This window comes from Sphaerisporangium sp. NPDC004334, from assembly GCF_053602655.1.
Genome location: NZ_JBSGDZ010000031.1, coordinates 1 through 56,601 on the forward strand (window position 1 = coordinate 1; position 56,601 = coordinate 56,601).

At 70.8% G+C, this 56,601-nt stretch carries 52 protein-coding genes, 1 tRNA gene and 1 pseudogene (1 of these 54 only partly in view); 23 read left to right on the top strand and 31 right to left on the bottom strand.

Annotated features, from left to right (window positions below; all coding sequences use genetic code 11):
- The 4 genes and pseudogenes from ACWEN6_RS32735 to ACWEN6_RS32750 form a co-directional block, all read left to right on the top strand.
- Positions 1-459 (top strand): annotated as a pseudogene (locus ACWEN6_RS32735) (potassium-transporting ATPase subunit B); the annotation flags it as partial.
- Positions 460-1,317, top strand: a complete 858-nt coding sequence (locus tag ACWEN6_RS32740) for a potassium-transporting ATPase subunit C (RefSeq protein WP_452575679.1) — start codon at positions 460-462, stop codon at positions 1,315-1,317. It begins immediately after the preceding pseudogene.
- A gap of 118 nt (positions 1,318-1,435) precedes the next feature.
- Positions 1,436-3,904: a DUF4118 domain-containing protein gene (locus ACWEN6_RS32745; RefSeq protein WP_452575825.1), complete on the top strand. Its 2,469-nt coding sequence runs from the start codon at positions 1,436-1,438 to the stop codon at positions 3,902-3,904.
- Positions 3,901-4,569 (top strand): response regulator, encoded by a 669-nt coding sequence (locus ACWEN6_RS32750; RefSeq protein ID WP_452575681.1) that lies wholly within the window; start codon positions 3,901-3,903, stop codon positions 4,567-4,569. Before ACWEN6_RS32745 ends, ACWEN6_RS32750 begins: the two co-directional genes overlap by 4 nt.
- A gap of 103 nt (positions 4,570-4,672) precedes the next feature.
- Here ACWEN6_RS32750 and ACWEN6_RS32755 read toward each other — a convergent pair whose 3' ends face one another.
- Positions 4,673-4,891, bottom strand: a complete 219-nt coding sequence (locus ACWEN6_RS32755; RefSeq protein ID WP_452575683.1) for a hypothetical protein — start codon at positions 4,889-4,891, stop codon at positions 4,673-4,675.
- Positions 4,892-5,006: 115 nt separating this feature from the next.
- Between ACWEN6_RS32755 and ACWEN6_RS32760 the strand changes: the two genes are divergently transcribed.
- Positions 5,007-5,663 carry a TMEM175 family protein gene (locus ACWEN6_RS32760; protein ID WP_452575685.1) on the top strand — a complete coding sequence of 219 codons (657 nt, stop codon included), beginning with the start codon at positions 5,007-5,009 and terminating at the stop codon, positions 5,661-5,663.
- Positions 5,664-5,672: 9 nt separating this feature from the next.
- On the opposite strand, the gene ACWEN6_RS32765 is transcribed toward ACWEN6_RS32760, so the two are convergent.
- From ACWEN6_RS32765 to pdxH, 4 genes are all read right to left on the bottom strand, one after another.
- Positions 5,673-7,901 (bottom strand): SpoIIE family protein phosphatase, encoded by a 2,229-nt coding sequence (locus tag ACWEN6_RS32765; RefSeq protein ID WP_452575687.1) that lies wholly within the window; start codon positions 7,899-7,901, stop codon positions 5,673-5,675.
- A gap of 168 nt (positions 7,902-8,069) precedes the next feature.
- Positions 8,070-8,774, bottom strand: coding sequence for a metal-dependent transcriptional regulator (locus ACWEN6_RS32770; RefSeq protein WP_354852403.1), 705 nt, complete (start codon positions 8,772-8,774; stop codon positions 8,070-8,072).
- A 333-nt stretch (positions 8,775-9,107) separates the two neighbouring features.
- On the bottom strand, positions 9,108-10,370 hold the full coding sequence (locus ACWEN6_RS32775) for an MFS transporter (RefSeq protein WP_452575688.1): 1,263 nt from the start codon (positions 10,368-10,370) through the stop codon (positions 9,108-9,110).
- A 96-nt stretch (positions 10,371-10,466) separates the two neighbouring features.
- Positions 10,467-11,123 carry a pyridoxamine 5'-phosphate oxidase gene (gene pdxH / locus ACWEN6_RS32780; RefSeq protein WP_452575690.1) on the bottom strand — a complete coding sequence of 219 codons (657 nt, stop codon included), beginning with the start codon at positions 11,121-11,123 and terminating at the stop codon, positions 10,467-10,469.
- Positions 11,124-11,293: 170 nt separating this feature from the next.
- On the opposite strand from pdxH, the gene ACWEN6_RS32785 reads away from it, so the two are divergent.
- Both ACWEN6_RS32785 and serC read left to right on the top strand, forming a co-directional pair.
- Positions 11,294-12,400 carry a citrate synthase 2 gene (locus ACWEN6_RS32785; protein ID WP_452575692.1) on the top strand — a complete coding sequence of 369 codons (1,107 nt, stop codon included), beginning with the start codon at positions 11,294-11,296 and terminating at the stop codon, positions 12,398-12,400.
- Between the two features lie 210 nt (positions 12,401-12,610).
- Positions 12,611-13,729 (top strand): phosphoserine transaminase, encoded by a 1,119-nt coding sequence (gene serC / locus ACWEN6_RS32790; RefSeq protein WP_354852396.1) that lies wholly within the window; start codon positions 12,611-12,613, stop codon positions 13,727-13,729.
- Positions 13,730-13,750: 21 nt separating this feature from the next.
- Here the strand turns inward: serC and ACWEN6_RS32795 are convergent, their stop codons facing one another.
- From ACWEN6_RS32795 to ACWEN6_RS32835, 9 genes are all read right to left on the bottom strand, one after another.
- On the bottom strand, positions 13,751-14,161 hold the full coding sequence (locus ACWEN6_RS32795) for a BlaI/MecI/CopY family transcriptional regulator (RefSeq protein ID WP_452575694.1): 411 nt from the start codon (positions 14,159-14,161) through the stop codon (positions 13,751-13,753).
- A 105-nt stretch (positions 14,162-14,266) separates the two neighbouring features.
- A complete protein-coding gene (locus tag ACWEN6_RS32800) occupies positions 14,267-14,908 on the bottom strand; it encodes a rhomboid family intramembrane serine protease (RefSeq protein WP_452575696.1) in 642 nt (213 codons plus the stop codon).
- Between the two features lie 180 nt (positions 14,909-15,088).
- Positions 15,089-15,853 (bottom strand): crotonase/enoyl-CoA hydratase family protein, encoded by a 765-nt coding sequence (locus tag ACWEN6_RS32805; protein WP_354852390.1) that lies wholly within the window; start codon positions 15,851-15,853, stop codon positions 15,089-15,091.
- Positions 15,854-15,884: 31 nt separating this feature from the next.
- Entirely contained in the window at positions 15,885-16,658 is a 774-nt protein-coding gene (locus ACWEN6_RS32810) for an SDR family NAD(P)-dependent oxidoreductase (protein ID WP_452575698.1), read from the bottom strand.
- 48 nt (positions 16,659-16,706) lie between these two features.
- The gene (locus ACWEN6_RS32815) at positions 16,707-17,048 is read right to left on the bottom strand and encodes an STAS domain-containing protein (RefSeq protein ID WP_354852388.1); all 342 of its coding nucleotides are present in this window, start codon (positions 17,046-17,048) and stop codon (positions 16,707-16,709) included.
- Positions 17,049-17,133: 85 nt separating this feature from the next.
- Positions 17,134-17,886: an energy-coupling factor ABC transporter ATP-binding protein gene (locus tag ACWEN6_RS32820; protein WP_452575699.1), complete on the bottom strand. Its 753-nt coding sequence runs from the start codon at positions 17,884-17,886 to the stop codon at positions 17,134-17,136.
- Entirely contained in the window at positions 17,883-18,647 is a 765-nt protein-coding gene (cbiQ, locus tag ACWEN6_RS32825) for a cobalt ECF transporter T component CbiQ (RefSeq protein ID WP_452575700.1), read from the bottom strand. The genes ACWEN6_RS32820 and cbiQ overlap by 4 nt, the downstream gene beginning before the upstream one ends.
- Positions 18,647-19,705, bottom strand: a complete 1,059-nt coding sequence (locus ACWEN6_RS32830; protein WP_452575702.1) for an energy-coupling factor ABC transporter permease — start codon at positions 19,703-19,705, stop codon at positions 18,647-18,649. The genes cbiQ and ACWEN6_RS32830 overlap by 1 nt, the downstream gene beginning before the upstream one ends.
- A gap of 300 nt (positions 19,706-20,005) precedes the next feature.
- Positions 20,006-21,817, bottom strand: coding sequence for a glycosyltransferase family 2 protein (locus ACWEN6_RS32835; protein WP_452575704.1), 1,812 nt, complete (start codon positions 21,815-21,817; stop codon positions 20,006-20,008).
- Between the two features lie 140 nt (positions 21,818-21,957).
- On the opposite strand from ACWEN6_RS32835, the gene ACWEN6_RS32840 reads away from it, so the two are divergent.
- Both ACWEN6_RS32840 and ACWEN6_RS32845 read left to right on the top strand, forming a co-directional pair.
- The gene (locus ACWEN6_RS32840) at positions 21,958-22,332 is read left to right on the top strand and encodes an STAS domain-containing protein (protein ID WP_380825032.1); all 375 of its coding nucleotides are present in this window, start codon (positions 21,958-21,960) and stop codon (positions 22,330-22,332) included.
- Positions 22,333-22,488: 156 nt separating this feature from the next.
- Positions 22,489-24,786 (top strand): HelD family protein, encoded by a 2,298-nt coding sequence (locus ACWEN6_RS32845; RefSeq protein WP_452575706.1) that lies wholly within the window; start codon positions 22,489-22,491, stop codon positions 24,784-24,786.
- An 88-nt stretch (positions 24,787-24,874) separates the two neighbouring features.
- Here ACWEN6_RS32845 and ACWEN6_RS32850 read toward each other — a convergent pair whose 3' ends face one another.
- Positions 24,875-25,666, bottom strand: coding sequence for a maleylpyruvate isomerase family mycothiol-dependent enzyme (locus ACWEN6_RS32850; RefSeq protein ID WP_452575708.1), 792 nt, complete (start codon positions 25,664-25,666; stop codon positions 24,875-24,877).
- A 120-nt stretch (positions 25,667-25,786) separates the two neighbouring features.
- Between ACWEN6_RS32850 and ACWEN6_RS32855 the strand changes: the two genes are divergently transcribed.
- On the top strand, positions 25,787-26,776 hold the full coding sequence (locus ACWEN6_RS32855) for a S66 peptidase family protein (protein WP_452575710.1): 990 nt from the start codon (positions 25,787-25,789) through the stop codon (positions 26,774-26,776).
- A 60-nt stretch (positions 26,777-26,836) separates the two neighbouring features.
- On the opposite strand, the gene ACWEN6_RS32860 is transcribed toward ACWEN6_RS32855, so the two are convergent.
- Positions 26,837-27,208 carry a YybH family protein gene (locus ACWEN6_RS32860; RefSeq protein WP_452575712.1) on the bottom strand — a complete coding sequence of 124 codons (372 nt, stop codon included), beginning with the start codon at positions 27,206-27,208 and terminating at the stop codon, positions 26,837-26,839.
- Positions 27,209-27,335: 127 nt separating this feature from the next.
- Positions 27,336-28,253, bottom strand: coding sequence for a LysR family transcriptional regulator (locus ACWEN6_RS32865; RefSeq protein WP_452575714.1), 918 nt, complete (start codon positions 28,251-28,253; stop codon positions 27,336-27,338).
- Between the two features lie 331 nt (positions 28,254-28,584).
- Between ACWEN6_RS32865 and ACWEN6_RS32870 the strand changes: the two genes are divergently transcribed.
- Positions 28,585-29,811, top strand: a complete 1,227-nt coding sequence (locus tag ACWEN6_RS32870; RefSeq protein WP_452575716.1) for a YbfB/YjiJ family MFS transporter — start codon at positions 28,585-28,587, stop codon at positions 29,809-29,811.
- A 36-nt stretch (positions 29,812-29,847) separates the two neighbouring features.
- On the opposite strand, the gene rph is transcribed toward ACWEN6_RS32870, so the two are convergent.
- Complete coding sequence (gene rph / locus ACWEN6_RS32875; protein ID WP_452575718.1) at positions 29,848-32,754, bottom strand: rifamycin-inactivating phosphotransferase; 2,907 nt, start codon at positions 32,752-32,754, stop codon at positions 29,848-29,850.
- A 10-nt stretch (positions 32,755-32,764) separates the two neighbouring features.
- Positions 32,765-34,021: a glycosyltransferase 87 family protein gene (locus ACWEN6_RS32880; RefSeq protein ID WP_452575720.1), complete on the bottom strand. Its 1,257-nt coding sequence runs from the start codon at positions 34,019-34,021 to the stop codon at positions 32,765-32,767.
- A 192-nt stretch (positions 34,022-34,213) separates the two neighbouring features.
- Here ACWEN6_RS32880 and ACWEN6_RS32885 point away from each other — a divergent pair, with 192 nt between their 5' ends.
- The 4 genes from ACWEN6_RS32885 (at position 34,214) to ACWEN6_RS32900 (ending at position 36,364) form a co-directional block, all read left to right on the top strand.
- Entirely contained in the window at positions 34,214-34,456 is a 243-nt protein-coding gene (locus ACWEN6_RS32885) for a hypothetical protein (RefSeq protein ID WP_452575722.1), read from the top strand.
- Positions 34,434-34,943: a DUF6879 family protein gene (locus tag ACWEN6_RS32890; protein ID WP_452575724.1), complete on the top strand. Its 510-nt coding sequence runs from the start codon at positions 34,434-34,436 to the stop codon at positions 34,941-34,943. The genes ACWEN6_RS32885 and ACWEN6_RS32890 overlap by 23 nt, the downstream gene beginning before the upstream one ends.
- 13 nt (positions 34,944-34,956) lie before the next feature.
- A complete protein-coding gene (locus tag ACWEN6_RS32895) occupies positions 34,957-35,805 on the top strand; it encodes a helix-turn-helix domain-containing protein (protein WP_452575726.1) in 849 nt (282 codons plus the stop codon).
- 118 nt (positions 35,806-35,923) lie between these two features.
- Entirely contained in the window at positions 35,924-36,364 is a 441-nt protein-coding gene (locus ACWEN6_RS32900) for an ATP-binding protein (RefSeq protein ID WP_452575728.1), read from the top strand.
- Positions 36,365-36,408: 44 nt separating this feature from the next.
- Here ACWEN6_RS32900 and ACWEN6_RS32905 read toward each other — a convergent pair whose 3' ends face one another.
- Entirely contained in the window at positions 36,409-36,852 is a 444-nt protein-coding gene (locus tag ACWEN6_RS32905; RefSeq protein ID WP_452575730.1) for an NUDIX hydrolase, read from the bottom strand.
- Positions 36,853-37,075: 223 nt separating this feature from the next.
- Here ACWEN6_RS32905 and ACWEN6_RS32910 point away from each other — a divergent pair, with 223 nt between their 5' ends.
- The 3 genes from ACWEN6_RS32910 (at position 37,076) to ACWEN6_RS32920 (ending at position 42,067) form a co-directional block, all read left to right on the top strand.
- Positions 37,076-37,483: an effector-associated constant component EACC1 gene (locus ACWEN6_RS32910; protein ID WP_452575732.1), complete on the top strand. Its 408-nt coding sequence runs from the start codon at positions 37,076-37,078 to the stop codon at positions 37,481-37,483.
- Positions 37,480-41,295 carry a caspase, EACC1-associated type gene (locus ACWEN6_RS32915; protein ID WP_452575734.1) on the top strand — a complete coding sequence of 1,272 codons (3,816 nt, stop codon included), beginning with the start codon at positions 37,480-37,482 and terminating at the stop codon, positions 41,293-41,295. Before ACWEN6_RS32910 ends, ACWEN6_RS32915 begins: the two co-directional genes overlap by 4 nt.
- 166 nt (positions 41,296-41,461) lie before the next feature.
- Positions 41,462-42,067, top strand: coding sequence for a hypothetical protein (locus ACWEN6_RS32920; protein WP_452575736.1), 606 nt, complete (start codon positions 41,462-41,464; stop codon positions 42,065-42,067).
- A 272-nt stretch (positions 42,068-42,339) separates the two neighbouring features.
- Here the strand turns inward: ACWEN6_RS32920 and ACWEN6_RS32925 are convergent, their stop codons facing one another.
- A complete protein-coding gene (locus ACWEN6_RS32925) occupies positions 42,340-42,825 on the bottom strand; it encodes an ArsI/CadI family heavy metal resistance metalloenzyme (protein ID WP_452575738.1) in 486 nt (161 codons plus the stop codon).
- A gap of 88 nt (positions 42,826-42,913) precedes the next feature.
- Here ACWEN6_RS32925 and ACWEN6_RS32930 point away from each other — a divergent pair, with 88 nt between their 5' ends.
- Positions 42,914-43,285 carry an ArsR/SmtB family transcription factor gene (locus tag ACWEN6_RS32930; RefSeq protein WP_452575740.1) on the top strand — a complete coding sequence of 124 codons (372 nt, stop codon included), beginning with the start codon at positions 42,914-42,916 and terminating at the stop codon, positions 43,283-43,285.
- Positions 43,286-43,454: 169 nt separating this feature from the next.
- Complete coding sequence (locus ACWEN6_RS32935; RefSeq protein ID WP_452575742.1) at positions 43,455-44,375, top strand: GNAT family N-acetyltransferase; 921 nt, start codon at positions 43,455-43,457, stop codon at positions 44,373-44,375.
- Between the two features lie 157 nt (positions 44,376-44,532).
- Here the strand turns inward: ACWEN6_RS32935 and ACWEN6_RS32940 are convergent.
- The 3 genes from ACWEN6_RS32940 to cysS all read right to left on the bottom strand — a co-directional run bounded on the left by ACWEN6_RS32940 (position 44,533) and on the right by cysS (position 47,091).
- Positions 44,533-44,605: transfer RNA gene (locus ACWEN6_RS32940), tRNA-Thr, on the bottom strand.
- 86 nt (positions 44,606-44,691) lie between these two features.
- Complete coding sequence (gene rlmB, locus ACWEN6_RS32945) at positions 44,692-45,672, bottom strand: 23S rRNA (guanosine(2251)-2'-O)-methyltransferase RlmB (protein WP_452575744.1); 981 nt, start codon at positions 45,670-45,672, stop codon at positions 44,692-44,694.
- A 21-nt stretch (positions 45,673-45,693) separates the two neighbouring features.
- On the bottom strand, positions 45,694-47,091 hold the full coding sequence (gene cysS, locus ACWEN6_RS32950; protein WP_452575746.1) for a cysteine--tRNA ligase: 1,398 nt from the start codon (positions 47,089-47,091) through the stop codon (positions 45,694-45,696).
- A gap of 515 nt (positions 47,092-47,606) precedes the next feature.
- On the opposite strand from cysS, the gene ACWEN6_RS32955 reads away from it, so the two are divergent.
- The gene (locus tag ACWEN6_RS32955) at positions 47,607-49,313 is read left to right on the top strand and encodes a DUF2637 domain-containing protein (RefSeq protein WP_452575748.1); all 1,707 of its coding nucleotides are present in this window, start codon (positions 47,607-47,609) and stop codon (positions 49,311-49,313) included.
- Between the two features lie 750 nt (positions 49,314-50,063).
- On the opposite strand, the gene ACWEN6_RS32960 is transcribed toward ACWEN6_RS32955, so the two are convergent.
- The 3 genes from ACWEN6_RS32960 to ACWEN6_RS32970 all read right to left on the bottom strand — a co-directional run bounded on the left by ACWEN6_RS32960 (position 50,064) and on the right by ACWEN6_RS32970 (position 51,554).
- Positions 50,064-50,333: a GlsB/YeaQ/YmgE family stress response membrane protein gene (locus ACWEN6_RS32960; RefSeq protein WP_354852336.1), complete on the bottom strand. Its 270-nt coding sequence runs from the start codon at positions 50,331-50,333 to the stop codon at positions 50,064-50,066.
- Positions 50,334-50,595: 262 nt separating this feature from the next.
- Positions 50,596-51,054 carry a 2-C-methyl-D-erythritol 2,4-cyclodiphosphate synthase gene (gene ispF / locus ACWEN6_RS32965; RefSeq protein ID WP_380824980.1) on the bottom strand — a complete coding sequence of 153 codons (459 nt, stop codon included), beginning with the start codon at positions 51,052-51,054 and terminating at the stop codon, positions 50,596-50,598.
- Positions 51,055-51,071: 17 nt separating this feature from the next.
- Entirely contained in the window at positions 51,072-51,554 is a 483-nt protein-coding gene (locus ACWEN6_RS32970; protein ID WP_184978896.1) for a CarD family transcriptional regulator, read from the bottom strand.
- A gap of 263 nt (positions 51,555-51,817) precedes the next feature.
- On the opposite strand from ACWEN6_RS32970, the gene ACWEN6_RS32975 reads away from it, so the two are divergent.
- The gene (locus tag ACWEN6_RS32975) at positions 51,818-52,444 is read left to right on the top strand and encodes a copper chaperone PCu(A)C (RefSeq protein ID WP_452575750.1); all 627 of its coding nucleotides are present in this window, start codon (positions 51,818-51,820) and stop codon (positions 52,442-52,444) included.
- 62 nt (positions 52,445-52,506) lie between these two features.
- Here the strand turns inward: ACWEN6_RS32975 and ACWEN6_RS32980 are convergent, their stop codons facing one another.
- Complete coding sequence (locus tag ACWEN6_RS32980) at positions 52,507-53,196, bottom strand: response regulator transcription factor (RefSeq protein WP_354852330.1); 690 nt, start codon at positions 53,194-53,196, stop codon at positions 52,507-52,509.
- Positions 53,193-54,305, bottom strand: a complete 1,113-nt coding sequence (locus ACWEN6_RS32985; protein WP_452575827.1) for a sensor histidine kinase — start codon at positions 54,303-54,305, stop codon at positions 53,193-53,195. Before ACWEN6_RS32985 ends, ACWEN6_RS32980 begins: the two co-directional genes overlap by 4 nt.
- A gap of 175 nt (positions 54,306-54,480) precedes the next feature.
- On the opposite strand from ACWEN6_RS32985, the gene phoU reads away from it, so the two are divergent.
- Positions 54,481-55,140: a phosphate signaling complex protein PhoU gene (gene phoU / locus ACWEN6_RS32990; protein WP_354852329.1), complete on the top strand. Its 660-nt coding sequence runs from the start codon at positions 54,481-54,483 to the stop codon at positions 55,138-55,140.
- Between the two features lie 212 nt (positions 55,141-55,352).
- Here phoU and ACWEN6_RS32995 read toward each other — a convergent pair whose 3' ends face one another.
- Both ACWEN6_RS32995 and ACWEN6_RS33000 read right to left on the bottom strand, forming a co-directional pair.
- Entirely contained in the window at positions 55,353-56,102 is a 750-nt protein-coding gene (locus tag ACWEN6_RS32995) for a phosphoglyceromutase (protein WP_354852327.1), read from the bottom strand.
- Between the two features lie 159 nt (positions 56,103-56,261).
- A protein-coding gene (locus ACWEN6_RS33000; protein ID WP_354852325.1) for a type III secretion system chaperone family protein crosses the window boundary here: on the bottom strand, positions 56,262-56,601 show its 3' portion. Its footprint extends 185 nt past the window's final position; 340 of the gene's 525 nt are visible here — the last part of the coding sequence; its start codon lies off the right edge, out of view; the stop codon is at positions 56,262-56,264.

The window sequence follows — 56,601 nt, forward strand, 5'->3', positions numbered from 1 at the left end:
GGCGTCGCCATGAACACCGGCACCACCGCCGCCAAAGAAGCCGGCAACATGATCGACCTCGACTCCAACCCCACCAAACTCATCGAAATCGTCGAAATCGGCAAACAACTCCTCATCACCCGCGGCGCCCTCACCACCTTCTCCATCGCCAACGACATCGCCAAATACTTCCTCATCATCCCCGCCATGTTCGCCGCCGTTCACCCCGGCCTGGACACCCTCAACATCATGCGCCTGGCCACCCCCCAATCCGCCATCCTCTCCGCCGTCATCTTCAACGCCATCGTCATCATCGCCCTCATCCCCCTGGCACTACGCGGAGTCCGCTACCGCCCCTCCAGCGCCTCCCAACTCCTGTCCCGCAACCTCTACATCTACGGCCTGGGCGGCATCATCGTCCCGTTCATCGGCATCAAACTCATCGACCTGCTCATTCGGTTGCTTCCGGGGATGTCATAGATGCGCCATCTGCCAAGCTGGATCAACCGGCACCTGGCCGCCCTGCGCGCCCTGCTGGTGCTCACCGTGATCACCGGAGTCGTCTATCCGCTGGTGGTCACGGGAGTGGCGCAGGCGCTGTTCAACGGCGAGGCCAATGGCTCCATCGTGCGGATCCACGGCGAGGACGCGGGCAGCGCGCTCATCGGGCAGAACTTCACCGACGCCGACGGCAACCCGGTGCGCAAGTACTTCCAGTCCCGGCCGTCGGCCGCGGGCTACGACCCCATGGCGAGCGCGGCGAGCAACCTGGGCCCTGAGGACATCGTGGACGTGTTGCCCGTCCCCGGGGCATCAGGCGTGCGGGGCCATGGCCGGCGATCCCTGTTGAGCCAGGTCTGCGCGCGAAGCAAGGCCGTCGGCGAGCTGGAAGGGGTCAGCGGCGCCCGCCCGTACTGCACCGCTGACGGCGTCGGCGCCGTGCTCAAGGTCTTCCCCGCCACCGGCGCCCCTACCCGCGCCGTCAGTGTCAACCAGCCCTGCCCCGCCACTCCGTTCGTCACCACCTACCAAGGCATCACCGTCCAATGCGGCACACCAGGGCAGAACTACGCCGCCGGCCGCACCGTCACCGTCCGCGGCACCGCGACCGCCGTCGTCCCCCCCGACGCCGTCACCGCCGGCGGATCCGGGCTCGACCCGCACATCTCCCCCGCCTACGCCGCACTCCAGGCGCCCCGCGTCGCCCGGCAACGCGGCCTGCCCCTCGCCCGGGTCAAGGCCCTCATCGAGCGGCACACCAGCGGTCGTAGCTTGGGGTTCATGGGGGAACCGGCGGTCGACGTCCTGGCGCTCAACCTGGCCCTGGACGCGGGATGACGGAAGGCGAGCGGTGAGCACGGCACGGGAGGCGGACGCGGCGCGCGCGCCCGGCGCGGCACGCGGGCGGCTGCGCGTCTACCTGGGGGCCGCCCCCGGCGTCGGCAAGACCTACGCGATGCTCGCGCAGGGCCGCCGGGCGCTCACGCGCGGCAGGGACGTGGTGGTCGGCCTGGTGGAGACGCACGGCCGCGCCCGCACGGCCGAACTGATCGACGGGCTGGAGACGCTGCCCCGCAGAACCCTCACCTACCGGGGCGCGACCTTCACCGAGCTGGACGTCGACGCCGTCATCGCGCGCAAGCCCAAGATCGCACTGATCGACGAGCTCGCGCACACCAACGTGCCGGGGTCGCGCAACGCCAAGCGCTGGCAGGACATCGAGGAGATCCTCGACGCCGGCATCGACGTCATCTCCACCGTCAACATCCAGCACCTGGAGTCGCTCAACGACGTCGTGGAGCAGATCGCGGGCGTGCCGCAGCGCGAGACCGTCCCCGACGAGGTCGTACGCCGGGCCGACCAGGTCGAGCTGGTCGACATGTCGCCCGAGGCGCTGCGCCGCAGGCTCGCGCACGGCAACGTCTACCCGCCGGAGAAGATCGACGCTGCCCTGTCCAACTACTTCCGGGAGGGCAACCTGACCGCGCTGCGCGAGCTGGCCCTGCTCTGGGTCGCGGGGAAGGTGGACGAGCAGCTCGAACGGTACCGCGCCGACCACGGCATCGCCGGCACCTGGGAGGCGCGCGAACGGGTCGTCGTCGCGCTGACCGGCGGTCCCGAGGGCGACACCCTCGTGCGGCGGGCCGCGCGCATCGCGGCCCGTACCCAGGGCGCCGACCTGCTGGCCGTCCATGTCACCGCCCCCGACGGCCTGGCCGGCGCCGACCCGGCCCACCTGGCCCGTCAGCGGACGCTGGTCGAGAGCATGGGCGGCACCTACCACCAGGTCGTCGGCGACGACATCCCGCGCGCCCTGCTCGACTTCGCCCGCGGCGTCAATGCCACCCAGCTCGTCCTCGGCGCCTCCCGGCGCGGGCGCTTCGCCCAGGTGCTCTCCCCCGGCGTGGGGGTGACCACGACCGCGCGCTCGGGGTCCATCGACGTCCACATGATCACCCACGAGGAGGTCAGCAAGGGACTGCGGAGGGCGTCGCGTTCCCGCGCCGTCCTCACCCGCCGCCGGCGTCTGGCCGGGTGGGCGCTGGCGGTCGCCGGCCTTCCCGCGCTGACCGCGGCGCTGGTCCCGCTGCGCGGCACGCTGGCGCTGCCCGGGGAGATCCTGCTGTTCCTGCTGACGGTCGTCGTCGTCGCCCTGGTCGGCGGCCGGTCGCCGGCGGTCGTCGCCGCGGTGGGCGCGTTCGGGCTGCTCAACTGGTACTTCACCCCGCCGCTGAACACGCTCACGGTGGCCGAGCCGGAGAACCTGCTGGCGCTGTTCGTGTTCGTGCTGGTCGCGGCCACCGTGAGCACGGTGGTCGACCTGGCGGCGCGGCGCACCCGCGAGGCCGCCCGCGCCGGAGCCGAGGCCGAGGTGCTGTCCACGCTGGCCGGGCACGTGTTGCGCGGCGAGGCCGCGCTGCCGTCCCTGCTGGCCCGGCTGCGCGAGACCTTCACCCTGACGTCGGTGACGCTGCTCGAACGCGTCGGCCCGGCCGGCCCCGACCACCGATCCGCCCCGCAGTCCTGGCGGATCGTGGCCACCTCCGGCGGGCCGCCCTGCGCGAGCCCCGACGACTCCGACACCGACGTGCAGGTCGACGACCGGCTCGTGCTCGCCGTCCGCGGCCACCTGCTGGACGCCTCCGACCGCCGGGTGCTGGAGGCGTTCGCCGCCGAGGCCGCCGTCGCCCTGCGCCAGGAGCGCCTGCGGCAGGAGGCCGAGGCCGCGCGGCCGCTGGCCGAGGCCGACCGGATGCGCACGGCCCTGCTCGCCGCCGTCAGCCACGACCTGCGCACGCCGCTCGCCTCGGCCAAGGCCGCCGTGGACAGCCTGCGCAACACGACCATCGAGTGGACGCCGCAGGACCGGGCCGAACTGCTCGCCACGGCCGAGGAGTCGCTGGCCAGGCTGGACCGCCTGGTCGCCAACCTGCTCGACATGAGCCGCCTGCAGGCCGGCGTGCTCGGGCTCACCCTGCACCCCGTCGCGCTGGAGGACGTCATGCCGCGCGCCATCGACGACCTCGGGCCGCTCGGCGAGCGCGTCCAGGACGACATTCCCGGCGACCTGCCCGAGATCATGGCCGATCCGGCGCTGCTCGAGCGCATCCTGGTCAACCTGATGTCCAACGCCGTCCGCTACAGCCCGCCCGAGCACCAGGTACTGGTCACCGGCAGCCACTACGGCGACCGGGTGGAGATCCGGGTCATCGACCGCGGCCCCGGCATCCCACCAGACGCCCACGACCAGGTCTTCCTGCCGTTCCAGCGCCTGGGCGACCGGGCCGGCCACACCGGCGTCGGCCTGGGCCTGGCGCTCTCCCGAGGGCTGGCCGAGGCGATGAACGGCACCCTGACGCCCGACGAGACCCCCGGAGGAGGGCTCACCATGATCATCTCTATGCCCGTCGGAGAGCACCGATGACCCGGGTCCTGGTCGTCGACGACGAGCCGCAACTGCTGCGCGCCCTGCGCATCAACCTGGTCGCCCGCCACTACGAGGTCGCCGTGGCCGCCGACGGGGGCGCCGCGCTGCGCGAGGCCGCCCAGTTCCACCCCGACCTGGTCCTGCTCGACCTCGGGCTGCCGGACATGGACGGAGTCGAGGTCATCCACGGCCTGCGCGGCTGGACGCGCGTGCCGATCGTCGTGCTGTCCGGCCGGGCCGGCAACCAGGACAAGATCGACGCCCTGGACGCGGGGGCCGACGACTACGTCACCAAACCGTTCGACATCGAGGAGCTGTTCGCCCGCATCCGGGCCGTCACCCGCCGGGTGTCCACGCAGGAGGCCGAGAGCACGCAGGTCCGCGTCGGCGACCACACGGTCGACCTGGCCACCAAGACCGTCTCCGGAGACGTCCGGCTCACCCGCACCGAGTGGCGCATGCTGGAGCTGCTGCTGCGCAACCCCGGCCGGCTGGTCAGCCAGCGCCAGATGCTCGGCGAGGTGTGGGGCGCGGGGTACGCCAAGGAGACCCACTACCTGCGCCAGTACATGGCCCAGCTCCGCAAGAAACTCGAACGCGACCCCGCCCGCCCCGTCCACCTGATCACCGAACCCGGCATGGGCTACCGCTTCACCCCCTGATCTGCCTCGACGGGCAGGCGTGGGAGCCGGTCCTCGACCTGCTCGCCCGTCTCGCGGCGTCATCGCCGTCGGCTTCCCTGGCTTCGGCGCGGCGGCCGGCGGATCAGCGCTGGGTCTGGGTGTAGAGGGCGAGGATCACGATGACGAAGGTGATCATCACCCCGGCGTAGGCCACCGGGCCGAGCCTGATCATCTTGCGGAAGCGGTTCAGCCCCCAGGCGAAAAGGAACGCCAGGAAGACCAGCAGGATCAGCCCGCCGTTCTCCATCGCCACCGCCCTCCGGATCGCCCGTGCGCCGCCGGGCCCGCCCGGCTGCGCCACGCGGCACCCCGCCCGGGAAGGGCCCGCACGCCACTCTAGCCGCGATCACCCCGCCCCCGGCGGCACTCTTGCCTGCCCTCCCCACGGGTGTCGCGTCCGTGGCACACTTCACCCCGTGCCGGATCTGAACAGGACGCACGTCCAGGAGAGCCCCCACTTCACCGACGAGGAGGACCGGCGGCACGTCCGCGACCGCCTGATCTTCTTCTCCGACGCGGTGATCGCCATCGCGATGACGCTGCTCGCGCTGGAACTGCCTGTGCCGACCGGGGAGACCGACGCCGAGGTCTGGCGCTCGTTCGTGAAGCTGCTCCCCGAGGAGTACCTGAACTTCGTCATCAGCTTCGGGGTCATCGCCGCGTTCTGGATGGCCCACCACCAGTTCTTCCGCAAGATCCACGTGGTGGACACCGCGCTGCTGCGCTACAACCTCGGCTGGCTGTTCCTGGTCGTGGTGGTGCCGTTCGCCACCCGGGTGAACAGCGAGGGCGGCTTCGTGCTGGGCCCGGTGCTGTACGCCGTCGTCATCAGCGCGATCGCCCTGCTGATGGTGCTGATGGCCCGGCACGCGACCCGCGCCGGCCTGCTGCGTCCCGGGACGCCCCCGCACGCGCTGCGGGGATTGCTGGTGGGCGCCGGCACCGCCGCGTCGGTGTTCCTGCTGTCGATCCCGGTGAGCTTCGTCAGCCCGTCGTGGGGACGATACTTCTGGTTGCTGACGATCGTCGCCTCGCGCGTCACCCGCCGCGTCTTCGACCGCCGCGACCCCTGACCGGCGGGCTCAGCGCCCCTTGGTGGGGATCTCGAACCAGACGGCCTTGCCCTCCTTGGTGGGACGCGAGCCCCAGCGGCGGGCGAGCTGGTCGACCAGGTACAGGCCGCGGCCGCCCTCGTCGTTCTCGCCGGCGCTGCGGATGCGCGGCAGGCGGAGATCCTGGTCGAAGACCTCCACCCAGATGGACTCCTCGCCCCGGCGCAGCCGCAGCGTGAACTCCTTCTCGTTGACGATGTCGTTGTCCAGCCCCGGAACGTCCCAGGACTCGTCGAACGGCAGCGGCGGGCCGTCCAGCACCAGCTCGCGGCGCGGGACGCTGGCGCTGGCGGCGTGCAGCACGACGTTGGTGACGACCTCGGAGACCAGCAGGCAGGCCAGCTCGACCCGGTCTTCGGGGACGTCCCAGCTCGCGAACGCCTCCGAGGCCATGCGCCGGGCCTCGCCCACCATGATCGGCTGGGCGGGGAAGGTGCGCTCTTCGAACTTGAGCTCCTTGCCCGCGGAGCGGATCACCAGGATGGCCATGTCGTCGTCGATCTCGCCGGGGACCGCGACGGTGGCGGCGTCGGCGACGCGCTCGACCGACTCGGCCGAGGCCTTGGCGACCTTCTCGCACAGGATGCGCAGCGTCTCTTCGTCGCTGAGCGGCGCCTCGCCGGACTCGCGGGCCGGGCGGCGGTCGACCAGGCCGTCGGTGTAGAGCAGGAGGGCGGCGCCGGGCGGCAGCACCCGCGTCTCCTCCTTGTAGACCAGGTCGGCGTGCATGCCCTTGGCGTTGACGCCGAGCGGCTGGCCGACCTCGGAGATGTCGAGCTCGGTGACCACGCCGTCGACGATGAGCAGCGGCGGGGAGTGCCCGGCGTTGGCGAAGGACAGCTGGCGCGACCACGCGTCGTACACCAGGTACTGGCAGGTGACGATCGGCGGGGTGCTGACGTCGGTGCCGTAGTCGTCGCGCTCGGGCGCGGCGATGATGCGGGTCCACTCGTTGAGCCGCGCCAGGATGTCGGCCGGGGACTTGTCGTCCTGGGCGAAGGCGCGCAGCGCGGCGCGCAACTGGCCCATGACGGCCGCGGCCTTGGCGCCGCGGCCCTCGACGTCGCCGATGACGATGCCGACCCGCCCCGCCGACAGCGGGATCACGTCGTACCAGTCGCCGCCCACCTGGGTCTGGATGCCCTGGCCGTGTGAGGCGAGCGGGGCGGCGGGGTAGTAGCGGACCGCGATCTCCAGGCCGTCGAGCTGCGGCAGCTCGCGGGGCAGCAGGTACTTCTGGAAGGACTCGGCGGTGTGGCGCTCTTCCTCGAACAGCAGCGCGTTGTCGACGGCGATGGCGACCCGGGTAGCGATGGCGCCGACGAAGTCGCGGTCGAAGGCGTCGTAGTGCGGCGAGCGCCGGTCGGTGAGGTTGGACATGCCGAGGTACATCAGGCCGAGCGTCTCGCCCCGCGCGCACAGCGGCGCGACGATGGCGGAGGTCATGCCGATCTCGCTGCAGAGCCTGGTGGCCTCCTCGCTGGGCGAGGGATAGCTCATCGTCGCGAAGTCCTCGACGATGATGGTCTCCTGCCGGCGCAGCGCGATCTCGGCGTAGTGGCCGGCGGGGTAGCGGATCTCGGACCCGATGGGGCGCCAGGTGCCCGGCGGGGGCGTCCACCCCTTGACGTGGGTGGACACCTTGCGGACCAGCCGGTCGCCCTCGGACAGCTCGATGAAGCAGTGGTCGGCGAACTGGGGCACCAGCATCTCGGCGACGCGGTTGAGCGTCTCTTCGACATACAGGGAGCCGGCCAGGCGCTCGCCGATGCGTTCGAGCAGGCCGAAGCGGTCTTTCTCGCGTTCGTTGCTGCGCATCGCCTCGCGGGCGGTGATGACGATGCCGGTGACCGAGCCGGAGGGGTGCCGCAGGGGGACGGCCTGCGCACGGACGTAGATGATGGTGCCGTCGCCGCGCACCACGTCGAAGGTGCCCTCCCACACGCCGCCCTTGAGGACGTGCTTGGCCAGCTCGACGGCCAGGGGGTGGTCCTTCTCCATGATGCCCAGGGACAGGACGGTCGGGTCGGCGCTGCCTGGCCTGTCGGGGGTGCCGAACAGGCGTTCGGCGAACGGGTTCCAGTAGAGCACGTTGCTGAACCGGTCGGTGACGACCACGGCCATCTCGGCGTGGTCGAGGACCGACTCGGGCGTCAGATGATCGGCCGCGTCCTGCGAGAGGTCCCCCCATCGCTTCATCGGGCGGCCGCCCCTCGGAGAGGGGCATGGGCGAAGGCGACCACGTGCGCTCCTGCAACAGCCTCGGCGGTCAGGCGACGGCCGGCCGGAGGCTCGGGGAAGGCGGGGCTGAGGGACAAGGGAAAGGGAGACCCCCCACTGAGATGCAAGCGATCACGCTCTGACCGGTCAGCGCCGGGAGACGAAGACGTGCGCGGCGACATCGCGCGGGAACTCCGCGGGCGTGTTGTGCGCTTCATCGTCACCTGTCACCCGTACACCGTCGTCGCTCGCCGCGAGCGTCACCTCGCGTCCGGGTTGTATCCCAACTTGCTTGAGTTTAAGCATCACAGCAGGATCACTTTGCACTTGTTCGCTAATTCGCCGCACGACTACGGGTATGCCTCTGGGCCCGGCCAGATCGGCCATGGCCGAGATCACCTCATCGGCGGACGAGTCGGACTCTTTGACGCCCAGTTCGTCCAGACCTGGGATGGGGTTGCCGTGGGGGCAGACCACCGGGTTGTCGAGCAGGGTGACCAGGCGGGACTCCACCGACTCGGACATGACGTGCTCCCAGCGGCAGGCCTCGACGTGCACCTCTTCCCAGGGAAGGCCGATGACCTGGGTGAGCAGGCACTCGGCCAGGCGGTGCTTGCGCATCACCCGCGTGGCGAGCGTGCGCCCGAGGTCGGTCATGGTCAGGTGACGGTCGCCCTCGACGCGGACCAGGCCGTCACGCTCCATGCGGGCCACCGTCTGGCTGACGGTGGGGCCGCTCTGCTGCAGCCGCTCGGCGATGCGGGCGCGCAGAGGGGTGATCCCCTCCTCCTCCAACTCGAAGATCGTGCGGAGGTACATCTCGGTGGTGTCGATCAGGCCGTGTGCGGTCAAGGCTCCTCCCCTCCCAAGTATCGATGCTACGTCCGGCTCCCGGGGGCCACGGCCGTGTCCGCACAGGCCGAGGGCGCTGTCTCCCGGGAACGGATCGGCGTCCGGACAGAGCTTACGCAGACCTACCGACACAACGGTGCGAGACGGGGAACGACGACCGCGGCGGCGGCAACATGTGACTCCTTCTCTAGGATCGCATCCTTCGCCACGCGCGTCGCCTGAACCCACGGAACCTGATCTCACAGGACAGGTCCGCGCCGGCTCCCTCGACGGCCGCGCGCCCCCGCCGGCGCCGCCCGTCCCGGCCGCCCGTCCCGGCCGGCCGCGCCGGGATCAGCGCCGCGCGAGCCCGTCGCGCACCGCGTCGTAGTTGCGGAACGCCGGGATCGAGAGCCCGGCGACCAGCACGATCGCGGCGCACAGCAGCCCGCCGCCCGCCCAGGCCGGCACGAGCCCGAAGGCGCCGGCCGTCGCGCCGGCCCGCAGGTCACCAAGGCGGGGACCGCCGGCGACCACGACCATGAACACGCCCTGCATGCGCCCGCGCATCTCGTCGGGGGCGTAGGTCTGCAAGATCGTCTGCCGCCAGACCGAGGAGACCAGGTCGATGGCGCCGCCGACGGCGAGCAGCGCCACGATCAGCCACAGCGGCTGCGCTAACGCCGCCGCCGCGACGGTGAGCCCCCACAGCGCGATCACGATGGTCAGCGCCACCCCCTGGCGGCGCACCCTGCCGACCCAGCCGGACACCAGCCCGGCCGCGACGGCGCCGATCGCCAGGCTCGCCGACAGCCAGCCGAACGCGACCGGCGACCCGCCGAAGTGCTCGGCCGTCAGCTCCGGGTACAGGGCGCGGGGCAGGGCGAAGGCCATGGCGATGATGTCCACGACGAAGGACATCATCACGATCGGCCGGGTGGCGATGTACCGCAGGCCGTCCACGACCGACCGCAGGCCCGGCCGGGACACCTCGCCGTCGGGGGCCAGGCGGGGCAGCCGGACGGCGGCGTAGAACCCGGCGCCGAACAACACGGCGTCGATGAGGTAGGCCGCGGCGTATCCGGACCTGGCCAGGACGACGCCGGCGAGCAGCGGGCCGAGCACCGTCCCGACGCTGCTTATCAGGAAATTCAGGGTGTTGGCCGCGGCGACGCGCTCGGGCGCCACCAGCCTCGGGATGATCGCGCTGCGCGTCGGCGCGGTGACGGCGAAGCCGGTGGACTGGACGGCGACGATAACGAGCATCAGGTAGACGTTGTCCAGCCCCGCCCAGGCGTGCAGCAGCAGGGCGGCCGTCGCCAGCCAGGCGACCACCGAGCCCATGAGCAACAGCTTGCGGCGGTCGACCGCGTCGGCGACGGCGCCGCCCCACAGGCCGAAGACGACCAGCGGGATGAGGTTGGCCGGCCCGAGCAGGCCCACCCACAGGGAGGAGTGGGTGATGTCGTACACCTGGGCGCTGACGGCCACCGAGGTGAGCTGGAAGCCGATGAAGGAGACACCCTGCCCGAGCAGCAGCCGCCGGTAGGGGGCGACGCCCAGCGGGCGGGTGTCGACGGCGACACGCTTCAGCACCGACTGAAGGACGAGCGCCATTTCCACCCCACCAACCCGGACATTTGAGAAATCTCCGGACACATTACCCAGGCAGTGGGGGTGAGCGGTTCAGGGGGAGGGGGGTGCCGGTCGGGATCAGGGGGCCAGCCGCTCCACCAGCCACACCCCGCCCGCGCGGCGGTAGCGCAGCCGGTCGTGCATGCGGTCGACCTGCCCCTGCCAGAACTCGACCTCCGCCGGGACCACGCGGAACCCACCCCAGAACTCGGGCATCGGCGGCTCCTCCGGCCAGCGCTCGGCGAGCTGGCGGTAGCGGTCGTCCAGCTCCTCCCGCGACCGCACGACCGCCGACTGCCGGGAGGCCCAGGCGCCTATGCGAGAGCCGTACGGGCGAGAATGGAAGTAGGCGGCGGAATCCTCCCGCGGCAGGCGCACCACGGTGCCCTCCACGCGCACCTGGCGGCGCATGGGGTGCCAGGGGAACACCAGGCAGGCCCGGGGGTTCTCCGCCAGGTCGCGGCCCTTGCGCGACTCGTAGTTGGTGTAGAAGACGAAGCCTTCCTGGTCGTATCCCTTGAGCAGGACGGTCCTCGCGGCCGGGCGGCCCCCGGCGGAGGAGGTGGCGAGCACCATGGCGTTCGGCTCGGGGAACCCCGCGTCCACGGCGTCGGCGAACCATGACGCGAACTGCGTCACAGGGTCGGCGGCGAGATCGGCCTCGCCGAACGGCAGGCCCTCGTACGTACGGCGCAGCGCCGCGAACGGCGGCGGCGGGCTCGATGCGGCATCCACAGACCGGTATTCTTCCGCGTCCGGCGCCACGGCCGAAGTCGCACCCCCCACCAGGGCGGATCGCGTTTCGGTGGGCCCTGCGGCAGAGCACCCACGCCGAGGGGGTTGAATATGACCCGCCGGTATCTCGACATCAAGGCTTTGACTTCAAGAAAGGGAGGCGGCCGAGAATGTCCGACTTCAAACCCGGGCTCGAAGGCGTAGTAGCGTTCGAGACCGAGATCGCGGAACCGGACAAAGAAGGGGGCGCCCTGCGTTACCGGGGCGTCGACATCGAAGAGCTGGTCGGCCGCGTCTCCTACGGCAATGTGTGGGGCCTGCTCGTCGACAACAAGTTCAAGCCCGGCCTTCCTCCGGCCGAGCCGTACCCCATCCCTGTCCACTCCGGTGACATCCGCGTCGACGTCCAGAGCGCCCTGGCCATGCTGGCCCCCGCCTACGGCTTCCGCCAGCTCCTCGACATCGACGAAGACCAGGCCCGCGACGATCTCGCACGCGCCTCGGTCACCGCGCTGTCGTTCGTCGCCCAGTCGGCCCGCGGCCTGGGCCTGCCGATGGTCCCGCAGTCGCGCGTCGACGAGGCCGACACCATCGTCGAGCGCTTCATGATCCGCTGGCGCGGTGAGCCCGACCCCAAGCACGTCAAGGCCATCGACGCCTACTGGACCTCCGCCGCCGAGCACGGCATGAACGCCTCCACCTTCACCGCCCGCGTGATCGCCTCCACCGGCGCGGACGTCGCCGCCGCCCTGTCGGGCGCGGTGGGCGCGATGTCGGGCCCGCTGCACGGTGGCGCCCCCGCCCGCGTGCTGCACATGATCGAGGAGGTCGAGCGCATCGGCGACGCCGAGACCTACGTCAAGCGCGCGCTGGACTCCGGCGAGCGTCTGATGGGCTTCGGCCACCGCGTGTACCGCGCCGAGGACCCCCGCGCCCGCGTGCTGCGCCGCACCGCGCAGGAGCTCAACGCTCCCCGCTACGAGGTCGCCTGCGCGCTGGAGAAGGCCGCCCTGGCCGAGCTGCACGCCCGCAAGCCCGACCGCGTCCTGGCCACCAACGTGGAGTTCTGGGCCGCGATCATGCTGGACTTCGCCGAGGTGCCCCCGCACATGTTCACCTCGATGTTCACCTGCGCCCGCACCGCCGGGTGGGCGGCGCACATCCTGGAGCAGAAGCGCACGGGCAGGCTGGTCCGCCCAAGCGCCAAGTACGTCGGCCCCCCGCAGCGCTCGATCAACGACGTCCCCGGAGCCGACGAGGTCGCCGGCAAGAACTGACCCCGCCGTCCGCACGGGAACCGGTCACGCCCTCCGGCGAAGCCGGCCACCGACGCCGCGCCCGCACAGGGCCCGCAGCCGCAGGTTGCGGGCCTTTCGCGTGCCCGCCGCCCCGGCTGGCCGCCCGCCGCGTCTCAGGCGACACGCCCGCCGGGTCTCAGAATCCGGACCGGCGACGTGAGCACCGGGGCGGCTCACTACCCTGGTTAGGTGGCTGACATCGAGATTCCCGCTGAACTGAAGCCCGCTGACGGCCGTTTCGGCTGCGGGCCTTCCAAGGTACGCCCCGAGCAGCTGGCCGCCCTGGCCTCCGCCGGCGCGAGCGTCATGGGCACCTCCCATCGCCAGAAGCCGGTCAAGAACCTCGTCCGCCGGGTGCGCGAGGGCCTCACCGACCTGTTCTCGCTGCCCGAGGGGTATGAGGTGGTGCTCGGCAACGGAGGCACCACGGCGTTCTGGGACATCGCGGCCTTCGGGCTCATCAGGGAGAAGTCCCAGCACCTCCACTTCGGCGAGTTCTCGTCGAAGTTCGCGGCCGTCGCCGCCAAGGCGCCCTGGCTCGCCGAGCCGACCGTGATCAAGTCCGAGGTGGGCAGCCACCCGCGGGCCACGCCCGAGGCCGGCGTGGACGTCTACGCGCTCACCCACAACGAGACCTCCACCGGCGTGGCCATGCCGATCAAGCGCGTGGCCGACGACGAGTCGCTCGTGCTGGTCGACGCCACCTCCGGGGCCGGCGGCCTGCCCGTCGAGGCCGGGGAGTTCGACGTCTACTACTTCGCGCCGCAGAAGAGCTTCGCCTCCGACGGCGGCCTGTGGATCGCCCTGTTCTCCCCCCGCGCCCTGGCCCGGGTGGAGGAGATCGCCGCGACCGACCGGTTCGTGCCCGAGTTCTTCAGCCTGCCGACCGCGATCGACAACTCGGTCAAGGACCAGACCTACAACACCCCGGCCGTGGCCACGCTGTTCCTGCTCGCCGACCAGATCGAGTGGATGAACCGCAACGGCGGCCTGGCCTGGACCACCGCGCGCACCGCCGACTCGGCCGGGCGGCTGTACACCTGGGCCGAGAAGACCTCCTACACCACGCCGTTCGTCGCCGACCCCGCCCAGCGGTCCAGCGTCGTCGGCACCATCGACTTCGCGCCCGAGGTGGACGCCGCCGAGGTCGCCAAGGTGCTGCGGGCCAACGGCATCGTCGACACCGAGCCCTACCGCAAGCTCGGCCGCAACCAGCTGCGCGTCGCGATGTTCCCGGCCATCGACCCGGCCGACATCGAGGCGCTGACGGCCTGCGTCGACCACGTGGTCGAGCGGCTGCAGGGCTGACCGACGGTCACTCCCCGCCCGTCAGGACGAGGGCGGGGGCACCCAGCCGGGCCCGGTGATGGGGAGCGGCGCGCCGGTGCGGCGCGCCAGCTCCTCCAGCAGGCGCAGGGCGTCGTCCAGTTCGACGCTCTGCGCGAAGCGCGACAGCGCCGGGGCGCGGTCGTCGGTCTCTGCCAGGGCGGCCAGCATGACCGCCGTGACGTGCTCGTCGCGGCTGAGCCTGGCGGAGTAGCGAAAGGCCTTGCGCTCGGCGGTGCGGCTCAGCAGGCCCTTCCTGACGAGCCGTTCGGCGACGGTCTGCACGGTGGTGTACGCGAGCGGCCGTTCGGCGTCCGCGTTGAGCTTTCCCTGCACCTCGCGGACGAGCAGGGGGTGGGCCGCGTCCCAGAGCACCTCCATGATGGCGCGCTCCAGCGAGCCCAGGCTATTCACGCCGACATTGTGGCCCACGGGCACCCGCCATGTCAGTTGCCATCGTTCATCCCGCGCTTTCTCCGCGGTGGCGACCGGCGCCGTTCCGCCGTCCGTCTTCGGCGTTCACGCGAGCGCCGCCACGCGCCTCCTGCGGCGCAGCGCCCAGGCCGCCATCACCCCGCCGAGGAGCCCGAACAGGTGGGCCTGCCAGGAGATGCCGGGCTGGCCCGGCAGCACGCCCCAGATGAGCGAGTAGTACAGCGCGGCGACGCCGATGCCGAGCGCGATGTCCAGCAGGTGCCGGTCGAACAGGCCCCGCGTCACGACGTACCCGAAGTAGCCGAACACCAGCCCGCTCGCCCCCAGCGTCACCCCGGGCGGGCTGACCAGCCACACTCCCAGGCCGCTGACCACGATGATCATGACGCTGGCGAGGACGAAACGCCCGAGGCCGCGCAGCGCGGCGAGGAAGCCGAGGATGGCCAGCGGCACGGTGTTGGCCATCAGATGGCCGAAACCCGCGTGCAGGAACGGCGCGAACAGGATGCCGCTCAGGCCGTCCACCTGGTGCGGGCGGATGCCGTACTGGTCCAGGTTCTCCGGCAGGACGTAATCGACGACTTCGACCGCCCACTCGACGCCCACCAGGAGCGCGATGACGATGGCGGCGCCGAGAGCGCCGGTGACCAGGTCGACCACACGCCGGCGCACCTTCTCGCCCGAGGTGGCGCCCGGAGCTCTCACTCTGGTCGCGTAGTCGCTCATCGTTCTCCTCGCAGCGGTACCTGGAACGCTTTTTGTCCTCCCTTTACCGTACGCGGACCGTGTTTAACCCGCGATTTCCGATGCACGCGAAAAAGGCGCATGTTCCGGGTATCGGATCATGCGCCTTCCACGCCGCCGGCGCTGATCGCCGGCGGCGTGACGATCATTTCCCGGAGACGATCACTCGCCCGTCCAATTGGGCGCGCGCTTCTCGGCGAACGCCGCGGCGCCCTCCATGGCGTCCTTGGACCCGAAGACCGGATTCATGATCGCCGACTGGTGGGCGAACATCTCGTCCAGCGACCAGTCGGCCGACTCGACCAGGATGCGCTTGGTCGCCAGCAGCGACAAGGGGGCGTTGGCGGCGATCTTGGCGGCGAACTCCTTGGCCGCGGCGAGCGCGCCGCCGGGCGGGGTCACCCGGTTCACCAGGCCCAGCTCGGCCAGCCGCGCGGCCGGGTAGAAGTCGCCGGTGAGGGCGATCTCCATGGCGATGTGGTAAGGGATGCGGCGCGGCAGGCGCATCACGCCTCCCGCGCCCGCCACCAGGCCACGCTTGGGCTCGGGCAGCCCGAACTTCGCCTCCTCGGAGGCGATGACGATGTCGCAGGACAGCACCAGCTCGAAACCCCCGGCCAGCGCGTACCCCTCCACCGCCGCGATGATCGGCTTCTTCGGCGGCGCCTCGACCAGGCCGCCGAACCCGCGCCCCTCGACCGCCGGGAAGTCTCCGCTCAGGAACCCCTTGAGGTCCATGCCGGCGGAGAAGTTGCCGCCGGCGCCGGTCAGGACGTACACCGAGACGTCCTTGCGGTCCTCCAGTTCGTCCAGGGCGGCCACCACGCCGCGCGCGACGGCGCCGTTGATGGCGTTCCTGGCCTGCGGCCTGTTGATCGTGATGACGGCGATGCCGCCGTCGACCTCGACGAGAACCTCGTCAGACACCCTTACCTCCGGTTCGCGGATACGAGCGGGCTCACTTGGGCTGGAAGCGGATCCCGCCGTCGAAGCGGATGACCTCGCCGTTCATGTAGTCGTTCTCGACCAGCGACCGCACCAGGTGGGCGAACTCCGAGGCCCGGCCCATGCGCTTGGGGAAGGGCACCGGCGCGTACAGCTTGGCCTTGAACGCCTCGGCCTCCGGGCCCGACCCGTAGATGGGCGTGTCGATGATGCCCGGGCAGATCGTCAGCACCCGCACGCCGATCGCGGCCAGGTCGCGGGCGGCCGGCAGCGTCATGCCGATGATGCCGCCCTTGGACGCGGAGTAGGCCACCTGACCGGTCTGGCCCTCCAGGCCGGCGACCGACGCGGTGTTGATCACCACGCCGCGCGCGCCGTCGGCGTCGACCGGCTCGGTCCTGGCCATGGCCGCCGCGCCGATGCGCATGAGGTTGAAGGTGCCGATCAGGTTGACGTCGATCACCTTGCGGTAGCTCGCCAGGTCGTGCGGCGAGCCGTCCCGGCCCACGGTGCGCGACGCCCAGCCGATGCCGGCGCTGTTGACCACCGCGCGCAGGGGCTTGCCGGTCGCCACGGCGGCGTCCACGGCCGCCTGGACCGAGGCCTCGTCGGAGACGTCGGTCTGCACGAAGACGCCGCCGAGCTCGTCGGCGATCGACTTGCCGCGCTCGGTGTTCAGGTCGGCCAGCACGACGGTCGCGCCCGCCGCCGCGAGCTCGCGCGCCGTGGCCTCGCCAAGGCCGCTGGCGGCGCCTGAGATGATTGCTGCTGCTCCGTTCAGGTCCATATCCCGGACCTTAACGTGGCAACCGAATGAAGTTCTACTGGGGGTGGCTCAAATCTCGGCCGAGATGGCGGCGTCGACGTCAGGATAGACCTTGATGCGCCGGTCGAGACCGGTCGTGCGCAGGATGCGCGCCACCGGCGCCTGCGGGGCCGCGAGCGACACCCCGCCGCCCTCGCCGGTCGCAAGGCGCCACGCCTCGATGAGCACCGACAGGCCGCTGGAGTCCATGAAGGACAGCGATGCCAGATCGAGCACCAGGCGGCTGCTGTCCTGCTTGATCGCATCACGCACCTCGTCGCGCAGGAAGGGCGCGGTGAACAGATCGAGCTCGCCCTCGACAGCGACGACGACGGCGTCTCCGAACGCCCGCCGCGCCAGCCGCAACTTCATGTGGAACCTCCTTGCGGGGCCCACTTTAGTCCTGGCGGCGCGGCGACGGGCTCAGTACGCCACAGCATCGCCGCGTGAAAGCGGATCAGAGCGGCTGAGGAGCCACCGCGAAGCCGAACGGGAGCTCCAGGCGATGGGCGGCGAGCAGGTCGGGCTCGGCGAGGATCTCACGGGTCGGCGCGTCGGCCGCGATGACCCCGTCCGACAGGATGAGCGAGCGCTCGCACAGTTCCAGGGCGTAGGGCAGGTCGTGGGTGACCATCAGCACGGTGACGTCCAGGGAGCGCAGGATCTCGGCCAGCTCGCGCCGCGAGGCGGGGTCGAGGTTGGACGACGGTTCGTCCAGCACGAGGATCTCCGGCCGCATGGCCAGCACCGTGGCGACCGCGACCCTGCGGCGCTGCCCGAACGACAGGTGGTGCGGCGGCCGGTCGGCGATGTCGGGCAGCCCGACCTGCGCCAGCGCCTCGTTAACCCGCAGCTCCAACTCGAAGCCGCGCACGCCCATGTTGGCCGGGCCGAACGCGACGTCCTCGCGGACCGTGGGCATGAACAGCTGGTCGTCGGGGTCCTGGAAGACCAGGCCGACACGGCGGCGGATCTCGCCCAGATTGTCCTTGCGCACGGGCAGACCGGCCACCTCGACCTCGCCGTGCCCGGCGGTCAGGATGCCGTTGAGGTGCATGACCAGGGTCGTCTTGCCCGCGCCGTTCGGGCCGAGCAGCGCGACCCGCTCGCCGCGGCCGATGGTGAGGTCGACGCCGTAGAGCGCCTGGGTGCCGTCGGGGTAGGCGTAGGCCAGCTCGCTGACGCGCAGGGAAGGTGGCGGATTGCTCACGTGAGACTCCAGGACAGTACGGCCGTCGCCAGAGCGGCCATGGGAAGCAGGGAGGCGGTCGCCCAACTGCGCGCCGAGGCGCGCAGGTTGTCGATGACGGGCATGGACCCTGTGTAGCCCCTGCTCAGCATCGCCAGGTGCACGCGCTCGCCGCGCTCGTAGGAGCGGATGAACAGCGCGCCGGCCGACTTGGCGATGACCGGCAGGTGGCGCACGTCGCGGGCCACGAAGCCCCGCGCCTCGCGGGCGACGCGCATGCGGCGCATCTCGTCGAGGATCACGTCCATGTAGCGCAGCATGAACATGGCGATCTGCACGAGGGTCTGCGGCAGGCGCAGCCGCTGCGCGCCGAGCAGCATCGTGCGGGGCTCGGTGGTCGCGGCCAGCAGGATGCTGGCCACGACGCCGAGGGTGGCCTTGGCCAGGATGTTCCAGGCCGACCACAGGCCCGCGGAGCTGAGCGACAGGCCGAGCACCTCCACCCGCTCCCCCAGACCGATGATCGGCAGTGCCACCGCGAAGATCACGAACGGCACCTCGATGACCATGCGGCGCAGCACGAACCTCGCCGGCACCCTGGCCACCGCGGCGACCGCGGCGAGCAGCAGGGCGTAGACCCCGAAGGCCCAGAACGCCTCCCGCGGCGTGGCGACCACCACCACGGCGAACGCCGCGACCGCGGGGAGCTTGCACTGGGGCGGCAGGCGGTGGATCGCCGTGTCGCCCGGCCGGTAGAGCTGGTGGGTGTGCCCGGCGCCCATCAGGCGCTCACTTTGTCACCGTCGCGCCGGCCCTCGACCCCGGCCTGCCGGTTGCGGCGCCGCACCACGTAGAAGATCGCACCGCCGGCCAGCACCGTGATGCCGACGCCGGCGACGCCCGCGACGCCCACCGACAGCCGCTCGTCCTGCACGCCCTTGACGCTGTAGTCCGACAGCGGGCCGCCGCCGAGGGCGTGGCCGCGCTCGTTGACGTTCAGCCCCTTGTCGCCGGCGACCTTCTCCAGCCCGTCGGGGCTGCTGGAGGCGTAGAAGGAGACCACACCGGCCAGCAGGACGGTGACCAGGGCGCCGCCGATGAGCAGCGGCCGCAGGCTGCGGGACGGCGCGGGCGCGGGCCCGCCGGCGACCTCGGTGCTGGCGCCGTCGGCGGTGCGCAGCACCAGCTTGGCCTTCAACCCCTTCGCGCCGTAGACCAGGTCGGGGCGCACGGCCAGCACGCTGCTCACGGTGAGCGCGGTGATCAGACCCTCGCCGAGACCGATGAGAACGTGCACGCCGCCCATCGCGATCGCCACCGAGGACACGTCGATCGGCGCGGTGCCGCCGATCCAGAACAGCAGGGTGAAGCCCATCGCCGCGACCGGCACCGAGACGGCGGCGCCGATGAAGGCCGCGACCGGGATGGCCGCGCGGCTGCGGGGGGCGCTGCGGACGATCAGGCGGAACACCGCCCAGCCGACGACGGAGGTGACGATGGCCATCAGGGTGATGTTGACGCCGAGCGCGGTGAGGCCGCCGTCCGCGAAGAAGAACCCCTGGACGAGCAGCACCACCGCCACGCACAACACGGCCGTGTACGGCCCTACGAGCACCGCGGCCAGTGTGCCGCCGAGAAGGTGGCCGCTGGTGCCGGCCGCCACGGGGAAGTTGAGCATCTGGACGGCGAAGATGAACGCCGCGACGAGGCCCGCCATCGGGGCGGTGCGGTCGTCGAGTTCGCGGCGCGCGCCGCGCAGGCAGACGGCCAGGCCGGCGGCGGCGAAGGCCCCCGCGCCGATGGAGACCGCCGCGTTGAAGAAACCGTCTGGTACGTGCACCAGAGCCTCCGAGGTGGGATCGAGTCGTGCCAACTCTAAGCCATTACCTCGTAGCTGCAAGAGACTGGCAAGAACGACCTAAATGCTGGGGCGTCGCCCTCTCACTGGTAGGGGTGGGCGCCACCCCTTATGTGGCCCCAGAGGTACATATCCGTGGCCGCCCCCAAGTGAAGCCCCCTACTCGGTGCGGGCTCGGCCGAGGATCGGCCGACCGCAAGCCACCCGGTCCACGCGGGCTCCGTGGAGGCCCGGCGGCCGACGGTCAGCGGCCGGCGGCTCGGGCAGGGTCGGCGGCCGGGGTCAGCGGCCGATGCGGATGGTGCGGCGCACGACCGCTCGCGGGCCGCGGGCCGAGACGGTGACCACGAGCCTGCGGCGGATCTTGGACGCCCGCGCGGTGGCCGTCCAGCGCCTGCGCCCCCGCCACCAGGCCATCCCCGGCCCGAGCCCGGCGACCTCGGTCTCGCCGACCTGCACGGGGTAGCGCAGCGGCGGCCCGCCGAGGTCGAGCTCCAGCTCGGCCTCCCAGACGCCCGTGGCGTCGAGCGAGGAGGTGGCGGTGAACCCCGCCGCGCCGGCGGCGGTCACCGGGACCCGCCGCTCGCTGCCGGAGGAGCGTTCGCGCCAGACCACCTGGCGGGCGCGGCCGGCGACCGCGCACCCCTCCCCGACGGTCACCGTGCCCTCGATGGTCAGCGACCCCTTGCCACCCCACGCGGCGCGGGTCAGCCGCGCCGCCCCGGGGACCGCCGCCACATGACCGCCGATGTCGATGGTGAGGTTGCCGTGCGGGCGGGTGAAGTAGGGCACCGCTATCGCGCCGGTCAGCCGGACGGCGGGACAGGCGACCCCGGAGTCGCGGTCGGCGCCGAACCGCGCCACCCGGCGCACTCCCTCGCACGCCAGCACGACGTACATGTCCCACACTCCGGGGGGCAGGTGCGAGACCTCGACCCCGGCGGCGAAGACGTCGGCCACCGAGGTCACCGGCACCCGCCGCTCGGCTCCGGTGGAGCGTTCCCGCAGCAGCAGACCGACCGCCACGCCGTTCCAGGAGTCCGACAACGACGCGCGGCCCGAGATCTCCAGGCGGTGCCCCCTCCATTCGAGGGCGGTCAGGCGGCGGCGCAGCACGGCGGTCTCGACCCGGGCGAGCCGTTCGAGCCGCGCGGCGTCCCCCAGGGAGGCGGCGCGAAGCCGGTCGATGGGGCGCAGCCGTTCGAGCACGCCGTCGGTCAGCCACGCCGCGCACATGTCGGACACCTCGCCGGCGATGGCGCGGCGCCGCGCGGCGTCCGCGTCCAGGAACGGCGCGCCGAGCTGGGCCAGGATGTCGAAACGGAAGTGCCGGCGCATGAGGTGGTCGCGCAGCGGCCCTTCGGGGACGTGGCGCGTCATCAGCTCGATGGGCGTGCGGATCATGCGCAGCCAGGCGAGCGGGTCTCGGCTGCCGGGCTCCTGCATGATGCTGGTGCCGTCCGGGCGGGCCGTCAGGTGGTAGCAGTCGTGGTCGGCGACCACGGAGATCGTGCGCGCGTGGCAGTAGGCGTGCACGGAGAAGACGATGTCCTCCCCCACGCGCAGCGACTCGTCGAACCGGATCTGGTGGCGGGTCAGCAGCTCGCGCCGGAAGAGCTTGAAGCAGGTGAGGGTGTTGTAGACGGTGCTCTCGCCGAGCGGCGCGTGGTCGCGGTTCTCCCGGAACATGGAGGTGGGCACCGCGCGGCCGTGCCCCACCATCTTGCCGAGCACGATGTCGGAGCCGTTGCGCTCGGCCATGGCCACCATGCGCTGGAGCGCCTCGGGACCGAGGTGGTCGTCGGCGTCGCAGAAGAAGACGTAGCGCCCGCTGGAGTGCGCGATCGCGCGGTTACGCGGCCGGGCCGCGCCGCCGGACGGCTGCTGGTGCCAGACCCTTATCTCGGGAAACTTCTCGGCATAGTCGGCGAGCAGCTCGCGGCTGCCGTCGGTGGAGCCGTCGTCCACGACGACGATCTCCTTGCTCACGGCCTGGGTGAGCAACGACGTGAGGCACCGGTCGAGGTAGGGGCGGCAGTTGTGGACGGGCACCACGATGCTCACGTCGACACGCCGACTACTTTCCGTCTTCATTGCGATTCATTATGTAACCGATGACCCGCGCCTGGCGGCGCAATCACCGCGTTGGCATCACCCGTTTTACCTGCTCATTTGGCCGTGCGGGCTTATTACCCGTTTGTCGGGGTAGCCCGGCCCCCGACGGAGGTGACGAGATGGCCTATCCGGCGCGCGAAACAGGATTGCACATCAGTGAACGACTCGACGGACAATGCGTCATCGTTCAGATCGACGGGGAACTCGACATGAGCGCCGTGCCGCGCCTGCGCGCGGAGCTCGACCACGCCATAGAGGGGGTGCGCCCTCCTTGCCTCGTGCTCGACCTGACGCGCACGAGCTTCTGCGACTCCCTGGGGTTGGGGCTGCTGGTCAACACCTACAACCGGGTTCGCGAGATGGGCGGGAGGCTGGCGCTGGCGGTGACGCCCGGCATGATGGTCTCGAGGTTGCTGACCATCACCCATCTGGACCACCACTTCGACACTTACCAGAGCACGGCGGACGCCGTGGCGACGGTGCAGGCGGCATGACGCGCCGCCTACGGGCGACGGCCGGGTGATGGACGCGCGGCCCGGAAGGGCCGCGTCGGACGGATGCGAGGGTGGGCGCGAGCTGTTACGCTCGTGCACTTGGCATGTCTTCATCAATGTGCCATACACCCTGCCCGTAAGGAGTATACCACACCTATGGAGCGTCGCGCATCCTCCAGCGCCCGGACCGAAGCCCTGCGCGCCGAACAGTCCTACGTCTCCATGCTGTACGAGCGACTCGACGCCGTACGCGAGCGCGCCGAGACGGCGCTGCGCCACGAACACGGGCGCGGCGGGCCCGGCGGCACCCACCAGGCGCGGCTCGAACGCGACGTGTCCGCCCACGAGCACGCCCGGCGGCTGGCCCAGCTGTCCGGCGTGGAGCGCGGCCTGTGCTTCGGCCGCGTCGACGACGTCGAGGGCGACACCTACTACATCGGCCGCGTGGGGCTGCGGGACGCCCGCGACGAACTGGTCCTGATCGACTGGCGCGCCCCCGCGGCCCGCCCCTTCTACACCGCCACCCCGAGCGACCCGGGACCCCTGGTGCGCCGCCGGCACCTGCACACCCGCGGCCGCACCGTCGTCGGCCTGGACGACGAGGTGTTCGACCTCGCGCGGATGAGCGAGCCCGACCGCCGCACGCTGGTCGGCGAGGCCGCTCTGATGGCGGCGCTGCGGCGCGGGCGCACCGGCCGCATGGGCGACGTCGTCGCCACCATCCAGGCCGAGCAGGACCAGGTGATCCGCTCCGGCCTGGCCGGCGCGCTCGTCGTCCAGGGCGGCCCCGGCACGGGCAAGACCGTGGCCGCCCTGCACCGCGCGGCCTATCTGCTGTACGCGCACCGGCGGACGCTGGAGCGGCGCGGGGTGCTGGTGGTCGGGCCCAACGCCATGTTCCTGCGGTACATCGGCCAGGTACTGCCCTCGCTCGGCGAGACCGACGTCGTGCTGACCACCGTCGGCGAGCTGTACCCCGGCGTGCGCGCCACGGCCGCCGACGAGCCGCGGACGGCGCTGGTCAAGGGCGACACCCGCATGGTCGAGGTGGTCAGGGCCGCCGTGCGCGACCGCCAGCGCGTCCCCGACGGCGACCTCTCCGTCCGGGTCCCCACCAAGACGTCGGTGCGCGGCGGGGTCGAGGTCGTCGTCGAGCGCATGGAGCTGAGCGTCGGCCACGCCGCCTGCGAGCGCGCCCGCGACCGCGCGCGGGCCGTGCGCGGCCCGCACAACGTGGCGCGCAAGCTGTTCGTCGACTCGGTCCTGAGCGCGCTCGCCCTGGACGAGGCGCGGCGCCTCGACCGGCCGCTGGAGGAGGGAGACCTGCACTACGCCCGCCAGGCCCTGTGGCAGACGCGCGAGGTGCGCGAGGCGCTGGACCTGCTGTGGCCTTACCTCACGCCGCAGCGGCTGCTGTCGGAGCTGTTCGCCGACGACGCGGCGCTGCGCTCGGCCGCCGCGTCCCTTTCGCCCGCCGAGCGCGAGGCCCTCGCCCGGCCGGCGGGCTCACCCTGGACGGTCGAGGACGTCCCGCTGCTGGACGAGGCGGCCGACCTGCTCGGCGAGGACGACGCCGAGGCCAGGGCGGCCGAGCGCGCCGCGGCGCGCGAACGCGATGAGGCCGAGCTGTACGCGCGCGAGGTGCTGCACATCAGCGGGGTCGCCGAGATGGAGATCATGGACGCCGGCGCCCTGGCCGACCGGCACGACGACGGCGGCGACGCGCTCACCACCGCGCAGCGGGCCGAGCGCGACCGGCTCTGGGCCTACGGCCACGTCATCGTGGACGAGGCGCAGGAGCTGTCCGCGATGGCCTGGCGCACGATCATGCGGCGGGTGCCGGCGCGGTCGCTGACCATCGTGGGCGACGTCGCCCAGACCGGCGCGGCCGCGGGCGCCCGGTCATGGGGCGCGATGCTCGACCCGCACCTCAAGGACCGCTGGCGCGAGGCGCGGCTGCTGGTCAACTACCGCACGCCGGCGGAGATCATGGAGGTCGCCGTGGACGTGCTCAGGTCGGTGGCCCCGGACCAGGAGCCGCCGATCTCCGTCCGCGACGGCGGGGCGCCGCCGCGCGCCCTGCGGGTGCCCCGCGCGGAGCTGCGCCGCCTCCTCCCGGAGCTGGTGCGGTCGGAGCTGGCCGAGATCGGCGAGGGACGGCTGGCCGTCCTCACCGCCGACGCCCGGCACGGCGAGATCGCCGCGGCGCTCCCCGAGGCGGCGTCCGCGCTGACGGCGGACGCCCTGGACTCGCCGTCGGTCGTGCTGACCGTCACCCAGGCCAAGGGGCTGGAGTTCGACGCGGTGGTGATCGTCGAGCCCGGCGAGATCCTCGCCCAGTCCCCGAAGGGCGGCCAGGATCTCTACGTGGCGATCACCCGGGCCACCCGGCGGCTGACCGTCGTCCACCAGGACGACCTGCCGCCCGTCCTGTCCCGGCTGGGCGCCGGGTGACCGCCCGGTGAGAAGCGAGCGACGGCGGCCGACCGGGCACTGACGGGTGGCGAGGACGGTGAGGGGTGGGGCGGCTGAGGGCGGCCGGTCAGAAGCCCGGGAAGACGCGACGGAGGTCGTCCAGGGTGATCTTCTCGGAGTCCAGGCTCACGTCGGCGGGCGTGTGCTCGGGGGCGTGACGGCCGGCGACCAGGCGCAGCCACCACTCCGCCGGAGCGGAAAGCACGCCGTCCGGCGCGCCGGGGACGTCGGTCAGGGACACCGCGTCGTCGATGCCGAGGCCGAAGGACCGCTCCGGGGAGGTCAACCGCACCGCGAGGGCCGCCTGGCCGTCCAGCTCGCCGGCGCTGCCGGTGAAGCCGAGCAGCACGCCGGCCTCATCGAGCAACTGCGCGACCGCCCACGGCTCCAGCGTCGCGGCCTGGTCGAAGGCGACCTTGACGTCCCAGGTGTGGTAGGCGAACTCGGTGAGCCGCATGCCGGTCAGGCCGGCCACGTCCCGCGGCGGAGCGGGGAACCAGAGCGGGATGCGCAGTTCATCCTTGGTCTGCCGGTCCAGCCCCTCCAGCCGGCTCACCAGCGCCTCGTTCGCGCCCACGACGTGCTCGGCGCGCTCGGCGCGCGACCACCCGTCCCACCGGGCCCAGATGCTCTTGATGAAATCCCCGTCCGGGGCTCCGGCACCGCTCAGGGCCCCGTCGAGGGTCGCGAGGAAGATCTCGGCGCCGCTGCCGAGGTGGCTGAGCACCTGCGAAACGTCCCACTCGGAGGCGCCGGACCGGCGGGCGAGGTCATCGGCGGTGAAGCCGCGCACAAGCCCGGCCAGGTCGTCGAGGCCGGAGCGCAGCGCCTTGATCATCTCATCCGCTCGGTCGGTCATTCGTCTCTCCTGTCACATCTTCGGGGCAGTCCGAACGGACGAACACCGGCACCCGCGAGAATCTTCCTCGGCCCGGAAAATGAGATTCGCCGACCAGGGGCAGGCCGCTACCCTCGCGAAATGAACGTGACATTCCCCCGGAAGCTGCGCAGGGGCGACACCGTACGGGTGGTGGCGCCCGCCTCGTCCCGCGCGATGGTGCTGGAGCACGACCACAGCGCCATCACCGAGCGCCGGTTCGCCGAACTCGGCCTGACGCTGACCTACGGGCGGCATGTGGACGAGCGGGACGCTTTCGACTCCTCCTCTGTCGCCTCGCGGGTCACCGACCTGCACGAGGCCTTCGCCGACCCTTCGGTCGCGGCGATCCTGACGGTGATCGGCGGCTACAGCTCCAACCAGCTCCTGCCCTTCCTGGACTGGGAGCTGATCAGCGCCAACCCGAAGATCCTGTGCGGCTACTCCGACATCACGGCCCTGCAGAACGCCGTCCTCGCCCGCACCGGCCTGGTCACCTATTCGGGGCCGCACTGGGCGACGTTCGGCATGCGCGACCACTTCGAGCAGATCATGGGGTGGTTCACCGCGGCGGTGTTCGACAGCGCGCCGGTCACGCTCACCCCCTCGGAGCAGTGGAGCGACGATCTGTGGTGGCTGGACCAGGACAAGCGCGAGCCGGCGCCCAACGAAGGCTGGTGGCCGATCCACCCGGGCACCGCCGAGGGGCGCATCGTGGGCGGCAACCTGTGCACCCTCAACCTGCTGCAGGGCACCCCGTACATGCCCTCGCTCGACGGCGCGCTGCTGATCCTCGAAGACGACTACGAGTCGCACCCGGCGACCTTCGCACGCGATCTGACCTCGCTGCTCCAGGTACCCGGCGCGGCGTCGGTGCGCGGAGTGGCGATCGGACGCTTCCAGAGGTCGAGCGGCATGACGCGTTCCCTGCTGGAACAGCTCATCGCCGCCCAGCCGTCCCTCGCCGGCATCCCGGTCCTGGGCAACATCGACGTCGGCCACACCTATCCGTTGGCGACCTTCCCCATCGGCGGCCGCGCCCGCCTCGACGCCACTCCCGGCGCCCCCGCCCTCACCCTGCTCGACCATTGACGCGGCGCCATCGCCCCGAGGCCAGGCGTTTCGCCTGGGACCCGGGGGCGGCGTCATCGGCTAGGCGAGGCGGGAGACCTGGTAGTGGGCGAGGGACCAGCCCTCTTCCGTCCGCCTCACCAGGACGCTGAGGTTGACGGCGATGGGTGGGCGGTCGGTGAAGGAGAAGTCGACGGCCAGGTAGCCGAGGACCAGGCCGTCGGCGAGCGCCCGGGTCTCCAGGACGCGGTACTCGGCGGTCAGCCCGAGCGGCTGGGAGGCGTAGTAGGCCGCCACGCCGGGCCTGCCGACGCTGTAGGGATGCAGCCCCTGGAAGATCGCGTCCTCGGTGAACAGGGCCGCGACCTGCTCGGGCTCGTGGCCGTCGACCGCCGCCTTCCACCGGTCCAGGACCTCCCGGAGGATCGCTTCGTTATCTGTGTTGCCGTTCATCGGCGTTCTCCTGTTGACGAGATCAAGACCCACGTCGACGGGGACCGGTGAGCCGCGGTGAACGGCCGCCCGGCTCCTCGACGTGTCGTGTCACCGTAGGCGACGTGTCACGGTAGGCGGCGCCCGCCTACCGCCGGTGCGGGTCGTCCTCGGGCAGCCAGGCGTCCGGGCCGTGAACGCCGAAGTCGCCGGCGTCGCCGCCGTCGCTCAAGGCCTCGACGACGGCGAGGACCGCGGCGCGGACTTCGCTCCGCCGCCACACCAGGGACCAGGTCCAGTAGGGCTCCGGCGTGATGACGGGGCGTCGCACCAGGTCCGGCGGCAGTGACGCCGTCTGGCCCTTGGGCGAGTTGACGACCGGACGGCCGCTGCGGCGCACGTGGTCGAAGAACGCCGGGCCGGTGATGCCGCCGTCGGAGACGCGCACCGGGCGGGCGCCGGTCCTTTCGGCCAGTTCTCCGGCGTAGGCGTTCCAGGACGACCAGGAGGCGTCGTCGCCCAGCAGGACGGCGGTGTCCGAGGCGGGCACCTCGCCGGTGTCGTCGCCGGCGGCGACGGCGTGCAGACGATCGGCGCCGATGAGCCGGCAGTTCAGGCCGTGCCGCTCCAGGTCGCCGGCGCGCAGCCAGCACACCGCGAAGTCGAGGCCGCCGTCCGCCACCCGGGAGGCCTGGGTGTGCGAGGGGCCGACCCAGGCGTCGACGTGGACGCGGGCCACCGCGGCGGTGCGGGCGGTCAGGTCCGGCGGAAGCCAGTTGACGTAGCCGAGCAGGACCGGCTCCGACCCGCACGGCCGGCGGGCGCGGTGCCTGACGTCGTCGGCGCGTTCCAGCAGATCGCGAATGTGCGGGAGCAGACCCGCCCCGGCCGGGGTGAGCGACACCGAGCGGCGGTCGCGGTCGAACAGGCGCACGCCCAGGTCGCGTTCCAGCGCCTTGATCTGCTGGGACAGGGACGGACCCGCGATCAGCAGGCGCTCCGCGGCCCGGCCGAAGTTCAGTTCCTCGGCCACCGCCACGAAGTACCGCAGCTGGCGCAGTTCCACCCTTGCCATGCTACGTCGGTGATAGGCCGCGCCTACCAGCAGGGAGGAAGCCGGTCGTGGCGATCACACCGGCGTGTGGCCGACGATGGAGCACGTCGCCCAACGCCCGCGTGAGTGGAGCGAACCCGTGCGTCACCGCGCGGGAACTCCCCACGACCGGGCCGCGCCGCCATCGCACGATGACGGCTCACGTTCGTACCCGCCACCGCCGGACGGGCGGGCCACGGCGGCGAACGCTCGCGTTCGTATCCGCCACCGCCGGACGGCCGGCCAGGGCGGCGAACGGCAGGCTCAGCCCGCAGACCTCGATCGACCTCGCAAGGACCTCCTCATGACCGAACGACCCCTGCTCGCCTCCCCCGCCGGAGGAGACGGCGCGCTCCGGTCGCCCTGGATCCACGTCGCCCAGGCCGCCGTGGCGCTCGCCGCGGGCATGGGGGTCGGCCGGTTCGTCTACACTCCGATCCTTCCGCTGATGCACGATCAGGCCGGGATGTCCGCGGCGACCGGCGCGAACCTGGCCACGGCCAACTACGTCGGATACCTCATCGGCGCGCTCGCCGGCATCCTGTCCCCGGCGCTGGTCCGCTCGTCCACCCCGCTGCGCGCCGCGCTGGTGGTGCTCACCTGCAGCTTGGCCGCGATGCCCGTCACCGAGAGCCCGGCCGTGTGGATCGCGCTGCGCCTGCTGGCCGGAGTGGCCAGTGCCCTGGTCTTCGTCATCACGGCCGCCTCTCTCCTGAGCCACCTGCGCGAGCACCCCGCGCACCTGGCCGGGTGGGCGTTCGGCGGGATCGGCGGCGGCATCGCGCTGTCCGGCCTGATCGTCCTGGTGCTGCGCCCGTTCGCCGACTGGCGGACGGCCTGGTTCGCCGCGGCCGTACTCGCCGAGGTCCTCACCATGGCCTCGTGGAACCTTCGCCCCGAAGCCGCGCCGACGGCGCGCGCGGAATCCGCCGAAGCAGCGGGCGACGGGCCGAGGACGCGCCCGCACCGCTGGTTCACCGCGCTGTTCGCCTCCTACACCCTGGAAGGCGTCGGCTACATCGTCGCCGGCACCTTCCTGGTGGCGGCGATCGAGCAGAACTCCCCCGGCGGGCTGGGCAGCGGCGCCTGGGTACTGGTCGGGGTGGCGGCCGTGCCGTCCTCCGCGCTGTGGGCCCGGCTCGGACGCCGCTGGTCCCGCCCCGGCCTGCTGCTCGCCGCGCTCGTCATCCAGGCGGTCGGCATCGCCCTGCCGGCCCTGGTCCACGGCGTGGCGGCGGCACTGATCTCCGCGGTCCTGTTCGGCGCGACGTTCGTCGGCGTCAGCACCCTCGCCCTCGCCGCGGGCGCCCACCTGCGCTTCCCCCGCTCGGTCGCGCTGCTGACCGCCGGATACTCCGTCGGCCAGATCCTCGGTCCGCTGGTCGTCACCCCGCTGCTCCACCACGGCTATCAGCGGGCGCTGATCCTGGCCGCCGTCGTCGTCCTCACGGCGGCCGTGGCCGCCGCCGTCCTCCGCGTCGGCTTCCCCCACCAACGCCCCTCCGGTGGCGTCTGCGTCACCTCCCCGTGATCACGCCGGCGGAAGGGCTTGCCGGTGACCGGCCGGTCAGGGCAGTAGCTCGACGTACCCGTCGCTTCCGTGCACGCGGATCCGCTGCCCGTCGGTGATCAGCCGAGTGGCGTCCACCACGCTGACGACGGCCGGCAGGCCGTACTCCCGTGCGATCACCGCTCCGTGGGTCATCTGTCCTCCGACCTCCGTGACCAGGCCGGCGATGGCGACGAAGAGAGGCGTCCAGCTCGGGTCGGTGTGGGAGGTGACGAGGATGTCGCCCGGTTCGAGATCGGCCTGGGCCATGTCCAGGATGACGCGGGCGCGCCCTTCGACGGTCCCGGCGGAGACCGGCAGGCCGACCAGGGCGCCGACCGGCACGTCGTCGCGCCGGTACGCCCCGGTGATGGCCTCGCCGTCCGAGGTCAGCACCCGGGGCGGTGTGAGCGCCTGGTGGGCGCGGAACTCGTCCTTGCGCCGCCGGATCAGCTCGTCGTCCACCTGGTTCGAACGCACCGCGTCGTGGAACTCCTGGAAGGTGAGGTAGAAGACGTCCTCCCTCTCGGAGAGCACCTTCGCCCGCACGAGGCGCTCGGCCTCTTCCATCAAGGCCTGCTTGTAGACGAAGTAGCGGCTGATGATGCCGTACTTCGGGTACTCCCGGTAGCCGATGAAGGTACGGACCCGTTCGATCATCCGCTCGGTCTCCTCGGCCTTCCGCTCCCCGTCCGGCAGCGCGCGCAGACGTTCGAGCACCTCCTGCGTCTTCTTCCGCGCCTCCTGCCGTCCTTGCTCGAAGCGCCGCTCGGCGGCGCCCGGCTCGAAGTTCCTGACGTGGTCGAGGATCAGGGGCACGAGGGTGGAAGGGCGTTCGCGCCACCGCGGCCTCGTGATGTCGATCTCGCCGACGCAGCGCATGCCGTACCGGTCGAGGTAGGCCTCGATGGCGTCGCGCGCCTCGGTCCCGCCCGGGAACTTCGGCAGCTCGTCCAGGAACCCGTCGTCCTCGACGCCCCGCAGGAACGCCACCACCTCCGGATGCGGGCGGATCACGTCCGCGACGTCGAGCAGCGCCAGCCCCATCTCGGAGGTGACGTTGCCGGGCGCGGACAGCGTGAGGGTGTCGGCCGCGTTCCTCTCGTCCAGCCACTCCTCCAGCCGGTCGTTGAGCCACCAGGTGGCCTCCATGCCCGCCATGATCGCCTGCATGTTCAGCGGATCACCGACCATCCGCTTGTGCTCCGGGAAGGCCTCCAGCAGCAGGTAGTCGAACAGCGCCGGTCCGGTCTTCGCCCGGACGTCGCGCCGCAGGGCGTCGATGGACGCCTGGCTGCGCTCGACCAGTTCGGTGACGATGGCCTGATCGGTCGCGATCGGGGCGGGCGCGCCGCCGGCTGGCGGCCCGCCGGGAGCACCGTCCAGGGGCGTCAGGACGAAGTCGTGGCGATCGAAGAGGGTCTCCAGCGCGTCCTTGGTCAGCGGATCCGACCTGCCGGCCATCTCCAGGAACCCGGCACGGCCCGCGGGCGAGGCCAGCATCCGGGTGGCGTCGACGAACAGCCTCCCGCCGGCCTCGTGCATCGGCGCCATGGCCGTCAGCTGCCACATGGAGAGCCCCAGTGGCTTCATGGCGTCGGTCATCATCTGCTGATGGCCGACGGAGAGGTAGACGCGGTTCTCCCCGTCGCGGGCCGCCGGGACGGGGAACAGCGTGGTGATCGGCCGGCTCTGCACGATCTGGAAGTCATCGCCGGCCAGGCACCATTCGATGTCCTGCGGGCGAGCGAAATGCGCCTCGATCCGCCGTCCGAGATCCACGAGCCGCACGACCTGCGCGTCCGTCAGCGCCGGCTGCTCCTGCCGCCGCGGGTCGATCGCCACTTCCCGCGTCCCGCCGGCCGGAAGGGCGCGAAGGGCACACTGTTTGGCGGCGACCGCCTTGGCGACGACCTCGCCGTCGCGCACCTTGAACACGTCCGGGTTCACCAGGCCGGAGACCAGGGCCTCGCCGAGGCCGAAGCCGGCGTCCACGGTGGCGACCTTCCGGTCGCCGGTGACGGGGTCGGCGGTGAACAGGATCCCGGCCGCATCCGGGAAGACCATCCGCTGCACGACCACGGCCATGTGAACCTTGCGGTGGTCGAAGCCGTTCCGCAGGCGGTAGGTCACGGCCCGCTCGGTGAACAGCGACGCCCAGCACCGGCTGACGTGCTCCAGGATCGCCGCCGGTCCCATGACGTTCAGATACGTGTCCTGCTGGCCCGCGAAGGAGGCCGTCGGCATGTCCTCCGCCGTCGCGCTGGATCGCACGGCGTAGGCGGCTTGCTCGCCGGGCCGGGCGAGCGCGCCGGTGATCGCCGCCGCCAGATCGCCCGGGACGACGGTCCCTTCGATGGTCCGGCGGATCTCCGCGCTGAGCGTGCGGATCGCTTCCCGGTCGTCCGGCTTCAGGCGCGACAGCCGATCGAGCCGATCATCCATCGACGGCGCTTGCGCCATGATCCGCCGGAAGGCCGCCGTCGTCACGCAGAACCCGGCCGGCACGCGGATGCCTTCGATCCGCGACAGCGCGCCCAGGTGCGCGGCCTTGCCGCCGACGACCGCGACCTGCGTCTCGTCGACCTCTCGAAGGTCCACCACGTACTGCTCGATCATCGCGACACCTCCGAGGCGACCGTGCTGCACCGCACGGCGATCGCCGATCGACTCACCGGCTCCCGAGCGTCGCGCCCCCCGTACATCGACGACACACCCACGTTTTCCCCCATATCTCTCGTCGGTGCTGTGTCCGGCCGTCGATTCTGCGGCAAGACCCGGGTCTTGCCGCAAGCCCCCCAGTGCGCTATACGTTGGAAATGGAAGGAAGTGCCATCGTCGCGTAGACGAGATCACGCACCCTGCCACCTTCGATGCCGTGCGGTCGATCGTCGCACCCCCACTGGCGGGCCGGGAGATCGCCATGCGTGAGCGGCTATCCCGGAACGACGGCGAACGGATCGCCTGACGCGCACTCTCCTCGCCGCCGATCGCTCCGGCCGAAATGGACCGCGAGCGCCAGCAACGTCGACAATCCGCTGAGCACATAACTGCCCGTCAGCGACATCAACCACATTCCAGCGTGGGATGGATAGACGAGAAGTGTCGCCAGCGCGACATATCCCGGCAGCAGGAAGATCGACCACAGGAACCCCACGCCCACCTTCTCCAGCGGCGCGTTCACGCGCTGAGCGCGCTGTGCCCACAGCACCAGGAGCGGTATGCACCAGACCCAATGGTGCGGCCAGGAAACGGGCGAGACCAGCAGCCCCACGATCCCGGTGACGGTGATTCCGGCGAGCTCGCCCGCATTCTTCGTGGTCCGTGCGGCGACCAGAAGTCCACCCGTGCCGACGACCGCGCACAGGGCGAGCCAGACGGGCATGATGGGCCACGAGCGGGGCACGAGCGCGAGCATGCCGCGAAGCGACTGGTTGAAGAAGTCCACGCCCTGCCCGGCGACCACCCGGTGTGTGTCGAGGAACGCGCCACCCCAGTAGTCACGCGAATCGGCCGGCAGCAGCAGGAATCCGAGGATCACCGTGCCGAGGAAACCGAGGCAGGCCATCAGGGCGGCCCGGTAACGACGCGTGAGGAGGAGATAGGGAATGAATATCAGCGGAGTGAGTTTGACGCCGGCGGCGATGCCCGTTCCTATGCCGCGCCACTTCTCTTTGCCGTGCGTCAGATCCGCCACTATCACCAGTAGCAGGATGATACCTATCTGCCCGTTCCACAGCGTGAGCGCCACCGGATACAAGGGAAGCACCGCGATGACGACCAGCAATGCGTGAGTCGCCCGGCGGCCACGGCGCTTCACCGTAGTAAGGCCGACGAGAATCCATATCACCGCCTCAAGGGCGAGTATGGAGATCAGCACCCAGAGGCCGGCGGCGGTATCCATCTCGACCAGGGCGAGCGGCGTGAACAGCATCGCCGCGAACGGCGAATAGGTGAACTGCAGCGACCTTCCACCGACGATCAGGTCATAGACAGAGGTGCCCCGCAGTACCGCCGCCCCGCCTTGCCGGTAGACCTCCAGGTCGATCCAGCCCTTCGCGTAGACCGCGTTGAACGCGAAGGCCGTCAGCGCGCCGCACAACGCGATCAGTACTCCGCATACCGTGGGGAACCAGGCGCCATCTCTCTTGCCAGCACGAATGCGCGGCCCTGCGGACACCGAAGAAGGCATGGCGACTCCCGACTTGGCTGCGGTGAACGCTAGTCACGCCGGCTTGTCCGAAGCTTGTCACGCCTCGCCTGTGCCGGCCGTTCCGCCGGGCGGCTGCGCCCGCTGGAACGGGTGCTATTGACTGAGGGTGGAGACGCCGGTCAGTGTCGTGATGTCGCAAGTCTGCACACATCCGAAGCACGGGAGGCAGTCATGGCGCTACGGTTCATCGGCATCGACACGGATAGCGAGCACGGCGGCTGCCCTTCCATCTGGGTGGACGAGGCGGACGGCAGCGTGGTGATCCAGGGCATCGTGGTCGATGATCCTGTGGACGTGGCCCAAGTGGTCGCCAGGAGTCCTCTCGCACCGGACGAGATGATCATCAGGCTTCCCGCGCGGATGCGTGACTACTTGCTGGAGGCGTGCCGTGATGGCGACCGCGACTTGGGATGACCTGTTCGCTCAGTGCCGGCGCTCCGCGCTGCACCTGGAGATGCGGGACGCCTATGGCACCGCGAGCCCCGGCTTCCGGGCATGGCGGGACGGCGTTCCCTTCGATCGCACCGCCTTCGACGCTCCGTGGGTGAACCTGGTCCGCGGCACCGTCGCCCGGGGTGTGGTCATCCGTCGTGCGCGGCTGGTCTCCGAACCGGTCAGCGACTACATCCGGTACGAGCACTCCGCGACGCCGTTCGCGAACCTCGCGGGCGGCGAGCAGGTCCGCTGGCTGTCACGACGACGAGCTTCCGACCTCGCGCTCCCGGGGAACGACTTCTGGCTCTTCGATGAGCGCGTGGTCCGCTTCCACTTCCACTCCGGGTCCGGTGAGCCCGCCGGCTACGAGCTGTGCGACGATCCCTCTGTGGTCAAGCTCTGCCTGACGGCCTTCGAGCGCGTGTGGGAACGCGGCATCGACCACGCCGAGTACAAGCCGCTCTGACCATCTGCCGCACGTGTCCACTTCCCCTTCCTCCAGCGCCGAGCAGGCCCGCCGCGCCATCGGAAACCGCCTCCGCGACCTCCTGCGGGACGCAGGGCTGACCGCCCGTGCCCTGGCCCAGACCGCGGGCTGGGACGAGTCCAAGTGCTCGCGCCTCATCCGTGGGCGCACCCTTCCCTCGGACGAGGACATCCGCACCTGGTGCCGGATCTGCGACGCCGAGGGCGAGGCCGCGGACCTGATCGCCGCCACTCGTGACGCCGACAGCATGTACGTGGAGTGGCGGCGGCTGCAGCGCAGCGGCATGAAGCGGCTACAGGAGACGCGGGTGTCGCTGTACGAACAGACCCGCCTGTTCCGGTTCTACTGCTCCAGCTTCATGCCCTGGCCCCTGCAGACGCCCGGCTACATGCGCGCGGTGCTGACGTCGTTCGCCGAGTTCCACGAGGCTCCGCGGGACATCGACGAGGCCGTGGCGGCGCGCGCGGCACGTACCCGGCTCCTCTACGAGGGGGATCACCGGTTCGCGATGGTCGTGGAGGAGTCGGTCCTGTACGACCGTGTCGCGGACGACGACGTGATGGCCGGCCAGCTCGGGCAGTTGCTCGAATGCATGTCGCTGCCGTCGGTGTCCCTGGGAATCATCCCCTTCGCGGCTCGCCGGAGGTTGTGGACCATGGAGACCTTCTCGATCTACGACGACCAGCGGGTGTTCGTGGAGATGCTGTCGGCGGCCGTGACGGTCACCCAGCCTCGCGAGATCGCGCTCTACGTCAAGGGGTTCACGGAACTCGCCGCGCACGCGGTCTACGGCGGCAAGGCCCGTGCTCTGATCACCAAGGCGCTCGGAGCTCTCAGCTGATCGTGCAAGTCCGTGCAAGTCGGTTGAGCCGTTGGATCACCCGCTCCTAGTGTCCCAGCGTGAACCCCGCGTGACTCCGTGAGTTTCGACGCGGACTTACGCGAACGAAGGCGAGCGCATGGTGACTGGGCACCTGTTGGGCGTTGTCGATCTCGTCGGCGTCCCCGAATCGGTCGCTCTCGCTCGTGAGTACGTACGGCGGAAGCTCGGCGCCGGCCATCCCGCGCTCGACGAGGTGACACTCCTGGTCTCCGAGGTCGTCACCAACTCCGTCGTCCATTCCGACTCCAGAGACGGAGGGACGGTGACGCTGGCGCTGGCCGACTGCCAGGACTTCGTCCACGTCGACGTGGTCGACGCCGGCGGGGAGAGCACCCCGCAGGTCTGCCACGACCCGTATGCCGAGGGCGGGCGAGGCCTGATGCTCGTCGACCTGATGTCGAAGACCTGGTCGGTCTACGAGGACGAGGCGGGGCGGACCGTATGGTTCGAAGTGGCCTACGAGCGCCCGCCTTCGCCCGGCGTCAGAGATCAGCGCGCACACCCCGGCAGCCTGTGAGATGACCTGACCTCAGAAGCAGAGACGTAGGCCCTGTCACGAGCTCATCGCCTTCCCGTTCGTCGGTCGATGCCGCCCAGCCAGGCGTCCTGGGCGTCGGCCAGCCGCTCTACCAGCGGTATCGGAACGAAGCGGCACGCGAACAGAAGGCCGGCGTCCGCGTCGTCGCCGTGAACATGGTGGAGCCATGCGTCATCGGCATCTGCTTGGACCGTGAACTGGAAGAACGTGGTCCGCCGCGGCTGTCCGGTGTCGGGGTGCGGCCTGTCGTCCACCGCGATGAGGCGGACGATGGAGACTCCGGTCACGCCGGTCTCCTCCGCGACTTCCCGCAGAACGGCCTCTTCGAGGCTTTCATCCGGCCGCACCCCTCCCGCCGGCACTTGAGTACCGGCTCCGGGCGCGCCCACGTGATCGAAGACCAGGAGCTCCGGGGCGCATCGGTAACGGATCACGTAGGCAGCGACGCGGATTCGCGGAGCAGACATCCCTCCATCCTTTCAGGGGAAGAGTCCGCGCCGCGAGAGCCTTCGCCGATATTCGTTAACCAGCCCATAAATCGGTTCAATCTCGCACAAAGCTGAATTAGCAGTCGAAGAACGCGAAATCCCCACCTTCAGGGCTACACCTAAGATCAAGATCGATCGTGATGTTCGGAGATGATTTCGTGGCGCACGCCGCCAATAGGCGGATTTCTATAGGGTGGACGCCATGGATGTGCAGATCGCCGTCACAGGCGAGGAAAGCGTCGACGCTCTGCGCCGTTGGCTGGACGAAGATTCTGACTTGCTGGGAAAGGTACGGAATCAGGGAACCCCGCCCGGCCCAGGGCAATTGGGAACACTTGAGGTGCTCGTCGCCGCCGTCGGCCAGGGGGGAATCGCCACCGCACTGGCGAGCGCGCTGGTGGCGTGGCTGCGGCGGCGGGTGGGAGACGTCGAGATCACCGTCCGCCGGCCGGACGGCGGAGAGATCACGCTCACCGCCAGGAACGTCCGAAGGCTCGACTCGGGACAGCTCACGGAGCTGACCCGCCGGCTCGAAGGCGCCATGGGCGAAGACGAAGGAACTCGCCGGACTCGGGACCAGGAGTTACCAGGGCCCTCGGAGCGCGGGTGACCCCCGGAACGGAATCGGCCGGCCGAGCGCTGGAACGCCCGGGAAGCCGGGCGCTCGTGGCCGGCACCGCCCGCCATGTCCGGGGTTCCGCCCTGCCGGACGTCGAGGCGGCCGCCACGACGGCGCGGGACCTGGGGCTCGCCCTGGTGGAGTGCTGTGGGCTCGCCCCCGGCCGCCTGGAAACGCTCGTGGATCCGGCGAACCCGGCGGAGCTGGGAAGCACGCTGGCCAGGGCGGCCTCGCAGGCGCGCGGCACGTTTCTGTTCTCCTTCGTGGGACACGGGCTCCTCGACGCGCACGGTGAGCTCTACCTCGCCACCTCCGCCACCGATGCGCCGAGCACGGGACTCACGTACAAGGCGCTGCCGTACTCCGCGGTGCGTGAGGCGCTCATCGCCAGCCCGGCGGAGACGATCATCGTCGTCCTGGACTGCTGCTTCGCCGGACGGGCGAACGGCGCGGCGGCGAGCCCCATCAGCGACGCCTTCGGACGGATGCGGGTGCGGCGCAGCCATCTGCTCGCGTCCGCCGCCCGGGACGAGCAGGCCTTGGCTCCCATAGGCGCGCGGCACACCGCGTACACCGGATGTCTGCTGACCGTCCTGCGCGAGGGCGACGAACTCGGACCACGCATGCTGAGCCTGGACGACATCAGCCGCTATCTCGACCGGGAGCTGCCCAGGCGGGGATTTCCACCGCACTTTCCCCAGCATTTCGGACGGGCGGGGGAAATCATCCTCACCCAGAATCGGGCCTACACCTTTCCCGACCCCGAGACGAGAATCCCTCCGGCGGAGGGGCCCTGTCCCTACCGGGGCCTGGAGCCATTCGAGTTCACCCCCGACGACGCCCGTCTCTTCTTCGGCAGGGAGGAACTGGTCGGGGAACTCGTGCGGGTCGTCGGCGCCCGGCGAGCGGGTCCCCTGTTCGTGATCGGCCCGTCGGGTTCGGGGAAGTCCTCGGTACTGCGCGCGGGACTGCTGCCGGCACTGGCCGGCGCCGAGGACGGATGGCTGCCCCTCATCCTCACTCCCGGCGACAGCCCCGTGACCGCGCTGGTCCAGGCGATGTCCCCTGAGGAAGCCGGCGACGACGCGGCCGACGAACTCTTCGACGCCCCGCACGCCGTGAACCGCCTCATCGAAAGGACCTTGCAGGACCAGGACCGACCCACCGACCGCCTGCTCCTGGTCGTCGACCAGTTCGAGGAGGTGTTCACCCGCTGCCAGGACCCGGCCGAGCGAAACGCCTTCATCTCCGCCCTGTGCGCGGCCGACCCTGCCCGCGCACTCTTCGTACCGGCCGTCAGAGCCGACTTCTACGGCCACTGCCTGGCGTATCCGGGCCTGCTCACCGCCCTGGGCGCGGGGCACGTACCGGTCGGGCCCATGACCGAGCCGCAGGTGCGCCGGGCGATCGAGGGCCCCGCCGAGACGGCCGGCCTGTCACTGGAGCCGGGACTCGTGGACCTCCTGCTCCACGATCTACGCCCCGGCGAGGACGATGTGCTCAGCGCACTTCCCCTGCTCTCCCACGCACTACTGGCCACCTGGCGGAACAGGGAAGGCAAGACCCTCACCATGTCCGGTTACCGCGCCGCGGGAGGGATCTGGCAGTCGGTCACCACGAGCGCGGAAAAGGTGCACGACAGCCTGGACGACAAGGGGCGCGAGGCCATCCGGAGGATCCTCCTCGCCGGCGTCCAGATCGGCGAGGGGACGGAGGACACACGACGCGAGATCGACCTGCCGGGTCTTCTCGCGAGGGCCGGCGTCACCCCCGCCCCTGTCATCGCGGCGCGGGACGCGCTGGTCAAAGCCCGTCTGATCAGCGTGACGGAGAAGGGCGCGGAGATATCCCACGAGGCGCTCCTGCGCGCCTGGCCACGGCTGCGTGAGTGGATCGCCGAGGACCGCGACGAACTGCGCCTGCGTCAACGGCTGGCGACGGCGGCGACGGCCTGGCACGAGCAGGGTCGTGATCCCTACCTGCTGTTGCGCGGCGTGTCACTGGAGTCCGCGGAGTCGTGGGCGGCCGGGCGCGATCAGGAACTCGACGCCCTGCAACAGGACTTCCTCCGCCAGAGCCGACTTGACCGAACAAAAGCACGGATCAGGACGCGCGTCGCCGCCGCGCTGGGCGTCCTCCTCATCCTGATGGTGGCCGTGGCGGGTGGTGTCACGATCCGGGAGAGCAGGGCCGCCGCGGAACAACAGCATCGCGTGGCGGTGTCCGGCCAGATCGCCCCCCAGGTGGCGTCCGAGTACGCGACCAGTAATCCCCTTGGCTCGCACAAACTGGCGGTGGAGGCCTACCGCCTGGCTCCGGACAGCCCCCAGGCGATCAGTGCGCTGCTCAACACCCAGAACCAGCACTTCGACGACACGCTCGATCCGAGGAGACTGAACACCAGGCTGGCGATCAGCCGGGACGGCCGCACCCTGGCCGTGTCGGCCGAGGACGGCGGAGTGCTGCTCTGGGATCTCCCCCGGCGCAGGCAGATGAAGACCATCGCGGGTGACGACGTCGGCAGGAGTGTCTCCAGCCTGGCGTTCAGCCCGGACGGCAGTCTCCTCGCCGCAGGTGGCTACGACTCTCATGTGCGGATATGGGACCACGCGGCGGGCGACAGGCCGCTCGCCGATCTGACCGGTCACATCGCCCAGGTGAACAGCGTCGAATTCAGCCCTGACGGCGCGACGCTGGCCAGCGCCGGCTCCGACGGCGTCGTCCAGTTGTGGAGCACGCGCGGCACCTTTCTCACCGGCCGCTTCAGCCCAGGTATCACGGTGGCCTTCTCGCCCGCCCGGAACCTGCTGGCGGTCGCCGAGATGTCCGACGTCGTCCTGTACTCGATGCCCGCGCGCCGGCGCGTGGCGGCATTTCCTGGTCTGGGCCATACCCCCATGGCCGTCGCGTTCAGCCCGGACGGGGGGCTGCTGGCCGTCGCGTCCGGCGACCGGACCGACCGGTACGGCACCGTGCGCCTGTGGGACGTCCCCCGTCAGAAGTTGCTCAGGACCATCACGACCCACCACCACGGCGTGATGAACGCGATCGCCTTCAGCCCCGACGGCCGCACCCTGGCCACCTCCGCCATCTACGACCCCACGGTCCGCCTGTGGAACCCCGCGGACGGCTCACTTCGCGCGACGCTCGAGGGCAACGGCGGCGACCCCGCCTTCACCCGGGCGACGGCCCTGACACAGGGCGTCCAGTCACTGGCCTACAGCCCGGACGGGCGGACCCTGGCCGCCGGAAGCTTCGAAGGCATCGTCCGACTCTGGGACACGCGCCGGAACTCACTGGTCGACGACCGGCTCTCACAACCCGGCAGCGTGCCGGCGATCGCCTTCAGCCCCGACGGCCGCACGCTCGCCACGGGCGGAGGCGGTGACACCCTCATCCGCCTCTACGATCTCGCCACCAGGAAGGTGTCCGCCACTCTGCACGCGCACACCGCCCAGATCAACGACCTCGTGTACGCCCCGGACGGCGCGACCCTCATCAGCGCGAGCGATGACATGACCGTGCGCATCTGGAAGATACGCGACAAGACCCTGCTGGCCAGCCTGCCCGCCGACCACAAGATCATCGCTGTGGCCTACGACGCCCGGAACCGGACGGTGGTCGCCACCGGAATCGGCCCGCCACTGGTGTGGAACATCGACCCTCGACGGGTCGCCGAGCAGATATGCGGGCGGCTCAGCAAGCCCGACATCACTCCCGACGGCTGGAAGAACCTCATCCCCCAACTGCCCTACGAACGCTCCTGCGACGGCATGAGCAACCGAGCACAAGACCCCTCGTGATGATCGCAAGGGGTCTTCGACGTGGGAGCCGACGAGGGGATGCCGGGCCACAGATGCGAGGCCGGAAAGGAACGCAGGCGGTTCGACCCTGACCTGCCTGAGCCGATCTGGCGAGAGGACCGAGAACCAAGCCGTTCCCGCCGTCGTCCAACTCTTCATGATCAGCGTGACACTCTCCTTGCTGCTGGCCCTGTCCCCGGCGACCGTGACCGACATTCCGAAGAACTTCCTGCTCACCGAACGCGACGCGCGCAGGGTCCTGGACCCAGATGAGGCGGACGAACAGGGCTACAAGATCAGCGACAAGCTCACCGAGCCGTTGGAGCTGAACCCGTGCCTGCACCGGCACGCCGTCGACCGCGGCCGGGTGGCCGCCCGCACGATCACGCTCTGGACCAGCGGCCCCAGCAACTCCTCCGAACAGCTCGTCATCTACAACAGCCCCCGGAGCGCCCATTCCGCGCTCACCCGTCTGCGCACCGAGGTCAAGCGGTGCGCGCGTAAGGGCGATCCGTCGGCACCCCAACTCAAGATCCGATGGCGGACGAGTAAGGCCAAGGCGGGAGACGAGGCCATGGGCATGGGTTATCAGACCTGGCAGGACGGCAGTGTGAACGTGACGGTGACCGGTATCGCCGCACGCCGGGGCCGCGCACTGATGATCTACACGACCGACGAGGGAATCTACGACCCCGGCCGACTGACCAAGAACGCCAGGAAGATGGCCGCCAAGGTGTGTAAGTTACCCGGCGTCTGCCAGTCCAGCTGTTAGCGAACCTGTCGGCGAAAGGCCCCTTGCGATGATCGCAAGGGGCCTTCGACGTGGCAGCCGACGAGAGCGATCGAACCCCTGACCTACGGTTCACAAGCCGGAAGAGGAACCTTACTGACATCTCCCAAGGTCTCCGCATCCCTGGTCAGAGGCCTGCTTCACTTGATCGCGTTCTACGGCCGTCTACGGACGTCTCGCGATGCGGTTACATCCGCGTTGGCGACTCCAGAGTCACGGTCCGCGAACGATACCGGGCATGGATCTCTCGGCCGTCAGCAGCATCCGCCTCCGGCACCGGTCGGTGCCGCCTCGACCGCGTCGTCCCGTCCGCAGACGCACGACGCTTGCGCGCCGTCCATGGCCGACTCGCCGAGGGTGTCGGCGTCGGCCTTGACCATGTAGACCTCCCAGGGTTCGGCACCGGGGCCGTGGACCCACACCTTGTCCTGAAGGGCGTAGCAGCACGAGGTGTCGTTCTCCTCGAACGTCGCGAGACCCGCGTTTTTGAGCCGCCGGGTAGCGGCCTCGACCTGGGCGGTGTCCTCGACCTCGACGCCGAGGTGGTCCAGGCGGGTCTCCTGGCCGGCCTCGCCTTCGATGAGCACCAGCTTCAGCGGGGGCTCGGCGATGGCGAAGTTGGCGTAGCCGTTGGCGTAGCCGGGGCGCAGCTTCGCGGGCTCGATGCCGAACAGCTTGGAGTAGAAGGCGATCGAGCCTTCCAGGTCGGCGACGCGCAGCGCGAGCTGAACACGGGACATGGCGGTCTCCCCTCGAAGATGGCCTGTTTCGATAAATGTCGATACAGCGACATTGCCACCTTGATTAGATGTGTGTCAACATAGAGCGATGTCGAAACAAGACCTGCCGATCCTCGACCCGGCAGGGGCGTGCTGCACTCCGATGGCCCGCGAGCCGTTGGGCGGAGCGGACGCGGCGGAGCTTGCACGCATGTTCAAGGCCCTGTCAGATCCGGTACGGCTTCGGCTGCTGTCCCTGATCGCCTCCCACGAGGGCGGGGAGGCGTGCGTGTGTGACCTGATCGGCCCATTCGACGTGTCCCAGCCGACGATCTCTCACCACCTCAAAGTCCTCCGCGAGGCGGGTCTGGTCGGCTCCCAGCGACGCGGCACCTGGGTCTACTACTGGGTGCTGCCGGTCGCGTTGAATCGCCTGTCCACCCTGCTCCGAACTCCCGTCCCGACCGCTACCCGCACGTGACCGGAAGCGGCCTTCCCTTGGGCCGACGCCTGACCGCGGAGGTCATCGATACGGGCGCGCTGGTCGCGGTGGTGGTCGGCTCGGGTCACCCCACGACACCACGGATTCCCGCCGATCCTCTTCTCGACGCCGACTCCCCCGCCTTCGCCGAGCAAGGAAGTCCCCGCCCATGAGCACCACCGCCCCGTCCGTGCTGTTCGTCTGTGTCCACAACGCCGGACGCTCGCAGATGGCCGCCGCGTTCCTCACCCACCTGACGCAAGGCCGCGTCCAGGTCCGCTCCGCCGGCTCCACCCCTGCCGAGACGGTGAACCCGGCCGTGGTCGAAGCGATGAAGGAGGTGGGCATCGACATCTCCGCCGAGATCCCCAAAGCGCTCACCACGGAAGCGGTCCAGGCGAGCGACGTGGTCATCACCATGGGCTGTGGGGACGCCTGCCCGTTCTTCTCCGGCAAGCGTTACCTTGACTGGCAACTGGACGATCCCGCTGGGCAAGGGGTGGCCGCCGTCCGGCCGATCCGCGACGACATCGAGACGCGGATACGCACCCTGATCGCCGAGATCCTTCCCTCGGCCGGGCCCAAGACGGGCAGGGCGGCGCCGCGCATCGTGGCCATGACGCCCGAACACGCCGCCGAGGTGCTCGCGATCTACCAGCTCGGTATTGACGAGGGTCAGGCCACCTTCGAGACGACCGCCCCCACCTGGCAACAGTTCGACACGGTCAAACTCACGAGCCATCGACATGTCGCCCTCGATGAGGCTGGACGCGTGCTCGGCTGGGTCGCAGCCTCCCCCGTCTCCGACCGCTGCGTCTACTCGGGGGTGGTGGAGCATTCCGTCTACGTCCACCCTGACGCCCGGAATCTGGGTGTCGGCCTCGCCCTGCTGCGCACCTTGATCGCCTCCACCGAGCAGGCCGGCATCTGGACGATTCAATCAGGCATCTTCCCCGAGAACCCCGCGAGCCTCGCCCTACATGCTCGCGCCGGATTCCGGGTCATCGGCATTCGCGAACGCATAGGCCGCCATCACGGTGTTTGGCGGGACGTCACCATGATCGAGCGGCGTAGTCCGCTCATCGCCTGAGCCACTCGTCAGCCCGCCAGTGGTGGCCGCTCGCGCAGATGGCGACGGCGGCGGACATCTTCGCGACCGTCGTCAAGGACGCCGCCGCATAGCTGCTGTTAGCAAAGGTGTTAGCAAAAGGCCCCTTGTGATGATCGCAAGGGGCCTTTGACGTGGGAGCCGACGAGGGGAATCGAACCCCTGACCTACGGTTTACAAGACCGTTGCTCTGCCGATTGAGCTACGTCGGCGGGGGTGGCGCGTTACGAGTTTAGTCGTATGGCGCGGGCACCGTCACCGATGTTGGAGTGGCGGGAGCGTAGGAGGGGGCAGGAGGTCAGCGGCGGCGGCGGTGGCGGTTGATCTCGTAGAGGGCGATGCCCGCGGCCACGCCGGCGTTGAGTGACTCGGCGGCGGCGTTCATGGGAATGCGGGCCACGACGTCGCAGGACTCGCGGACCAGCCGGGACAGGCCCTTGCCCTCCGAGCCGACCACGACGACCAAGGGCTCGGTGGCGAGTTCGACGTCGCCGATGTCGGCGGAGGCCTCGCCGTCCAGGCCCACCACGAACAGGCCCTGGTCGCGGTACTCGCGCAGGGTGCTGGTGAGGTTGGCGGCCCGGGCGACCGGCAGGTGGGCGAGGGTGCCCGCGGAGGTCTTCCACGCGCCCGCGGTCACGCCCGCCGAACGGCGCGAGGGCACCAGGATGCCGTGGGCGCCGAAGGCCGTGGCGGAACGGGCGATGGCTCCGAGGTTGCGCGGGTCGGTGACCCCGTCGAGGGCGATGATCAGCGGGACCTCGGCGGCTTCCTGGGCCCGCTCGACCAGGTCTTCGGGGTGAGCGTACTCGTAGGGCGGAAGCTGGAGGACGAGACCCTGGTGGATCGTGCCCTCGGTCAGCCTGTCGAGCTTGTCGCGGCCGGCCTCGAGCAGGGCGATGCCGCGGTTGGAAACGATCTTGATCGCCTCGCGGATGCGGTCGTCGTTGTCGACGCGCTGGGCGACGTAGAGCGCCGTGGCGGGCACCTCGGCGCGGAGCGCCTCGAGCACCGGGTTGCGCCCGCCGATGAACTCGGGGCCGTCCTCCCGCTTGCCGCCGCGGGCCGGACGCGCCGGCCGGTCGGCGGAACTGGGCGGGGCGCCGGCCGCGGCCGCGGCGGCCCTGGCGGCCCGCTGCTTGTCCTTGTACCAGTGCCGCTCGTGCGCAGGCGGAGTCGCGCCCTTGCCCTGCAGGGTCTTGCGGCCCTGCCCACCGGTGCCACGCGTGGCACCCTGCCTCTTGCCGGGCCTGCCCGACCCTTTACCGCCACCTGCCATGCTGTCAGCCTACCGGCGCGATCAGCGGGCCAGTTCCCAGCGCGGGCCCTGGGGGGTGTCCTCGACCATGACGCCCGCGGCGGCGAGCTGGTCGCGGATGGCGTCGGCGGCGGCGTAGTCCTTGCGGGCGCGAGCCGCCTGGCGCTGCTCCAGAGCCACCTTGACCAGGTCGTCCACCGTGTCGCGCAGCCCGCTGTCGGCGCCGGACTCGCGCCACTGCGCGCTTCGCGGGTCGAGGCCGAGGACGTCCAGCATGTTCTGCGTCTCGGCGAGGAGCCGGGCGACCTGCTCCTTGTTGCCGTTGGCGAGCGCCACGTTGCCCTCGCGGACGATCTCGTGGACCACGGCGAGCGCCTGCGGCACGCCGAGATCGTCGTCCATGGCGTCCACGAACGCCTGCGGGAGCGGGGCCGCCGCGTCGACGTCGTGAATGACCTCCGCGGCGCGGGTGACGAAGCCCTCGATGCGCTGGTATCCGGTGGCGGCCTCTGCCAGGGCCTCCTCGGAGTAGTCGATGGCGGAGCGGTAGTGCGCCGCGACCAGGTAGTAGCGCAGCTCGACGGCGCGCACCTTGGTGAGCATGGCCGGGACCAGCAGGGAGTTGCCGAGGGACTTGCTCATCTTCTCGGCGCCGATCTTGAGCATGCCGTTGTGCAGCCAGTAGCGGGCGAACCCGTCACCGGCCGCCTGCGACTGCGCGACCTCGTTCTCGTGGTGCGGGAAGATCAGGTCGACGCCGCCGCCGTGGATGTCGAAGGTCTCGCCGAGGTACTTGGTGGCCATGGCCGAGCACTCGAGGTGCCAGCCGGGGCGGCCGGCGCCCCACGGGGTCTGCCAGGTGGGCTCGCCGGGCTTGGCGCCCTTCCACAGCGCGAAGTCGCGGCCGTCGCGCTTGGCGGAGTCGCTGTCGGTGTCCCCGGCCGCCCGCATGTTCTCGGGACGCTGGTTGGAGAGGCGGCCGTAACGCTCGGCGTAGGACATGACGTCGAAGTAGACGTCGCCGCCGGCGGCGTAGGCGTGGCCCTTGTCGATCAGCCGTTGGATCAGCTCGATCATCTCGGGGATGTGGCCCATGGCCCGGGGCTCGACGGTGGGCGGGATGCAGCCGAGGGCGTCGTAGGCCCACGTGAACGCGCGCTGGTTGCGCTCGGCGATCACGAACCAGGGGACGCCCTCTTCGGCGGCGACACGTATGATCTTGTCGTCGAGGTCGGTGACGTTGCGGCAGAACGAGACCTCGTACCCCGACCGGGTCAGCCACCGGCGGATGACGTCGAAGTTGACGCCCGACCGGATGTGCCCGATATGCGGCGGAGCCTGCACAGTGGCCCCGCACAGGTAAATCGAGACCCGGCCAGGCTGGACGGGGACGAAGTCGCGGACCGCACGGGTGCTGGTGTCGTATAGGCGCAGACTCACGAACGCAAGGCTAATGCCTCGCAGGCCGTGACAGGACGGGTTGCCCGACCTCACACACGCGCAAAAGCAATGTGAATCCGCCGGCCTTTCCCACCAGGCACACGCTTGACCGGATTCTTCCATTTCATGACTGCTTGTCCCTGATGATTTGTCCGATAGGACCCCTCATATACCTGAACCTCCCCTCTCACCCCCCCCGGTACATCCACAAGGCATGGGCCGCCGAGGACTCTTCACCGGTCATACCTGCGTCTCGAGCGAGCGCCCCCGGTGGCCGTACTCGCGGCCTGTGGCGGTTCGCGTCCGATGGCACGGGTCGTGCCGGCGCCCGGGGCACATCGTGGGCCTGTGGTCGTGTCCTGGTTCGGGGGACGCCGCGCGGCGTTCCCGGTACGGCAACGCCGATTCTGTAGGCTCGAAGCGCCATGGAAGTCACACCCCCCTTGGCGGCAGGTCAGTCCGCCCGCCGGCCCGGTCCTCCGCCCGCCTCCGCCCGCCCGTCCCGAATGGCACTGGTGCTGCGCCGCATCGCGACCGTCGTCGCCGGCCTGGCCCTGATGGCGCTCGCCGGCGTCGCCTGCGTGCTGTCGTTCGACGCGATCCGCGCCATCGCCCTGTCCGGCGGGGCGCGCGCCGACCTCGCCTACCTGTACCCGGCGGGCTTCGACGCGCTGCTGGTGATCGCCCTGATCGCCGTGCTGCTGCTGGGCTCCGCCCGGCTGCTGATGCGCCTGCAGGCCTGGCTGATCCTGGCCGTCCTCATCGTGGCCGCGGGCGCGGCGAACGTCTTGGCGGCCACGCACACGACCGTGGAAGGCCGGCAGCTCGCGGTGGGCGTCGCCGTGGCGCCATGGGTGATGCTGCTGGTCGGGCTGTGGCTGTTCCTGCTCCCCGCGGGCCACCTCCAGGCCCGGGCCGCCGATGACGAGCCGTCCGAGGGGCCCACCGGCCAGGGCGCGGGGCACGACATCCTTCCGTTCGGACGGGAGGAGCGCGACCCGGGCCTCGCCCCTCCGCTGGAGACGGCCGTCCACACGCCCGGCCATGACCGCGAGATCGTCCCGCACCTCGCCTCGCCGGACGACCTCGAACCGGACGTGGTGCCGGTGGTGCCGCCCACCCCCGCACCTGAGACGCCTACCGTGGACGAGCTGCCGCCGTTGCGGGGCGACGACGGCTTCCGCGCGCCTCGCAGGGAACCCACCCCCCAGCCCGCCGCGTCCCGAGCCGGCGCCCCCGGCACGGCCACGACCGATCCGGCCGGTAGCGGCGACGCCGCGTACGAGACGGAGGAGGCGGACGGAGCGCAGGCGGGCGGGCCGAACGCCGGCGCGGCGGCCGCCGGCGCACACACCCCGCCGCAGACCGCTCCCGCCACGCCTGCGGCCACGCCGGAAGCACGGGCCGCGGCACGGCCGGCCTCAGGGGTCACGCAGCCGGTTCAGGATGCTGGAGAGCCGGTACAAGGTGCGGGGCAGCCGGTACAAGGTGCCGGGCGGCCGGTGCATGGTGCCGGGGAGCCGGTGCATGGTGCCGGGGACCCGTCGTCGGAGGATGCCGCGCGCCGGGTGCCCGAGGCCGCTCCGCCGCTACCGGAGGCCGCGCATGAGGTGCCGGCGCCGGAGCCCGAGCAGCGACTGGTGCCCAAGCCGCGCGAGCAGGCCGCGGGCCCGCGAGCCGAGAGTGACCCGGGCCGGCCGCTTCGCTGGGGCGACCTCGTCCGCCCCAGCGCCGGTGATGTGCTGGTCCATCCGCTGCCCAAGCCGGCGCGCGAGCTGGGTGACACCCAGCCTTATCCGAATGTCACCCATCCCGCGTCCGGACCGTCTTCGCCGGACACGGCCGCGGCCGCGGACACGGAGCCGGAAGAGGAGTCCGCCGACACCCAGCCGTACCCGCACCTGCGCGAGGAGGCCAGCCCGCTGTCCGACCGGGCGCCGCACGACGTGGCGCCGCAGGAGCAGGCGTCGCCCCAGGACGCTCCTCCGCATGACCTCCCCTCCCATGACACCCCACCGCAGGACGTCGCCTCGCAGGACATCGCGGGGTGGGAGTCCGGGGAGGCGTGGGAGGGCGACGCGGCGCCCGACCCGGCCCACGATGGTGCCGACAGCGCGGACGAGGACGAGGCGCTCCAGAGCGGGCGCCCGCCGTACACGCCTCAGACCGCGGCCCCGCCCTCCGGCCGGATGCGCAGCACCCCCCTGCCGCCCGAGGAGTGACAGGCCCGTCCTGAACCGGCCGCCCGAGGAGTGACCGTCCCCGTCTGAAACGGCCGCCCGATCGGCCGAGTCCGGCACTTCGACCCCGGAGGCCGGACGCCGGTCTCTGCCATGCGCCTCCGGCCTCCGCGCGCCCCGTCACCTGTGCCCGCCGAGTGCCCGGCTCCCGGTCACCTGGCCCGTCTCGGTCCGGGTTCGGCGTCTCTCGATGGATGCCGGGCGCCGGCCCGTTATGGCGCTTCAGCCTCGCCTCACACGCCCCCCGTCAACTTCGCGGGCCCTGGCGAGTGCACGCACCGGTCGTACGGTCGTGGCCTGGCAGTGTGGGTGCAGGGCACCTCGGTCTTGTCCTGGTACCGCCCCGGCGTCCTCGCCATTTGCCAGGGTCCGGGCTGGACCGTCCCGGTGGTCGAGACTGGACCGTCCGGGGGGGCGGGCCGGCCCCTCCGGGAGGGCCGGGCGGGACCGTCCGAGAGGGCCGGGCGGGACCGTCCGAGAGGGCCGGGCGGGACCGTCCGAGAGGGCCGGGCGGGACCGTCCGGGGAGACGGCTGGGCGTCGGGGTGGTGATGGAACGACGAAGATCCGCCTGGTCCGGGTGGACCAGGCGGATCTCGAAGGTGTCGAAGGCGCGACACCGTGTTTCTTGGACCGTCGTGTCTCAGGGCTCTAGGGCCGAGAGACCAGTTCCCTCAGGGAAAAGGCGGCGAAGATCAGGCGAAGGTCACCGGGTGGCGCGCTCCGCCAGAGATCAAACCCTTTCCCGGCCCTTGATGGCGGCGACGGCGCCGACACCGACCACGGCGAGGACGACCTGCAGGACCAGTTCGATCCAGTCGATGCCGTCGGTGGTCGCGACACCGATGACCTGGGCGATGGCCGTACCGATCAGCGCGGCGACGATGCCGACGATGATGGTCAGAAGCCACCCGATGGGCTGCCGGCCCGGCAGCACGAGCCGGCCGAGCGCGCCGATGATCGCACCGATGACGATGGCGCCGAGGATGGTCTGAATGGACATATTGAGCCTCCGATTGAGGGTCGCACCTTCACGCTGACAAGGTGGCTACCCCCACATCGCGTACTAATCCTAGAAAGTAAGAAAACCCTGATCAGACCGCCATATAGACGCCATGCAGTCCTCTCGGCACCGCCATGGGGAGGTTCGGGCGGGCTTCACACCCGTCCCAGAAGCGCGCGGAGGCAACGGGAGACCTGTCACGGCACAGGCGCGCGCGAGGGCCCCACGCCCATCCGCGATCCGCGAAACAGAGGAGAGGGGGTCAGGGGGCGAAGACGAGGGCGGTGGCCATGGCGGCGATGCCTTCGCCCCGGCCGGTGAGGCCCAGGCCGTCGGTCGTGGTGGCGGTGACGCTGACCGGGGCCGACGCGGCTTCGCCGAGGACCTTCTCGGCCTCGGCGCGGCGCGGCGCCAGCTTGGGACGGTTGCCGATGATCTGCACGGCGATGTTGCCGATCTCGAACCCGGCGGCCCGCAGGTGACGCGCGGTCTCCTCGAGCAGGGTGAGACCGGACGCGCCCGCCCAGCGTGGGTCGGAGGTGCCGAACAGCCCGCCGATGTCACCGAGCCCGGCCGCGGACAGCAGCGCGTCGCAGCAGGCGTGTGCGGCGGCGTCGCCGTCGGAGTGACCCGCGAGCCCGGTTTCGCCCGGCCAGTGGAGGCCGGCCAGACGCAGCTCGCGGCCGGATGCGAAAGGGTGGACGTCGACTCCGACGCCCACCCTTGGCCGTGTCGTGTTCAGGAGTTGAGAACCTCGTCGAGAAGCGCCTCGGCCTTGTCCTCGTTGGTCTTCTCGGCGAGAGCCAGTTCGCTGACCAGTATCTGCCTGGCCTTCGCGAGCATGCGCTTCTCACCGGCGGACAGACCGCGCTCCTTGTCGCGCCGCCAGAGGTCGCGCACGACCTCGGCAACCTTGTTGACGTCGCCGGACGCCAGCTTCTCAAGGTTGGCCTTGTACCGGCGGGACCAGTTGGTGGGCTCTTCGGTGTGGGGCATGCGCAGGACGTCGAAGACGCGCTCAAGGCCTTCTTGGCCCACGACGTCACGCACACCGACGAGCTCGGCGTTGTCCGCCGGCACCTGTACGGTAAGGTCGCCCTTGTCGACCTTCAGCACCAGATAGGTTCTGTCCTCGCCCTTAATCGTGCGGGTCGTGATGGCTTCGATCCGAGCAGCCCCGTGGTGGGGGTAGACGACAGTGTCGCCGACCTGGAAAGTCATGTGACAAGTACCCCTTCCGCTGTACTCCAGGATACCACGCGTCAGTCCCCTCCCGGAACAGTGAAATCAACATAACTGCAGGTCAAAGCCTCGATTTGGGACTTGACAGCCGCTCCACAGTGTGAATTCCGGGTCCGAAAAGGCCCCATGACCTGCGACGCTTGCCGCCTCCGCGCCGTCACCGGCCCCCCTGAGCGACGGCTCCTGCGCACGGATAAGGTTGCGACTGGCCCTACCCATGTGTACCAAGGAGACCTCAGACTGTGACCAGCACCAGCCGTCGCAGGGTGATCATGATCACCGCGCTGCTCGCAGCCGCTCCGGCGCTGGCCGCGTGTGGCGCGGGCACCGACGCCAATACGAGCAATGCCTATGCGCCGACCGAGGCCAACGTGCTCATCGACAGCGACGGCTCCGCCAAGGCCTACGGCAGGAACGGCATCAAGATCGCCCAGGCGTTCCTCCTCGGCCCCGAGTCCGGCGCCCAGATCGCGGCGGGCGGCTCGCTTCCGCTCTACCTGTCGATGGCGAACTACGGCACGGCGGCCGACCGGCTGGAAGGCGTCGCCGTGGCACCCCAGGTGGCCTCGTCCGTCAAGGCGCCCGGCCCGATCTCGGTGCCCCCCGGCCAGCTCGTCAACAGCGGCAAGCCCGCCCAGGTCATCCTGGAGGGCACCCAGAAGCCTCTGTACGGCGGCGAGACGATCCAGCTGACCCTCAAGTTCGCCAACGCCGGCGACATCCCGATGAACGTCCCGGTGGTCACGCGCAGCCGCGAGTACGCCGGCCTGCCGGCCGCGCCGAGCGCCGCGCCGTCGGCCTCGGCCACGCCGGCCCCCGCGACCTCCGAGAGCGCCACGCCGACGCCGGACCCGTCCGCCGACAGCTGAGCGCGTAGCACGCGACAAGGCCCGGTGGCGCGAGCTCGCGCCACCGGGCCTTCGCGTGTCCCTCAGCCTTCGGCGGGGTCGAACTTGTACCCCAGGCCGCGGACGGTGAGGATGCACCGCGGGTCGGACGGGTCGGCCTCGACCTTCGCCCGCAGACGCTTGACGTGGACGTCCAGCGTCTTGGTGTCGCCCACGTAGTCGGCCCCCCACACCCGGTCGATGAGCTGGCCGCGGGTGAGCACCCGGCCGGCGTTGCGCAGCAGGACCTCCAGCAGCTCGAACTCCTTCAGCGGAAGCTGCACCTGGCGGCCCCGTACCGCGACGATGTGGCGGTCGACGTCCATGCGCACCGGACCGGCGGCCAGGACGGCCTGCTCGATCTCCTCGGCGTCGCCCTGCCTGCGCAGGACGGCGCGGATGCGCGCGACCAGCTCGCGCGAGGAGAACGGCTTGGTGACGTAGTCGTCGGCGCCGAGCTCCAGCCCCACGACCTTGTCGATCTCGCTGTCCTTGGCCGTGAGCATGATCACCGGCACCTTGGAGCGCTGGCGCAGCGAGCGGCACACCTCGGTGCCCGGCAGGCCGGGGAGCATGAGGTCGAGCAGCACCAGGTCGGCGCCGTTGCGGTCGAAGGCGTCCAGCGCCTCCGGGCCGGTGGCGGCCACCGCAACCTCGAACCCTTCCTTGCGCAACATGTAGGACAGGGCGTCGGAGAACGACTCCTCGTCCTCGACGACGAGCACGCGGGTCACTTCGCGGCCTCCAGAGAGTTCGTTGTGCTTGGTACGGCTATCGCCGTGCCGCCGAAGGCCGGCAGACGAAGCGTGAAGGTGGAGCCCGAGCCTTCCTTGCTCCACACGTTCACCTCACCGCCGTGCGCGACGGCGACGTGTTTGACGATCGCAAGGCCCAGCCCCGTGCCGCCGGTCGCCCGTGAGCGGGCGGCGTCGACGCGGAAGAACCTCTCGAAGATGCGTTCTTGGGAGCTTTCGGGGATGCCGATGCCCTGGTCGCTGACGCTGACCTCGACGGTGTCGCCGGCCGGGCGGGCGCTGACGACGACGCGGGTGCTCTCGGGGCTGTAGGCGACGGCGTTGTCGATCAGGTTGCGCAGCGCGGTCACCAGCAGCTCGTCGTCGCCCCAGACGCGCAGGCCCTCGGTGCCCCCCGCGACCAGGGCGATCTCCTTGGCGGCGGCCTTGGTGTTGCAGCGGTCGATGGCCTCGTGGACGACCTCGTCGACGGGCACGCAGCCGGGGGTGGGGATCGGCTCGCCGCCCTGGATGCGGGACAGGGTGATGAGGTCCTGGACGAGGTAGGTGAGCCTGGCGGCCTCGTGCTGCATGCGCCCGGCGAAGCGGTCGACCGCGACGGGGTCGTCGGAGGCGTCCTGGATGGTCTCGGCGAGCAGGCTGAGCGCGCCGACGGGGGTCTTGAGCTCGTGGCTGACGTTGGCGACGAAGTCGCGGCGCACGGCCTCGACGCGCCGCCGCTCGGTCTGGTCCTCGGCGAGCACCAGCACCTGGCCGTGGGTGCCGAGCGGGGCGACCCGCACGGCGAAGGTGGTGACCTCCATGCCGAACTTGTGGCGGGCCACCTCGAACTCGCTCTCGCGGATCTCGCCGTCCCTGCGCACCTGGCGGGCCAGGGCGAGCAGCTCGGCGGCCATCAGGTGATCGCCCTTGACCAGGCCGAAGGCCCGCGCGGCCGAGCTGGCGCGCAGCACGCGGTCGTCCCGGCCGAGCACGACGGCGGAGGAGGGCAGGACGGCGAGAACCGACGCCACTCCCTGCGGCAGGACGGTGTCGGGGTTGTCGACGGGATCAGGGAGATTCTTGTCCCGGGACCGCACCGCCATCATCGCGATCGCCCCGACGACAAAACCCGCCAAAGCGGCCAGGCTTGCCACGATCTCACTCACGCCTTCGATGGTAGGCGGCCTCCGCCGCTGGCCAGGCCCCTCATACCGCCTGTTTCCTGGAGAGTTCATCTCTTGGACGAAGTTCGTTCATGAACGCGCGCGTAGCGTGAACCGCATGCGCGACGCCTTCCACGAAGAACTCAACGCTCTCACCGACCGCCTGGTGCAGATGACGCATCTGGTCCGGTCGGCCATCTCCCGGGCCACGACGGCCCTGCTGGACGCCGACCTGCAGCTCGCCGAGAGCGTGATCTCCCAGGACGCCGAGGTCAACCGTCTCTACAAGGAGGTCGAAACCTCGATCTTCGAGCTCATGGCCACCCAGCAGCCGGTGGCCGTGGACCTGCGCACCGCCATCACGGCGCTGCGGATGGGCGGCGACCTCGAGCGCATGGGCGACCTGGCCGAGCACGTGGCGAAGATCGCGCGGATGCGTCACCCCGAGTCGGCGATCCCGGCCGAGGTGCGCGACACGATCCTGGAGATGGGGCAGATCGCCGAGCGCCTGGTCACCAAGACCGGCAGCTGCATCGCCACCCAGGACGTCGAGCTGGCCAAGGAGCTGGACGACGACGATGACGCGATGGACCGGCTGCACCGCAGGCTGTTCCGCGTGCTGCTGTCCAAGGACTGGGCGCACGGCATCGAGCCGGCGATCGACATCACCCTCACCGGCCGCTACTACGAGCGGTACGCCGACCACGCCGTGCGCGTCGCCCGCGACGTCGTCTACCTGGTGACCGGCGACCGGCCGGACAGCTCCTCGGCCTCCTGAGCACCCGGGCGCGCGGGCACCGCGCGCGTCAGCGTGTCCGGCGCCGTGTCCGGCGACCCGCGCCGCAGGCCGGCCTGATCGGCGCCGCGCCATGAGAACTGAACGCATGCGGGAACAGGGCGCATGCGAAAGCCCCGGGCCCTGGCTTGAGTTCTAGGGTCCGGGGCTTCACCATGATCGGGGACGGACGGCCGCGCCCGTCCCGGAGCTCGCTACTTGGCCTTGCCCTGGTTGGCCACGGCCTCGATGGCCGCCTTGGCCGCGTCGGGGTCGAGGTACTCCCCTCCGGGCTTGACCGGCCGGAAGTCCTCGTCCAGCTCATAGCGCAGCGGGATGCCGGTGGGGATGTTCAGTCCGGCGATCTCCTCGTCCCCGATGCCGTCAAGGTGCTTGACCAGGGCGCGCAGGGAGTTGCCGTGGGCGACGACGAGGGTGGTGCGCCCCGCCGCGAGGTCGGGGACGATGTTGTCGTACCAGTAGGGCAGCATCCGCTGGACGACGTCCTTCAGGCACTCGGTGCGCGGCAGCAGCTCCGAGGGCAGCGCGCCGTACCGGGCGTCGCCGGCCTGGGAGAACTCGTCGTCGTCGGCGATCGGCGGCGGCGGCACGTCGTAGGAGCGGCGCCAGAGCATGAACTGCTCGTCGCCGAACTCCTCGCGGGTCTGCGCCTTGTTCTTGCCCTGCAGCGCGCCGTAGTGGCGCTCGTTGAGCCGCCACGAGCGCGTCACCGGCAGCCAGAGCAGGTCGGCCGCGCCGAGCGCCAGGTTGGCGGTGTGGATGGCGCGGGTCAGCACCGAGGTGTGCACCACGTCCGGCCGCACCTGCGCCTCGACCAGCAGCCTGCCGCCGCGCCGCGCCTCTTCCTCGCCCACCGGCGAGAGGGACACGTCGACCCAGCCTGTGAACAGGCCCTTCGCGTTCCACTCGCTCTCGCCATGCCGCAATAGCACCAAAGTAGCCATGCGCCCAAGCTTAGGCCGTGCCCGCTTTACCCGGCGCCGCGCCGCCCCCTGGGCGGGGGCCCCTCCACCTGGGCTCGGCCGCCCCGGCGGCGGCCCCAGGGCGCGCCACCCGGGCTTCTCACCGGCCCCGGGGTTCTCGGCATGCTGCAGAGGCTCCTGTCAGCCCCCGGGGTTCTCACCGGCTTCGGGGTTCTCCCGCCGGCCGCGCTCGACGATGCCCTCGAAGGCGCGCAGGTTGGCGAGGGACTCCCCGCGCTTGACCCGCCAGTCCCACTCGCGGCGGATGGAGGAGGCGAACCCGAGCTCCAGCGCGCGGTCGAACCACTCGTCGGCGTAGGTGAGCACGCAGCCCAGCAGGCGGTCGATCTCCTGGTCCGACACCGCCGCGAGCGGCAGCCGCCCGACGAGGTGGACGTCCCCGACCTGGTCCAGGGCGAAGTGCACCCCGTACATGGAGCCGTTCTTGCCCAGCAGCCAGCGGTAGAACTCCAGATGGTTC

Excerpts from the sequence above, each read along its gene's own strand:
- ACWEN6_RS32810 (WP_452575698.1), bottom strand. The coding sequence starts at position 16,658 with ATGGACCTGAACGGAGCAGCAGCAATCATCTCAGGCGCCGCCAGCGGC.
- ACWEN6_RS32925 (WP_452575738.1), bottom strand. The coding sequence starts at position 42,825 with ATGTCCCGTGTTCAGCTCGCGCTGCGCGTCGCCGACCTGGAAGGCTCG.
- ACWEN6_RS32960 (WP_354852336.1), bottom strand. The coding sequence starts at position 50,333 with ATGTCCATTCAGACCATCCTCGGCGCCATCGTCATCGGTGCGATCATC.
- ACWEN6_RS32785 (WP_452575692.1), top strand. The coding sequence starts at position 11,294 with ATGTCCGACTTCAAACCCGGGCTCGAAGGCGTAGTAGCGTTCGAGACC.
- ACWEN6_RS32860 (WP_452575712.1), bottom strand. The coding sequence starts at position 27,208 with ATGAACGGCAACACAGATAACGAAGCGATCCTCCGGGAGGTCCTGGAC.
- phoU (WP_354852329.1), top strand. The coding sequence starts at position 54,481 with ATGCGCGACGCCTTCCACGAAGAACTCAACGCTCTCACCGACCGCCTG.
- ACWEN6_RS32970 (WP_184978896.1), bottom strand. The coding sequence starts at position 51,554 with ATGACTTTCCAGGTCGGCGACACTGTCGTCTACCCCCACCACGGGGCT.
- ACWEN6_RS32995 (WP_354852327.1), bottom strand. The coding sequence starts at position 56,102 with ATGGCTACTTTGGTGCTATTGCGGCATGGCGAGAGCGAGTGGAACGCG.
- ACWEN6_RS32935 (WP_452575742.1), top strand. The coding sequence starts at position 43,455 with ATGAGCACCACCGCCCCGTCCGTGCTGTTCGTCTGTGTCCACAACGCC.
- ACWEN6_RS32840 (WP_380825032.1), top strand. The coding sequence starts at position 21,958 with ATGGCCTATCCGGCGCGCGAAACAGGATTGCACATCAGTGAACGACTC.
- ACWEN6_RS32800 (WP_452575696.1), bottom strand. The coding sequence starts at position 14,908 with ATGAGCGACTACGCGACCAGAGTGAGAGCTCCGGGCGCCACCTCGGGC.
- ACWEN6_RS32905 (WP_452575730.1), bottom strand. The coding sequence starts at position 36,852 with ATGTCTGCTCCGCGAATCCGCGTCGCTGCCTACGTGATCCGTTACCGA.
- ACWEN6_RS32910 (WP_452575732.1), top strand. The coding sequence starts at position 37,076 with ATGGATGTGCAGATCGCCGTCACAGGCGAGGAAAGCGTCGACGCTCTG.
- ACWEN6_RS32765 (WP_452575687.1), bottom strand. The coding sequence starts at position 7,901 with ATGAAGCGATGGGGGGACCTCTCGCAGGACGCGGCCGATCATCTGACG.
- rph (WP_452575718.1), bottom strand. The coding sequence starts at position 32,754 with ATGGCGATCTCCCGGCCCGCCAGTGGGGGTGCGACGATCGACCGCACG.
- ACWEN6_RS32815 (WP_354852388.1), bottom strand. The coding sequence starts at position 17,048 with ATGAAGTTGCGGCTGGCGCGGCGGGCGTTCGGAGACGCCGTCGTCGTC.
- ACWEN6_RS32985 (WP_452575827.1), bottom strand. The coding sequence starts at position 54,305 with ATGATGGCGGTGCGGTCCCGGGACAAGAATCTCCCTGATCCCGTCGAC.
- ACWEN6_RS32835 (WP_452575704.1), bottom strand. The coding sequence starts at position 21,817 with ATGAAGACGGAAAGTAGTCGGCGTGTCGACGTGAGCATCGTGGTGCCC.
- ACWEN6_RS32880 (WP_452575720.1), bottom strand. The coding sequence starts at position 34,021 with ATGCCTTCTTCGGTGTCCGCAGGGCCGCGCATTCGTGCTGGCAAGAGA.
- ACWEN6_RS32900 (WP_452575728.1), top strand. The coding sequence starts at position 35,924 with ATGGTGACTGGGCACCTGTTGGGCGTTGTCGATCTCGTCGGCGTCCCC.
- rlmB (WP_452575744.1), bottom strand. The coding sequence starts at position 45,672 with ATGGCAGGTGGCGGTAAAGGGTCGGGCAGGCCCGGCAAGAGGCAGGGT.
- ACWEN6_RS32750 (WP_452575681.1), top strand. The coding sequence starts at position 3,901 with ATGACCCGGGTCCTGGTCGTCGACGACGAGCCGCAACTGCTGCGCGCC.
- ACWEN6_RS32740 (WP_452575679.1), top strand. The coding sequence starts at position 460 with ATGCGCCATCTGCCAAGCTGGATCAACCGGCACCTGGCCGCCCTGCGC.
- ACWEN6_RS32870 (WP_452575716.1), top strand. The coding sequence starts at position 28,585 with ATGACCGAACGACCCCTGCTCGCCTCCCCCGCCGGAGGAGACGGCGCG.
- ACWEN6_RS32930 (WP_452575740.1), top strand. The coding sequence starts at position 42,914 with ATGTCGAAACAAGACCTGCCGATCCTCGACCCGGCAGGGGCGTGCTGC.
- ACWEN6_RS32850 (WP_452575708.1), bottom strand. The coding sequence starts at position 25,666 with ATGACCGACCGAGCGGATGAGATGATCAAGGCGCTGCGCTCCGGCCTC.
- ACWEN6_RS32775 (WP_452575688.1), bottom strand. The coding sequence starts at position 10,370 with ATGGCGCTCGTCCTTCAGTCGGTGCTGAAGCGTGTCGCCGTCGACACC.
- ACWEN6_RS32745 (WP_452575825.1), top strand. The coding sequence starts at position 1,436 with ATGCTCGCGCAGGGCCGCCGGGCGCTCACGCGCGGCAGGGACGTGGTG.
- cbiQ (WP_452575700.1), bottom strand. The coding sequence starts at position 18,647 with ATGGGCGCCGGGCACACCCACCAGCTCTACCGGCCGGGCGACACGGCG.
- ACWEN6_RS32855 (WP_452575710.1), top strand. The coding sequence starts at position 25,787 with ATGAACGTGACATTCCCCCGGAAGCTGCGCAGGGGCGACACCGTACGG.
- ACWEN6_RS32890 (WP_452575724.1), top strand. The coding sequence starts at position 34,434 with ATGGCGACCGCGACTTGGGATGACCTGTTCGCTCAGTGCCGGCGCTCC.
- ACWEN6_RS32885 (WP_452575722.1), top strand. The coding sequence starts at position 34,214 with ATGGCGCTACGGTTCATCGGCATCGACACGGATAGCGAGCACGGCGGC.
- ACWEN6_RS32845 (WP_452575706.1), top strand. The coding sequence starts at position 22,489 with ATGGAGCGTCGCGCATCCTCCAGCGCCCGGACCGAAGCCCTGCGCGCC.